We start from the raw sequence: 57,671 nt of genomic DNA on the forward strand, positions 1-57,671 counted from the left end.
AGATCGCACACATCATCAACGCTATTGCCGGCAAAAATCAGATTGGCATCCAGCGTACCAGGCAATGGCTCGGCCCAGCGCAATGCATGATGGGAACATCTGGTAAATCCGCATTCGCGCCAGAACCCGTCCAGAAACGTGTGGCCCTGGATCCAGCCATAGTAGAAACCGGCTCCCCAGTCGTGCAATGCCTCGATCTGGGCGAGCTGGTTCAACAGCCCGCCAAGTTTGTGCCGTCTCCAGTCGCGGGCCACATAGGTCCCGCCAAGATAGACGACGTCGCCCGTAATGCGCCGTCCGACCCGCGGCTGGTCTTCTTCCAGAACGACCTGCCCGCCCACGGCATTCGGATAGCATCGGTGAAAATACTTCCGCCAGAAATCCGTGAGCGTCATCGGATATTCCATTCTGTCGAACCGTGCGCAAACGCGCCCGACCATCTTGCCGTCCTTGTCGGTCAGGGCAAGCCAGAAGGCCTGTGACGGCGTGTAAGTGTTCAGCGTTGGCGTAAAGTGGCCTTCAAGTGGCGGAAACCCGCTCTCCGCGGCCATGGCTTCAACCAGATCGAAATCGGAACCGCGCCGCAGAACAAGGCCGAGAGACTGAAACTCCCGGTCGATCACGCCCCAGGCGCGCTTGACCTGAGCCTTGTCCAACTCAAAATCCAGTCTCTGCATGGATCTTTCAGCCCGATTGACGTCCGGTTACACGATCTGCAACTCGGTATTGCGCGTCGGTCAACAACCGGTCCCACCGCGCAGGTTGCGACAACAGGGCGGGATGTTATCAGAGTCGGTTTGGGAATTGACGCCGTCTCAACACCTTAAACAGGATTTTTTTCCCTTAAGGCATGTTCAATGCATACGTTGCGTCAATCCTGAATGGATTTCCAAGGCGTTCAGGATCGCATGACGCGAAAACGGCATTACGCCAAAATTAATTTTGAAGCCGCTCTCAATCCAGAACGCTCTTGGGAAAATAAAAGGAAACGGTCCAGTTGGGCATGTCGACAATTTCCGAGATTCGAAGATCGCCGCAGACAGAGCACAGCATATAAGCGTCCAACGCGCTCATGCCGGTCGTTGTAGAGACCCAGTCGACCATACCCGACACCGCATCGCGCGCCGCCTGCATCAGATCTTCTCCGATACCGGTTGTCGCCTTGTAGCCCTTGGCATCGAAATGCCGCGTCACCGGTCCATTCGTTTCAAAGCGGGGAAACGCGTAGTTCGCCTGCTTGACCAGGTCCACCTTGATCGCAACATCCATGGGGCTTTCAATCGCCGTTCCGCAGATTTCGCCGTCTCCCTGGGCCGCATGCGTATCCCCGAGCGACAGCATGCCGCCGGCAATCTCGACCGGCAAGTAGAGCGTCGTTCCAACAGAATTGTCCCGAATATCAAGGTTCCCGCCGACGCGGCGCGGCGGCACCACCGAGTGAAGTCCGGGTTCTGCGAGCGCGAGCCCGATCGTGCCAACGAACGGTTTCAGGGGAACGGCCCCGCCCGGCCCGTACAGCGCGGGCTTCATCGACACGGAATCATAGGTCCAGATATGCAGCGCAGGCTCCGGAAACTGGTCCGTCAGAAGCCCGAAACCGGGAATGTTGGCAGTCCAGCCCCAGCCGGACGGCTTGAAATCAAGAAAGGTGATCGCAACGGCATCACCCGGCTCGGCGCCCTCGATGAAGATCGGCCCCGTAACCGGGTTGACCTTGTCGAAGCTGAGATTGCCGAGATCGGCAACGGTTGAATGCGCATTGAACTGGCCGCCCGAGCTGTCGATCGTCTCCACTTCAATGGTCTCGCCGGGCGCAACGCTCAGGATGGGATCGATCGAATTGTCCCAGCCGAAATGGTGCGCATGCTTGTGGATCGTGTGATTGCAGGCCACGTCTTCCTCCTAGAATGTCTTGCGAACGAACAATGTCTCGATTTCCCGGTTGCCCATGATACCCGTCGGTCTGAGTGCCATCGTCAGCACGATGACGGCGCCAAGCGCGATGCCGGACAAGCCGAGCGCCTCGGGCAGGTCGATGCCAAGGAGCACGGGTCCCGTCTCCAGATATCTCACGCCTTCCAGGCCGAACGAGATCAGGAATGTTCCAAGGACTGCCCCCGTTACCGTCCGCATGCCCCCGAGGATAAGCATCGCAAGCGTCAGGAACACATGGTTGAAGTAAAAGGGCCGCGCTGAAATCGTGCCAAGGAAATAAGCATAACAGATGCCGGCGACAGCCAGGATCACCGCGCCCAGCACCCATGCGATCAGGCGCAGCTTGTAGATCTGGACACCCATCGCGGCCGCACCGACCTCGTCGTCGGCGCTGGCCCTGAGCTGAATGCCCCAGCGGCTCTCCCGGAACAGCCGGCACACGACAACCGCCAGGATGGCGATACCCACCACCCAGCCAAGATCAAACACCTGCGGAATACCGAAAAATGCCTGATTTCCCTTGAAGATATCGGTCCGGTAGAGAAAGACGGCATGCACGATCACCAGAACGGCGAGCGTCACGATGGTTGCGCCGATGCTGGTCAGCCGCACGATAAACAGGCCGAGCAGAAAGGCCAGAACCGCCGTAATCACGATGGCAATGGCAGCGGAAAGGACCGGGTCGAGCGAAAAGTCGGCAAGGCCCCACGGAGCGGCGGGCAATGAAATCTTCTTGATGTTTTCCGGCGTGACGCAGAGGGCAGCTGCATAGGCCCCGATCCCCATGAAAGCACTGTGCGAAAGATTGGTTATCCGCGCATTTCCCATGAACACCTGCAGGCCGAGAACGACAATCAGATTGACATAGGCCGAGTACACGAGCCGGATTTGGTAGCGCGAGCCGAAATAGAGCGTCGCCACGCCGATCACCACCAGGACGGCCGCCAGCAACGCCGCCCCGACCAGTCCCGACCGCTGGCTCTGGCTCAGCCGGATCACAACTTGTCTCCCTTTTCGATGGCGGGAGACAGGATGCCGTCAGGCCGCCAGATCAGGATCAGCGCCACGATCATGAACACGAAGGCGTCCGTCATCCCCCCTAGGCTCTGCGGCAGCATCACCAGCATCGCGACCTCGACGGCCCCGAGCAGGAACCCGCCCAGCACGGCCCCCGGAAGACTTCCGAAGCCCCCGACAACACAGGCGACAAACGCTTTAAGAACGGGATCAAAACCCAGGTGCGGATCGACACTGCCGCGCCGCGCCATGATGAAGATGCATGCAAGCCCGGCAAGTAGGCCCGAGATCAGAAACGCCATCGCAAAGACGCGGTTGGCCTTGATGCCGGTAAGCCGCACCATCTCAAAATCGAGCGATGCCGCGCGAACGGCGAGCCCGAGAACGGTGCGGCGCAGAAACAGCATCAGCGCCACGATCACCACAATCGTCGTGAGCGTTTCGAAAACCTGCAGGGAGGCAAGACGTATTCCGGCGATCTCGATCGGCCAGTCGAGGAAATAGAGCGACGTCACGGCAATCGGGCGCGGCGACACGAACATCAGGAAGACATTCTGCAGGACGATGGAGACGCCGAAGGCTGTCAGGAGCCCGGTCGTCGGATCGGCCTTGCGCACCGGCCGAAAGGCGACCCGTTCCAGCGTGAGTGAGGCCAGCATCGCGGCAATGACTGCGCCTGCCATCACGATCACCGGATTACCGATGGCAAGCGCGGCAAAGGCAACCATGGTGTAGCCGCCGACGGCAATTATTTCGCCATGAGCAAAATTAACCAGCCCCATGATCGAAAAGACAATGGCAAGTCCAAGCGCCAGCAGAGCGTATTCGGCACCGAAACTGAGTGCGTTCAACCCCTGCTGAATGACATATTCCATATCAGGCGACCCCCGTCAGCTCTGCCATCAGCTTGTCGCTCTTTCCAAGTTCGTCCGCTGTACCATGCGCAACGATCCGGCCTGAGCTCATCAGGTAGGCGTAATCCGCCAGTTTGAGCGCTTGCGTCGCATTTTGTTCAACCAGCAGGATCGTCATGCCCTTGTCTTTCAGTGTGCCGATCAGATCGAATATCTGCCGCACGATCTTTGGCGCGAGCCCGAGGCTTGGCTCGTCCAGAAGCAGGATCTTCGGTCTCGCCATCAGCGCGCGGGCAATCGCAAGCATCTGCTGTTCACCGCCGGACAGCGTGCCGGCTGCCTGGTCCCGGCGTTCGGCAAGAATGGGAAACAGTGAGAACCAGTGATCGATGTCCCTGCCCTTTTCCGCCTGATCCCTCTGCAGCGCAGCGCCAAGCGTAAGATTTTCAAGGATCGTCAGGTTGGAGAAAATCCGTCGTCCCTCCGGCGACACCGCGATGCCCGACGCTATGCGCGCCTCGACACTGTCGGCTGAAATTTCGCGGTCCTCGAACCGGATGGACCCGGTCGCGCGCGCAATGCCCGTGATCGCGGATATGGTCGATGTTTTCCCGGCACCATTCGGTCCTAGAAGCGAAATGCACTTGCCCCTTTCCACGTTGAGGGAAATGCCGTGAACCGCTTCGATCGGCCCGTGAAAGACATGAAGATCCTGGATGGTGAGCATTCGGTCCGCCTGGCTGGCGCGGCCTTCGTCAATCAAAGGCCGCGCCGGTGTCATCAGTTCCAGTCAGTTGGAACATTGGCCGGAATGTCGTTCGTGATCAGAACACGCTTTCCGTCCTTGTAGCCAATGACCGGGATCGTCCGTTGGGCGTAGGTCTTGGTATCCTTGAACGAAATGGAATCCACGGTCAGAACCGGGACGCTGTCGGCGGACCGGATGGCGTCCGACACCGCAGCCGGATCGAGGCTGCCGGCGGTTTCAACACCGAACTTTACGGCCATGATCGTGTCAGCTCCCGTTGCCGGAAAGAGGCCGCCGACCTCAAAGCCCATGTCCTCGCACTCCTTCATGAATTTCACGACCGCGCTGTCTTCATGGCTCGGCGCGAGCGTTGCGAAAAAGACCTTGTCCAGAAGGCTCGGATCGTCAGACCCGATTGCATCGAGCGAAGGATCGTCGAAACCATCGGATCCAATCACCCAGGCATCGATGCCGGCACTGCGCAACTGGCGCACCAGAACGCCGACATCGGGCATGATGGACGAGATGTAGACCGCGTCGGGCGGGGTATCGAGCGCCTTGATCTCGGCAATCTGCGGCGACCAGTCGGACGTTCCGAAACTGAAATTGAGCTTGGCCTGGACCTTGCCGCCATTTGCCTCGATCACGTCTCCGAACCAGAGCGGCGTGCGCGCCGACCAGGACCCGCCTTCATCCGAGGTGAACAGGACAACGTTTTTCACGCCCTGCTTGAGGGCATGGTTTGCCGCCGCGGTTGCGGTGAACGGGTCGGGCGAAACACCGGTAAAGAAGTTGTCGACGATCCCTGCATGCATTTCCACCTGCGTTGACTGCGGCTGGAAGATCGAGACGCCGTAACCGGCGGCAACCTGCGCGACCGGGATCATCGTGTCGGAAAACGGGATCGTGCCGAGCATGACAACACCGTCGTCCAGAAACTTCTGGGCAAGCGACACGGCTGTCTGCGTGTCCGAACCCGTGTCCTGGATGAACAGTTCGATCGGCATGCCGTTGATACCGCCATCCGCGTTGATCTTTTCCGCCATGCATTTTGCACCCTGGAATTCCGAATAGGGTGCATAGTCGCCGGTCATGGGCACTGCGAGACCGATCTTGACCGTATCGGCGGCGAATGCCGGTGCGGCAGCAACTGCGAGCCCGGCGAGTGTAAGTCCGATTTTCTTCACTGTCCCTCTCCTGTTTTGTGCCGCGTCAGGCGGCATTGGAATGGTCCTCGCCCAGATAGGCATCTATAACGTCTTGATTTGTTGTTATCTCTCGGGGCGTTCCTTCAGCGATCACGGCTCCCATATTCAGGACCGTGATCCTGTCGCAGAGCGTCATGATGAATTTGAGATCGTGATCGATGACCAGTGTGGCGCAGCCGAAGCGGGTCTTGACCCAGTCAAGCGCTCCGGCCAGCTCTTCCGTTTCCTGCTCGTTCATGCCCGCTGCCGGTTCGTCGAGCATCAGCACTTTCGGATTGAGCGCGAGCGCGCGCACGATCTCCAGGCGCCTGAGATGACCATAGGAAAGCGCGTTTGCCGGCATGCGTAGTCTGCCTGCCAGATCGAACCGCTCGAAGGCCTCGGCGATCGCAGCGCTGTCCTCATGCCCTTCGGATCGTGCCGTGATCTGCGCGACCTCGATGTTCTGTCCGACCGACAGGTTTTCAAAGATGCGGAGGTTCTGGAAAGTCCGGGCAATTCCCTTGCGGGTTCTGGCAGCCGCACCTGCCCCGTCCAGAATATCACCCTCAAGGGACATGGTGCCGCTGGTGGGCGTCAGAAGACCGGAAATCAGGTTGATCAACGTGGTCTTTCCGGCTCCGTTGGGTCCGATCAGCCCACGTACTTCGCCCGCAGCAACCTCGAAACTCACATTGCTGACGGCTCTGACACCGCCAAACTGTTTCGAAATGTCATTGAGCACCAGCATCAATAGACATCCTCGTATGCAGTGCATTTCTGCGCCGTATCCATTCCCTCAAGAAAGGCAGCCTCGGCCTTCTTGTGCGCAACGTAAACGCTGGCAAATTGAGGGTCGAACCAGCCGGTCACGACGTCGCTGCCCGCAAACCGCGCAAGCGCGTCTTCAAGTGTCTCCGGCAAGCGTACGAAGCCTTTCTGATCAAGCTCTTCCGCACTCAGAAGTGACAGATCTTCCTCGGTCACCTCAGGCGCGGCGAGTTTGTCCTCGATCCCCTGGCAACCCGCGTGAACGATTGCCGCAAGCGCCAGGTACGGAGAGGCAGCAGCGTCCCCGGCCCGGTATTCAATGTTGAACTGTCGCGCGATCCCGTCCGGATCCATCGCCGTTACCGGACAGATGCGCAGGCTTGCCTCGCGGTCCTGAAGGCCGAGATTGTTATATGCCGCGCTCCAGCGGTGCGGTGTCAGGCGTTCATAGGAGATGACGGAGGGTGCTGTCAGCGCGACGATGCTGTCCATGTATTTCAGCACGCCGGCGGCGAAAGATGCCGTCAGCGCTGAAAGCCCGTGGGCACCTGCCGGATCGTAGGTCAAGGGTCCCGTGTCGCCCATGAAACTCATGTGAATGTGAACACCATTGCCGACGCTCGACACATCGCGAATGGGCGTGAATGTCGCCCTCTGCTCGAACCTGCGCGCGGTCATCCGGGTCAATTCGCGCGTGATCACAGCTGCGTCGGCGGCTTTCACACCCTCTTCCGGTGCAACGGTCACTTCGAACTGGTCCGGCCCGTATTCGCAGATGAAACTGTCCGGTTTCAGACCAGCCTGCTCAAGAGCGGCCATCAGTGTTTCCGCAAAACCGGCGTGTTCGGCATGTCCCTGCAAACCGAATCCCTGATGAACGAGGGTCGAACCGCCGGCAAACTGGAACTCGTGCTCGAACGCAGCCATCAGCCGTGCACCGGTCAGGTCCTTCAGGCGGGACAACGCGGCGCGCAGGATGGAGCGCGTACAGAATCCCCAGGGTTGACCGTCCAGTGTCCGGATGTCCGACAGCATGAAACGTTCCGCTGGCGCGCCGTCCTCGAAGTCGACGCTGACATCGGCGGACTGATCGGGCACGAGGGCAAGATCGCCGAATGATCCGAACGGGCTGTCGGCAATGGTGTCGAAACAGGTGATCTGCACATTTGTCGGAACCCAGCCCATTCCGCGTTCGCGCCGCTTGTTCAACTGGTCCGCCGGGAAGGCCTTGCCGCGCGTTTTTCCGGAAAGATCGGACGTCGCGGCGAATATCATCGGCTTACGTATCATGTCTGAGCTCCTGCCTTCCCTCCGTCAGGGCGTCCCACGCCGATACGCGTCTGCTGTGTTTGGTCCAGTCCGTCTCGGCAACCCGCGTCATGATTGCCTCCATCAGCGTGAAACCTGCGGCGTAGCTGTCCCAGACGGTGCCGCTCTCAACCGGTACGGCGAGCGTTTCACGCGCATGGGTCACGGCTGGCGACAGCCATTTGTCCGTCAGAACGACGACATTCGCCTTTCTTTCGGTGGCCGCCAGCTTTGCCAGGTCGGTGACGGATTTCTGGTATCGCCGAAAATCGACAACGAAGAGGACGTCCTTGCCGCGCATCTTCAAAAGGCTGTCGGGCCAGGTTTCCGGGTCCGGGTCGATATGAAAAACGTCGTCGCGCAGCCGTTTCAGGTGGCGGCTGAGATGCTGCGCCACCAGATCGCTGACACGCCCGCCCATCACGAACACGCGCCGGCCCGGATCGCTCAAAAGCCCGCAGACACGTTCGAACTGCGCATCGGTGATGCTCTGGGCCATTTCATCGATGAGTGCATTGGCCCGCCTGGTGAAATCGCCCAGAAACGATCCGTCGACCTCGCGCTCGACAACCATCAACTCGATCGGCGAGCGCTGGCTCGCTTTCAGTTCCTGGATCAGCCTGCGCTGAAAGTCCTGGTAGCCCTGAAACCCGAGCTTGGAGACAAAACGCGAGATCGACGGAGACGAAACACCCGTGCGTTCGGCCAGAACCTGAATGGGTTCCAGACCGGCGAAGGGATAGTCCGACAAGAGCGTTGTCGAGAGCTTGCGCTCCGCCCCGGTCAACGCCTCGGAAGTCCCGGTAATCAGATCACGGATTGTGCTGTGAGCTACCATGTCATGCACAGTGAGCTGATAAAAAAATCTTGTCAAGCTTTCCTATTTGTGACGAAATGAAAAAAGATTATCAAAACCCCTCTGGAGCTTCACATGCTCAAGGAAGCGGCATATTCCGCGGAAAATATGGGCAAAACCTACCTCTCCGCCTCGGACCCGGAGCCGGTCGAGTGCATCAGGGGACGAGAAGACGCGGACGTGGTGCTTGTGTGTGAACACGCCGGACGCGCAATACCCGAAAGGCTTGGCAGCCTCGGATTGCGCCCCCGGGATCTGGACCGGCACATTGCCTGGGATATCGGAGCGCTGGCCGTTTCCGAGCGGATCGCGGCAAATCTCGGCGCGGACCTGATAAAGCAGCGCTACTCGCGCCTTGTCTATGACTGCAACCGTCCCTTCGATGCGCCGGACGCGACACCGGACGTCAGCGAAGATGTCGCGATCCCCGGCAATCGGAACCTCTCGCCTGAGGAACGGTTGATCCGCAAACAGACGATCTTCGACCCGTATGATGCCGCCTTGACGGCGATGCTGGAGGAACGCCCGAAGCGGGCGGCCTTTGCCATCCATTCCTTCACGCCGGTCTATCTCGGCAAGCACCGCCCCTGGCATCTGGGCCTCCTGTCGAGAACGGACCCCGAAACCGCCGACATCATTGCGGCAACCATGCGAAGGCGTGACAACCGGATGCTGGTCGGCAAGAACGTTCCCTATATGATCGAGGAAGACAGCGACTGGTTCATCCCGCGTCATGCCGAACCGCGTGGCCTCGCGCACTGCCTGATTGAAATCCGCAACGATCTGATCGACACCGAGGAAGGTCAGGATCTTTGGGCCGGTCATCTGACCGCCGCCTTCAAGGACGTCCTGGAGAAAAGGAAATGATGCTCACACGTGAAGTCCCGCTTGTGCCGGAACAATCCGGCCTGCTCTTCATAGACGTCCAGAACTTCGCCGCGCATCGCAGGGGCGCGGAATTCAACGGACTGACCGACGAGGCGTTCGACCGGAAATACGGCTGGTTCTTCTCGGAAATGAAGTCGCGCGTGGTGCCCAACATGCAGCGGCTTCAAAAAGCCTGCCGCGAGAGCAATGTCGAAGTGATGTACACGACGATCGAAAGCCTCACGAAAGACGGGCGCGACCGCAGTCTCGATTACAAGATCACGGGTTTCAATGTCCCGAAAGGCTCCTGGGACGGGAAAGTCATCGACGAATTGGAACCGGGAGACGATGAGATCCTATTTCCCAAGTCCTCCTCATCCGTCTTCGTCTCAACGCATATCCACTACGTGCTCGGCAATCTTGGCATCCGCCAGCTCGTGATCAGCGGCATCGTCACCGACCAGTGTGTCGAAAGCGCGATCCGCGATGCCTGTGATCTCGGCTATCTGGTCACCCAGGTCACCGACGCCTGCCTGACCTACACGCAGGAAAGGCACGACAATTCCCTGAAAACCATCAAGGGCTATTGCCGCCAGGTCACGACGGACGAGTTGATCGCGGAATTGGAAAACGCATAGTCGGCGTGGCATTGAAAGAGCCCGGCGCTGAATTCAGCGCCGGGAATATGAGCAACAGAAAACGCCGCCTTATCCGAAGAGGTGCTTGAACCGTTCGATGCAGAGCCGGAAACCGGCTTCGAAGTCACCGTTGCCCGGGTGGTAGACGCTCTCGAAGGAGATGACGCCGTCATAGGCGTCGGCCTTCAAAGCAGCGGCCATCGGTTCAAACTGATCCGCGAGCTGCCCCTCGCCCATGCGTTTCACCTCAAGCGTGGCACGCGGCGTATCGACAAGAACGTCCTTGATGTGGACATGACCGAGATAGCCGCCCTTCACTTCGTCATATCCGTCCGGATAGGCCCGCTCGTGGCACCAGCAGTTGTTCGCCGGGTCCCACAGGACTTTCAGCGCATCCTTGGCGTTGAGATCGTCGATCAGCTTGCGCGCGGTGTAGTTGGAGTTGACCATCGTGCCATTGCCGGTTTCCACGACAAGGGTCAGACCTTCAGATCGTGCAAGATCGACGGCAGGCGCGATCAGGGGAAGCGACGCCTCCCACGCTCCCTTCGCGACGTTCCACTTTTCCGCACCGCCCTTGCCCCAGAGGATCTGTTCCTTCTTGTTGGTCATGATCCGGACCAGCGGTGAGTTCAGTTCATGCGCCATGTCCATGACACGCTTCAGCGCATCCATATGCGTTGTATGGAGCGCGTCACCCGGCTTGTTCGCCGTTGTCATGCCGGCAAAGACATGCCGGGACAGGCAACTGACCGGCTTGCCATGCTTTTCCAGAAGCGCCTTGATCCCGGCAATCTCCTGACTTGAGTGATCGCCGACCTCCTTTTCTCCGACAAATTGCAGCTCGGCATAGTCAAGGCCGAACTCGTCCATCACGGTCAGCGCGTGAGCGAGATCACGGCTGATTCCGTCGCAAATGACACCGAGTTTCATGCTTTTTTGGCCTCCTCGCGATGGAGTTCAGCCCCGATGATCTCCTCGATCACCCGTGTGCAGATCCAGTTGTCGCCATTCGGATATTTCGTCTTGCCCGCGTGGAAGATCTGCATGGCGGCCGCGGCCGTGTGAAGCGGCACGCCGAGTTCCTCGCCAAGGTTCATCGAAATGGTAAGATCCTTGTGCATCGTATTGATATGACTCCCGGTTCCCTCGAACTGGCGGTCTATGATTTTCTGCAGCGCGTTGTTGACCACCCCGCATCCGGCCGAGGATGTGGAGAACACGTCGAGGATCACCTGCCCGGGCACACCTGCCTTTGCCGCAAGTGCCGCGGCTTCGAAGGTTGCGGAGAATTGCGAACCGATCAGCGACTGCAGGCACGCCTTGACCGTTTGGCCGTCACCGGCGCTGCTCCCCACGCGGTGTATGTTCGCCGAAACGGCCTCCATCACGGGTTTGAACGTATCCAGCACCGCGTCGGGCGCGGCCGCCATCATGGTCAGCGTACCGCCCTGCGCACCCGGGAAACCTCCCGAAACAGGGCTGTCAATGAGGTGGATGCCGCTGCCTTCCAGCATTGCGCCGACCTCGCGGCCTTCTCTTGGCTTGATGGTGGCCGTCAGGATGATGACGCTCCCCGGCGCCATGGTCTGGCGCAAACCGCCTTCGCCGAAAATGACGTCCTTGACCTGGTCGCCATTCATCACCATCACGAAGACCGCATCCGATCCCTTGCCGACGTCGCCCGCGCTTTCCGCGCGTGTACCGCCCATGGCCTCAAAGGCGCTCATTCTCTCAGGGGACAGATCGAACCCCCTGGTTTCAAAGCCGTTTGCGATCAGGTTTTTGGCGAGCCCGGAGCCCATGTCACCCAATCCGATTACACCTGTTTTCTGCATCCAAAATCCTCCGGTTGCACAACGAGTTTGGCCGGCGGCCTGTTGGTCCACCGGCTTCGATATGCGGGATTTCAAGCGGCGGCCCCAAAAGGTTCGCCGGCGCCGGGCGGGTCCGGAAGACACCCGCTGCCCATGTCCAGGCATCATGCCGGCCCCGGAAGACATCTTTGCGACGCCTCGGATTTTCGGCCGGGATGACGCTTTTCTAGAACGTTTCCTCCACGTATTTCCAGGCCGCGCTCAGATGCGCAACAAGAGCATCTTCCGCGCGGGCCGGATCCCTTTCCAGGATGGCATCGTAGATGGCCTTGTGATCGAGATAGACAGATCTGTTGTGGTCATCGGACCGCGTCATGCGCGCCCAGTTCGGCGACAGCCAGGCCGTAAAGCCCTCATGCATTGCCGGGAAAATCGGATTGCTGCCGATCCGGTAGAGAACGCCGTGGAAAGCGATATCGGTCCGGAAAAACTCCTCCGAGTTATCAAGCGCCTTTTCGTTGGCCAGAAGTGCAGCCTTCAGGTCGGAGATATTCTCCTTGGTGGCATTCAGGGCAGCGTCCCTCACCAACCCGCGCTCGATGAAAACCCTGCTCTGATAGAGGTTTTGAACCCCGCCGGGCTCGTTCAGCAGATAGCGGACGATCGTGCCGGTGGCGTTGAGCAATGTGCCGTAGTCGGGCCTGCGAACAACGGGCCTGAACCTGGGACGCAACTCGATGAGTCCACGATTGGCAAGTGCCGAGATTGCTTCGCGTACGACCGTCCGCGACGTACCGAATTCTTCCATGAGGTCGCGTTCGGGAGGCAATGGCTTGTTGTTGGCCAATTCGCCAGATGCAATACGGGCTTCGAGTGCGGTCACTATCGTGTCCGCAGCCCGCTTCTCTCCCTGTTTGTCCGGTATCACGGCAGTAGCCAATTGGTTGTACCAAACTCTCGTTTACTTTGACCACAATGCTATGCCCCCATATTGGGCGAAAGCAAGCGTTTCCGCACATCATTTGATCACTATAAAAAAAGACATTTTAAACCAACAACTTAAAATATTTTTTAAATCGATTTAAATGGAATGGCGGGAAACGCTCTTGACTCACCTTTCAATTCGCGCTCTGCTCCAATTCGACTTGGTCGAACCAAAACGAATTATATAGTGTTCTTGGCATCTTGGGAGGGATACCTTGACAACCATCGTCAGCGTATCCGTCAGGCTGTTCCATATTCCGCTTGCCGAGATACTGGTCGATGCAAAGCACGGCGATCATACCCATTTCGAACTGGTAACCGCGACCCTTGCGCTTGACGACGGGCGCACGGCAACCGGCTACACCTATACCGGCGGCAAGGGCGGTCACGCGATTGCAGCGATGATCGAACACGACCTCGCGCCCTTCCTGATTGGAAAAAACCCCGAAAACGTTGAATCTCTTTACGAAGAGATGCAGTGGCACGTCCACTATGTCGCCAGAGGCGGCATTGCATCTTTCGCGATCTCGGCCGTCGACATCGCACTGTGGGATCTGCGCGGGCAGAAGGAAGGCCTTCCCCTTTGGAAGCTGGCCGGTGGTCAGGGCAGAACCTGCAAGGCCTATTGCGGCGGCATCGATCTCGGCTTCCCGTTGCCGAAACTTCTCGACAGCGTCCGGGGCTACCTCGACCGCGGCTTCAACGGAGTGAAGATCAAGGTCGGTCAGCCTTCCCTTGAAGAGGACGTCGCGCGAGTCGCCGCCGTCCGCAATCTCATCGGGCCCCATGTCGCTCTCATGGTCGACGCCAACTACGCAATGAGCGTCGATGAGGCGATTGCGGCGGCAAACGCATTCAAGCCCTTTGACATCCTGTGGTTCGAAGAGCCGACCATTCCGGACGACTACAAGGGATATGCCGAAATCGCCGAAGCAACGGGAACGCCGCTTGCAATGGGCGAGAACCTGCACACAATTCACGAATTCGGCTACGCGCTTGAACAGTCAAAGCTCAGCTTCATCCAACCGGATGCGTCCAATTGCGGCGGCATCACCGGGTTTCTGCAGGCCGCCGATCTGGCAGCACGTCATGGCGTGCCGGTGTGCAGTCACGGAATGCAGGAGCTGCACGTAAGCTTGCTTGCTGGAATTGGCGGCGAAGGCTGGCTCGAGGTTCATTCATTTCCGATCGAAGAGTACACAAGGCGGCCCCTGGTTGTTGAAAACATGCTGGCCGTCGCACCCGATGAACCGGGCGTCGGTGTGATTTTCGATTGGACAAAACTGGAAGCAGAGGATTTGCTGTCCAGGGAGAGACGGGGAGCTGCGTAGTTGCGGGCCGGCTGAGATGCCGCGACGCAGGCAGCTTTCAAGGCCGCATCAGAATGATCGGCCGAGGGGGAACAAGCTCGGTGAAGGTCCTGGGACCCGATGGAGCAAATCGCTGGAACACCAGCAACGACGACCGGTGGCGTTTTGACCGCCGGTCTTTTGGAGCAACTTGGGAGGAATAAGGAATGCTCAAGAAACTTACGAGAACAATGCTCGCAGGCGTGGCGACCGCCGGCCTCGCGCTTTCGATGGGCGCTGCAACGGATGCCAGCGCGCAGGACAGCACGAAGCTGCGCATCCAGACGCACTTCTCCACGGAAACGCTCTCTGGCCAGATGGCTCAGGAGTTCATCGACGACGTCACCGCGATGTCGAACGGTGAAATCGAGATCGAGATGTTCTTCGCATCGTCCGTCGTCAAGTCCGCAGAGACCTTCGACGCCGCAGCGACGGGTATTCTTGACTGCGACATGACCGGTGGCGCTTACCAGACCGGTAAGAACCCGGCATTCCAGTTTGCCGGCGACCTGACCGGTGGCTACCAGAATCCCTATCAGCAGTATGCATGGCTGCTGCATGGCGGTGGTTATGAAAAGCTGAACGAACTGTACAATGCCAACAACATGGAGTTCATCGGCTGGTGGATCCCGGGCCCTGAGTCCCTGTCCTCGACGAAATCCTTCAAGGGCGTCGATGACCTGAAGAACTGGAAGTTCCGTTCGCCTCCGGGCGTGATCACGCTGATCTTCGAAAAGCTCGGCGCTTCGCCGATCGTGATGGACTTCAACGAGATCTTCACCGCTCTTGAGACCGGCATCATTGACGGCGCCGACGCCGCCAACATCACCAACAATGTCGGCCTCGGCCTTTATGACATTGCAACGGAAACCAACTATCCCGGTTTCCACTCCATGCCGGCTGACCACCTTGCCTGCCGCAAGGATGTCTGGGATGCAATGCCGGATCACCACAAGGCGATCCTGAAGGTTGGAATGCAGGCGCTTGGCCTGAAGAACTCCACGATCAACGAAGTCAAGAACGCCCAGACGGCGAAAGAACTTCGCGAAAAAGGCATCGCATTGAACACCTGGTCCGAAGAAGATCTGGCGATCTACCGTCAGGCCGTTCAGGACAGCTGGAAAGAGTTCGCGACCACGCCTGAGTCCCAGGAACTGCTGCAGAGCCACCTGGACTTCCTGCGCGATCTCGGCGCAATGCAGTAAGACTGGCATCCAGTCGACAACAATGTGGCGGCGGAGCACGGTTCCGCCGCCATACCCTCCCCCGGATAGACTTCGAAAACTGGACTGAATACCAAATGCCGGGGTTGGCGCGGATTGCCTGAAGTATGCGGCAATTCATTTGAATTTCTGTTTCTGGCACAGGTGCATTGCGCAGCGTGACAAAACAGCGGGGAAGACTGAAGGGGCAGCCCATGCGCGCGGATCTACGCGTTTCCTATCGGGGGAAAAGATGAAAGAGCAAAAGTCCGGCGGATTGCGGGAATGGGTCATTCCCGTCGCATTTGCGGTATGCGCAGGCTGGGTCATCTGGCACGGGCCTGCCTACATTCTCGATTTCTTCCCGCATGCAAATGAAAGCATGACCGCGCAAATCACCGAGCTGCACCAGCGCAAGGATGTTTCCCCAGGCCTGTCCGGCATGTTCGGCGGTATCATGGACATCATCGACTGGGCGGCCCTGTTGCTTCTGCCCATCCTGCTTGTTGTCGGCATGCGCAGCGTCGTTCACGCCCAGATGGAATACCCCGACTATACCCGGTTCGACTATTTCGCGCTGTTTATCGGCCGTGTCGTCATGCTCCTGATCATCATCATGACGCTGGTCATGCTCTATGAAGTGTTCCTGCGATACGTGATCGAGGCACCAACCCTGTGGGCCAACGAGCTGACACTCTGGATCGCCGGTTTCGTGTTCCTGCTCTCCGGTCTCTATGCGATGCAGCAGCGCTGCCATATCCGCATTTTCATTCTCTACGACATCCTGCCGAGGCCGATGCGCCATGCCTGCGATGTCATTTCGGTGCTGATGATCTGCCTGTTCGCCTTCTTCCTTGTCTACGGAAGTTACAAGCAGGTCTTCGCCATCAAGTTCCACCGCTGGGAAATGTTCGGGACGGCCTTCGATCCGCCGATCCCCGCGACGATCCAGCCGATGATCCTCATCGTGGCTGTGCTCGTTGCAATCCAAGCCGTCGCCAATCTGATTGCCGATTGGGACAAGCAGCCGACCGAAATGGAAGAGCCTGACATCATCGACGAAGAAGAGCTCGAAGCAATCAAGAAAAGCGTGGGTGCAAAGTAATGGACGTCGGCACGATCTCAATAGTCCTGGTTTTCGGACTTCTCTTCCTGCTCGGCATCGGCATGCCGCTCGGCTTTGCCTCGGCGATCCTGGCTGCGCTGGTGATGATCATGAAATTCGAGCCCACCCTGCTCACCGACCCGACGAGCTTCGGAACAGGGCTGCTCACCAGCAATCCGGGCACCGGCCCCTTGTATCTTCTGACCCAGAAGATCTTCGACCTGATGACCGAGTACGTGCTGATCTCGGTGCCATTGTTTATCTTCATGGCGGCCTTGCTCGAACGCTCCGGCATTGCCAAGCAGATGTATGACAGTCTGGATTTCTGGCTCAGCCGGGCGCGCGGCGGCGTTGCCATCGTGACCTCCATCATGGCGGTTCTGATGGCGGCCATGTCCGGCATCATCGGCGGCGAAGTCGTTCTGCTCGGATTGATCGCCCTGCCGCAGATGCTGCGCCTCGGCTACAACCAGAACCTTGCGATCGGAACGATCTGTGCGTCGGGTTCGCTTGGCACGATGATCCCGCCATCGATCGTTCTCATCATCTACGGCCTCATCACCGAAACCTCGATCAAGGCGCTGTTCACGGGAGCCTTCATTCCCGGCTTCATGCTCGCCAGCTTTATCATGATCTACATCGTTGTCCGCACGCAGCTGGACCCGTCCCAGGCACCTCTGCCAGAGCCGCGCGAGGGCGATCCGGAGGGCGGCGAAAAACTGATCATGTTCGGCGGCTTCGTCAGCGTGGTCGTATCCGGCGTCATGGCGATCCTGATCGCGCGGATCGCTTTCCTCACGGTCATGGGACGGAACGATCCATCGGTGGAGGGATTTGAGCCGCCGCCCCTCGGGATGGTCTCCGACCTGCCCTGGCTGATCGGCATCGGAGCACTGGCGCTTCTGTTTATTTTCCTGGTCGCGGGTCGTCAGAGAACCGCCTCCGGCTGGGAACACGGCAAGGGGCTCGTGCCGCCGCTCGCCGTTATCGGAATTGTTCTTGGCTCGATTTACGGCGGCGTCACGGGCATTACCGAAGCCGCCGGGATGGGTGCGGTCGCGGTGTTCCTGATCGCCCTCTTCCGAGGCGAAGCCTCCGTTGATCTGCTGTGGGTCTCCATGATGCGCACCTTGCGGTCGACCGGAACCATCATCTGGGTGACAATCGGCGCGGCAACGCTTGCCGGCGCGTATACTCTTGCCGGTGGCCCCACCTATATCGCACAGCTCATCATCGGTGCGGAAATGCCGACAATGCTGGTGATCCTGACGATGATGGTGATCCTGCTGTTCATGGGAGCCTTCATGGACTGGGTCGGCATCGTTCTGCTGATCATCCCGGTATTCCTGCCGATCGTAAAGCGGTTGCCGATCGACGAAATCGGCTTCCTCGGCACGTTGTCACCACAGCATGTCGCGATCTGGTTCGGGGTCCTTTTCTGCATGAACATGCAGGTCAGCTTCCTGTCGCCACCCTTTGGCCCAGCCGCGTTCTACCTGAAGTCGGTTGCGCCTCCGCACATTTCACTCACCGATATTTTCCGGGGCTTTCTCCCCTTTATCGGTGTACAATTGGTTGCGCTCGCCGTGTTGCTGATCTGGCCGACGATTGTCACCATTCTTCTTTGAGGACCTCACATCATGCTTAGTCAAGGCGATGTCGATCTGTTCCGAAAACAGGGTTATCTCGTTGTCGAGGGCCTGCTGGACGAAGATGCCCTGACAAACGTCCGGAACGAATACAGCGCGCTCATGGACGATCTTTACGGCGCGTGGCAGCAGGACGGCAAGGTCCCTCAGCCACACGAGGGAATGGGTTTCTGGGACAAGCTGGACCGGGCCTACAGAGGTGGTTTCGATTGGTATCAGCCCTTCGACATCAGCCTGCCGCATAGCGGCATTTCGGACAACACGCCGATGCATTTCGGGCCTGCCGTGTTCGACATGGCGACAAACGCGAATATTCTGGATTGTGTCGAGGCCCTGATCGGCCCGGAGATTTCCTCCAATCCGATCCAGCATGTCCGCATCAAACCGCCTCAACACGCTGTGGCTGCGTCTGAAAATCGGGCACATGTGATTGCAACCGACTGGCACCAGGACCAGGGCGTAACCCTGGAAGAGGCCGACGAGACAACTTTCGTGACCGTTTGGCTGGCGATCACCGACGCCACGATCGAAAACGGTTGCCTGCAGGTTGCGCCCGGGGCCTATCAGGAAATGCTGCCGCATTGTTCCAGATCCCAGGTCGGAATAGCCGAGCCCTTTCTGCCCCGGGACGAAGCCACACCTGTCCCCGTCAAGGCCGGCGGTGCCGTCATCTTTCACCCGCTGACACCGCATGGATCGCTTTCGAACAAGAGCGATCACTACCGCTGGTCGTTCGATCTGCGCTATCACGTGACGGGACAGCCGTCGGGCCGGAGCCATTTCCCGGAATTCGTCGCACGCTCGCGCGCCAATCCGGGGTCCGAACTCAAGGACTGGCGCCTCTGGAAAAAGATGTGGGAAGACACCCGCCATCATCTTGCGCACAGCGAGCACATTCCCCAGCACCGCTGGGGCAACGACGCACCCTATTGCGCGTAAAGCGAACACCAAGCAAACAACCGTTCTGGTTGGAGACGGGAATTGAACCGTAGCACTCCCATTCGCCTCGTGGTCATCGGGGCCGGTCTTGTCGGTCAAAGGCATGCCCGCCATGCCTTTGAGCATCCGGATATCGCTCTTGCATGGATCGTTGACCCCAATCCGGACCAGCAGGCGCTGGCCAGGGAACTGGACTGCCGATGGGCACCGGATCTGGAAAGCGTTCCGGCCTCCGATTGCGACGCCGCTGTCATCGCGACGCCCAATTCCGACCATCTTCCAAGCGGACTGGCCTGCCTGGAAAGAAACTGGGCGACACTGGTGGAAAAACCCGTTGCAGATACGGTCGAAAACGGCGAGAAGCTGGTAAACGCATTTGAAGCCCGCCGCCTGCCGCTTCTCGTCGGTCACCACCGCCGCTACCACCCATCCGTCGAAAAGGCGCAGGAGTTGATCGGAACAGCAGCGCTGGGAGCACCTGTTTCCGCCTCGCTGATCTGGGCCGTGCGCAAACCGGACAGCTATTTTCAGGCCGGCCTGTGGCGGCGCAAGAGCGATGGCGGCCCGCTCCTGATCAATTTCATCCACGAAGCGGACCTGCTTGTCGGTCTGTTCGGCCCGGTCAAGGAGGTGCAGGCCATGGTGTCCCACCATGCACGTGGCAGCTCCGTTGAGGACAGCGCCGCAATCAATATCCGTTTCGCAAGCGGCGTGATTGCGACCGCCGTTCTGAGCGACGCCGCGCTTACACCCTGGAGTTTCGAAGGCGCGAGCGGCGAAAACCCGAATATCGCGGAGACCGGCATCTCCTCCTGGCGCATCGGATGCACGGCGGGCAGTTTCGAATTCCCGGCCCTGCGCGTTTGGACCGATGCGCAAGGTGAGGAAGGCGATTGGTCCCGTCCGCTCAAACACGAGAGGATCGAAACTGAAAAGGTCAATCCGCTTCACGAGCAATTGACGCATTTCGCCAGCCTGATCCGCCAGGAAAGCTCTATACCCAAGGTCTCCGGCCGCGACGGGCTCGAAGCGCTTCGCCTCGTCGAAGCCGTGCGCACGGCAGCGCTTACCGGGCGCCCTGTCGTGATGGACGGACCGGTTCAAAACGCAAGTATTGTCTGACAACTTTATGAATTGAGGAACGATCATGAGCAAACCGAAGATTGGCTTTATCGGCATCGGATTGATGGGCGCGGCTATGTGCAACCGTCTTTTGGACCAGGGCTATGAACTGGCCGTCGTCGCCAACCGGTCGCGCGAGCGCGTCGAGGCCCTTGTTGCCCGTGGCGCAAGCGAGGTGAAATCCGCCCGCGAGGTGGCAGAGGCAAGCGATGTCGTCATGCTTTGTGTCGACACGTCCGTTTCCGTGGAAAGCCGGATGTACGGTTCCGAAGGTGTGATTGCCGGGCTTGCACCGGGCAAGATCGTGATCGACTTCGGAACTTCCCTGCCCGCCTCCACGAAAACGATCGGGGCAGCGGTTGCCGAAGCCGGCGCAACCTATCTCGATTGCCCGATTGGACGCACCCCGTCCCACGCACTTGAAGGCAAACTCAACCTGATGTGCTCCGGCAATGCGGCCGCGTATGAACGTGTGGAGGCGGTTCTGAACGACCTGGGTGAAAACGTCTTCCACCTCGGTGAACTCGGCACCGGGCACACGATCAAACTGATCAACAATTTTTTCGCGCAAGCGGTCGCAAACGGCATGTCGGAAGCCTTTGCCATGGCGGACAAGGCCGGCGTCGACCGTCAGAAGGTCTATGACGTGATGGCGGCCGGTCCGCTTCACTCGGGCATGATGGATTTCGTCAAGGCCTATGCGATCGACAACGATCCGAACAAGCTCGCCTTCTCGATCCGCAATGCCCGGAAGGATGTCGGCTACTACACGGACATGGCCGAAAGCCTTGGTGTTGAATCGATCATGGCGGCAGGAGCAAAAAAAGCGCTCGACCTCTCCATCGAAGCCGGCAGAGGCGACGAGTTCGTTCCTCTCCAGGTCGACTTCTTCGTTGACCACTTCAAGGCGGGCGACAAGGATTAGGGGCCTGACCCTGAACCGGTAAGGTATGGCGCGATTTGCTTCCAGGACCATCGAAGACAAGCCGTTTCTCGGCATCGTCCTGATCCTCGTTGCCTATCTTACCTTCGCCTTCATCGACACGGGCTCGAAATGGCTGGGCGTCCTCGGTTTGGGCGCCCTGCAGCTGTCTTTCATGCGCTATTTCGGGCATTTCGTGATTTCGCTGGGTCTGTTCGCCGCAAGCGACTTTGATTTCAGGCAGTTGCGCTGTGAGCGGATCTGGCTGGTAATCCTGCGCGGCGCCCTCCTGACCGGGTCGACCGTCTTCAATTTCGCGGCCCTGCGTTACCTGCCGCTGACACTCACCTCGACCATCCTGTTTTCGTCGCCGATCTTGATCTGCGTTCTGTCCTGGCCCCTCTTGCGCGAACGTGTCGGCCTGATCCGCTGGTCCGCGGTCGCGCTCGGGTTCGCAGGCGTGGCGGTCGCCATTCGGCCTTTCGACGAAGACTTTCACTTCGCGGTCCTGCTCTCGCTGGCCGCCGCATTCTGTTTCGCACTTTATTCGATCCTGACCCGCAAGCTGGCGGGCGTCGTCTCGCCGGACACGATGCAGTTCTACACCGGGTTCGTCGGCACGTTCGCTCTGGTGCCGTTTGCGATCCTAGAGTGGCAAAACCCCACGACCGGCTTTCAGTGGTGCGTGCTGGTCGGCCTGGGTATTCTTGGCTGGGTCGGGCACCAGTTCCTGACCAACGCAATGAGTTTCGCGCCGGCCAACCTGCTGATGCCCTTCGGCTACGTCTTCATCCTGTACCTGACGGTCGCAAGCTATCTTGTCTTCGATCAGCTGCCCGATCAGTGGACGGTCATCGGCGCGGCCATTATCGTCGTGTCAGGATTGATCATCTTTTACCGCGAACGTGTGCTGTATGCGCGCCGGCTCAACGCGGCCCGGCCAGGCGCGCCGAACGTTTAGTGCGGTGAGTTTGAAGTTCGCACTATTGCTCCAGCAGCCTCCGAAGCGAGCTTCAGGTTCCTGACCCCAGGTTGGCGACGCAAGCCACTCCTGTCAAAAGCGTGTCCAGATGCCGTTATCCGCCTGTGAGATTTTCCGCACTGCGCTGTGCCCGTCTGCCTTGAGCCAGTGGTTCGCCAAATCGAGGAGCAGGCGATCCACATTGCTCATCGCAGCATGCAGCTTTTCAAGCTCCTGCGGGACACCGGGCTTGCCCAGTTCTTCCGCCATTTTGCGGGCGTCCGCTTCGGTGATCGGAATGCCCGACTTCGCGAAGGACGTGGTCAGCGAGTTCACGATCTGCTGCACATTTCTCGCAGTTCCAGTGGCTGCAACGAGCGGCAAGGTGGTTGCCAGCACTATTCCCAGAACCTTCATCGAGGCCTTGACCGTGACCTCTTCCGCCGCGCCCAGCCCCCCCATCATCTTGCCCATGAACATGGCGACATGCTGGGCCGTGAAGCCTTGAGGTACCGACGAAAGAGCGGTCGAAAACGCCGAACCGAGACCACGAAGAAGGTGGGTCCAGAAGTTCGGACATTTTTCTTTCAGGAACTTGAAGCCCTGCACGATATCCGGCATCACCGCGGCGACGCTTTTCACCTGCTTTTCTCTGGTCTTGTAGAAGACGAGGCCCTTGGTAAAGACAAGGATCGCCGTCACGGCAAGACCTGGCGTTCCGATGATCGTCGTACCGAAGCCCATGACAAAGCCCGCCATGGCGTTGCTGGCCGGTTTCACTGCCCGTGTCTGGCTGTTGATCTCTCTGAAAAGGCCTGACGATTCCAGGTTTACGATGAAGTCGAGCCCGCGGCTGGCATAAAGCGTGTTGCCGCGGATCCAGAATACCTTGCCGGTATCACCGCCGGATTGACCCACAATCACCTGTTTGAGTTTAAGATCGACCGTGCCTTTCGGAACGGCATAGCTGCCGCCGACCAGGCCGGACGTGGATCCCCTTACGTCGTCGAGCCACGAGAGATTCCCCTGCGCGACCCGAAGCGCCTCCGCCCCCTTGGCGACGACGAGATGTCCCTCCTTATCGCGGTAGGGTTTGTTCTTGGGAACCACCACTTTCGGCACGCTGCCGTTGCCTGTGCCACCGTTGGCCCGGGGGCTTTCCCCGCTCCCGCCCGAGCCGTGACCGGTTGATCCGCCGCCCGCCCGTCCACCGGCCCCGGTTTTCTCCTTTGCCGCATGCGCCTTTTTCGGCAATACGGGGATATGTTGCTGGGGGTCATGACGTGGATCGGTCCAGCGCCAAGACGCGGCCGATGCCGGATTGTTCAGCCCGCGTTCCGTACGCCCGCCTGGATCCACCCGTGCGTCAGGCCGACCGAAGCCCAGCGCGACGGCCTGAAAGTCGGCGATCATCCCCTGGGTCAAGCGCCCTGCGATCCCGTCAACGGTAAGCGGCTCACCAACGCGGGGCATCAATTCATTGATGCGCATTTGAACGGCCATGACGTCGGCCTTCTGGTTCTTGCCGCTGAGGCCTACTGATTTCTCAATGCTTAAAGTAAATGTGATGATCATGGGCAAGGCGCCGCTGGATCAACTACCTGAGTAGCCACCAGAATATTAAAAATTCTGAATCTGGCAGCGACGGCTTGCCTGGCATTCCAATGTAAATTGAGCCGAGCTAAAGAAACAGTCCATGCTGTCATAGGAAATTTCCTTCGCGTATTGAGATCACCTGATCACAACGGCTTCTGGTCGACAAGCTATGGATAAGCATAGGTCTGCAAACGCTTACCTCCGGCATGAACACCTGGCCCGGCTCCATCGGAGCAAGGTGTTTGCCGGCTTCAGGTAACCGAGAAAGCTAATTTGAAACAAGGTTTAATCAGATCTGCCTGATCAGAAACCATCAGACAGTTCGGCGAAATTGCCCAAGAAGGTTTTCTGGGAGGCCATCGACGAAGGCAAAGACCTGTTCTCTCCCGCAGAGTGCCGGAACTGCTTTTCTGCTCCCCGATACGACCCGGAGTGATCGGAAAACACTCTAGCTAGTCACCTTCTTCGGTCTGAAATTCGTTCGAAGCCCGCTGCAAGATGTGTCGAACTTCAGAGTCAGGTGACCAGCAGGGCTTCTGGTTCACTTCACACCGTTCACGTTCAGATAGACCGAATAGAGCGAGCTCGTGCCGGCAATAAACAGCCGGTTCAGCTTTGGTCCGCCGAAACAGACGTTGCCGACCATCTCCGGAATGCGCACCTTGCCGATCAGAACACCGTCAGCATTGAGGCAATGAACGCCGTCGGCCGCCGAACTCCAGATGCGCCCGTCCCGGTCGAGACGAAACCCGTCGAAAAGACCGGCGGTGCAGGACGCGAACACGCCGCGGTCCACAAGCGACCTGCCGTCGCTGCCGACCTTGAATTTCTCGATATGGGCCGGACCGTCGTCATCATGGGTTACGCCCGTGTCGGAAACAAACAGCCATTCCTCGTCTTCCGAAAACGCAAGGCCATTGGGCTTGAAGAAACCGTCGGCGGCGAGTTCCACTTCCCCTGTTGCCGGATCCACCCGGTAGACATTGCAGCTGCCGATCTCGCTGTCCGCCCGATCGCCTTCATAATCCATCAGGATCCCGTAGGACGGGTCGGTGAACCAGACAGAACCATCCGACTTCACAACAACGTCGTTCGGGGAATTCAGCCGCTTTCCGTCCCAGTGCGAGGCGATCACGCTGATCGAGCCGTCATGCTCTGTCCGGGTCACGCAGCGTGTCAGGTGCTCACAAGTCACGAGCCTGCCCTGCGTATCCACGGTGTTGCCGTTGGCATTGTTGGAGGGACGCCTGAACTCTGAAACCGATCCGTCGGTTTCGTCCCAACGCAGCATGCGATTGTTGGGAATGTCGGACCAGACGAGATAGCGGCCTGCCGGGAACCAGGCAGGTCCTTCCGACCATCGCGCTCCGGACCACAGTCGCTCCACCCGTACATGACCGACAAAACAGGACTCAAATTCCGGTTCAATGACTTCAAAACCGGTTCCTTCCAAAACGCCAAACATCATGTTTCCCGTTGCTTTTCAAATGACTGTTGCGGGAAGTCGGGCCGCCGTGTCCCCCATCCCTGTTGTTTCATCCTGTTTCCCGGATGCCCGGGGTCAGGCCCCCAGATTGCCTGATACGTATCGACCGCGCACCCGAGACGCTGAAGATAAGCGGACGCGACAAGCAGAATGCTCCACCAGCAGACAAGGGAAAGCCACATCCAGTTGGGCGCGTTTGCCGTCCACAATCCGCTCGCGATCGCCCCGATCATGAGAGCAAGCGCAAGATAACCGCAACCCTTGTGAATCGCTTCAAAAATCAGCCGGTGCCGGGTCATATCGTAGTGATCGCCACGCAGGGAGCCGTCGGCCCGCCTGTCTGTCGGACCGCCCTTGCTTCCCCGCAGGAGACCGGAAAACGCCTGAACCATTGCAAGGGCAAGGACCGAATAGCCGAACAGCCGATGAACCAGGGCCGTCCCGGTGTTCTGGGAGGACATCAGGACAAGCGCCAGCCCGACAACGGATAGAGCCACAACAAGGGACTGGGAGATCCAGTGACTGCGCCACCAGATCTTGCTGTCCAGTTCGCGCGGCCAGTCCTGTCCGGGCAGAACCTTGAAGAAACGCGCCATCATGATCGCAAGCGGGGCAAGTATGCCCCAGCCCAGGACCATGAACCGGGCGTGCCAGGACAAGGCAACGCCGATTTCATGAGGTCTGGCCGCATCCATGGGGGATATCAGCCACTCCATCATCATCCCTTCACGGCCCCTGCCGTCATGCCGGTGATGATCTGCTTCGAGGCAACGAACGTGAACAGGATCGGCGGGATCGCCAGCAGCATTCCCGTTGCCATGATCACCCCCCAGTTGATGTCGTACTCGGTGATCGAATTCACGATCGTCACGGGCACCGTGCGTGTCGAGCGTCCGGAGAGAGCGTTCGCCAGGAGGAATTCGTTCCAGGCGATGCGGAACGTGAAGATTGCGGCAGCCGCCAGGCCCGGCTGAATGATCGGCAGCACCACGAGGAAGAACACCTGGAACGGATTGGCGCCGTCCATGCGTGCGGCTTCTTCAAGCTGGATCGGCACCTGCACGATGAAGCTCTGCAAGATCCAGATCACGAAAGGCAGGTTCATCGCCGTATAGATCAGGATGATACCGGCATAGGTCTGGTCAAGCCCGTACTGGAACGTCCAGATACCGAAAACCGGAACGAGCAGGACAGCGGGCGGAACCATGCGCATGAGAAGCGTCGTCATGGAGACGGCCCCGCGGCCCATGAACTTGAAGCGGACAAGCGCATAGGCGGCCATGCAGCCGATAGTCAGCGTCAGCCCGGTGGAGATCAGCCCGACGATCAGGGAATTGACCAGCGCGCGACCGAAGGTCGGATCGCAATAATCGACATGTTCCGGTTCGTACCAGAGGAAGTTGCACAGCACCGTCTCGTAATTCTTGATCGTCGGCGAGAAGAAGAAGGCCGGCACCGAGGCATCATAGACATCGACATTGGTCTTGAACGACGTTGCCAGCATCAGGGCGATCGGACCGACACTCATCACCACCAGCGCAACGATAAGGGCATAAAAGGCCGGGTTCTGTTTTTCCGATTGAGCAGACATCACGTGTCGTCCTTTTCGGCAGCTGCGCGTTGGCGTGCGGCACGGGCTTCCTGAACGCGGTTGTACAAGAACATTCCGATGGTCAGGGCCATCAGCAACATGAGGAGCAGGTTCGACATGGCGGCCGCTTCACCCAGTTCCTGGAATTCCTGCGCGGTCCGGAAGATGCGAAGCGCGAGAATTTCCGTGGACAGACCCGGACCGCCGTTGGTCAGGACCAGGATCACTTCCAGCACCTTGAAGGCATCGATCAGGCGCAATAGAAGCGTCACGATCAGAACGGGCATCATCAGGGGCAGCTTGATCATGAAGATCTTCTGCCACTCGTTGGCCCCATCTATTTCCGCAGCTTCCAGCGCAGAGCGCGGCAGCGACTGCATGGCGGCGAGCGCCAGGATGAAAATGAAAGGTGTCCACTGCCAGACATCGGCAATCACGATCGCGATGAAGGACCAGGTGCTGTCGGAGAGCCAGGGTATCCCCTCGAACCCGAAGCTTTTGAGCGTGCGGTTAAAGATGCCGACCGTCGGGTGATACATGTAGCGCCACATCAGACCGACCACGATGGGTGCGATCATCATGGGCAGGATGAAGACCGTGCGCAGCACCGCCATCCCCTTGAGCTTCCGGTCCAGCAGCAGTGCCAGGCCGACACCCAGGATCATTTCGAGCGTCACGACGATCGCGGCGAAGCGAATGGTCACCCAGAAACTCTCGCGAAAGGCATCATCGTTCCAGAGATTTACATAGTTCCGAAATCCGATGAACTCGGCCTGGCCGATCCGCTGGCTCGGGCTCCAGTCCAGGAAACTGGCATAGACCATGTATCCGATCGGATAGAGCAGCGCGAACACAAGGATGATCCCTGCCGGCGCCAGAAACATGTAAGGGGTCAGCCGATTGGCCTTGATCGCAACGCTCATTGCGGATCGCTTTCAGTGAGGATTTTTGAGAGCCCCGCGGCAAGGCCGCGGGGCAGCGTCAGGGTTACTGGGTCCAGGTGTAGTACCCGGCATCATCCATCAGCGCCTGTGTGCGCTCGGCGACACCGTCAAGGGACTCTTGAACCGGTGCGTCCTCGGTGATGATCTTGGACAGGGTCGTGCCGAGATCGGCATTGATCTTGCCCCAGACCGGGATGATCGGACGCCAGTCGGGATCCGCATTCTTGAGTGCTTCGCCGAAGGTAGCCATATGCGGGAACTTCTCGTTCACGTCAGCATCGGCGTGGGTCGAATAGCGGGACGGGTTGCCGCCGGCCATGGCGATCAGCTTGTCCGCTTTCTTGCTCGTCAGCCACTGCATCAGCAGGAACGCCGCATCCTTGTTCTGGGCATTTTTCGGAATGCCGATACCGAAGCCGCCTGTCTGGGAACCGGCTCTTACACCAACCGGATGCGGGGCCCATTCAACAAGGCCGACAACCTTGGATTTGTCGGGATTGTTGACCTGGCCGGCAAAGACGGTTGAATCCAGGAACATTGCCGAATTGCCTTGCAGGAACGAAGCCCCTGCTTCCGCAAAACCGAAGGTCTTGGAGCCTTCCGCGCCGCAGTTGACGATCTTCTTCAATGCCTCTGCTGCCTGGACACCTTCCGCGTTGTTGACGATCGGCTTCCACTCGTCATCGAAGATCCGGCCTCCAAGCGGGGCAAGGTGCAGCAGGAACGCGTGGCTGGCGTGGTGTCCGGAAGCTGCCCGCGAAGCAAGGCCGCCCATGCCGGGCTCGAGTTCCGGGATCAGGCACACGAGCTCCAGCAGCTCTTCGTAGGTTTCAGGAACCTTCAGGTCGTGCTTGTCGAAAATATCCTTGCGGTAGCCGAGGATCGACGTTTCCGAACCGAAAGGCAGACCGAAGAGCGATCCCGTCGGGCCCGGAAGATATCCCTTCTTGCCGCCGGCAACACCGATATTGGCGACATACCCGTCAATGAGGTCTTCCGCCTCGTAGTTCGGATCGGCCAGTTTCGGGTTCATGAAGAAGCGCGCAAGGTTCTCCAGCTGATCGGCATAGACGTAATCCGCCTTGGAAAACACGACATAGGCGATCAGGTCATAATCGCCGCGGTTCTTGGTCAGCTCCAAAGTCTGGCGTTCACGCATTTTCAGGTATTGAAGCTGGTCGACTTCGACCCGGATACCGGTTTCCTTTGTGAATTCCGGCAGGACCTTCATCACGGCGTCAAAATGCGGGTGCGCGGGGAAATTGACGACAAGGGTCTCGCCGGCGAACTCCTCGTAGGGGTTCGCAAGTGCGGCCGTGGCGCCAAGCGCGAGCCCGGCAACGGCACAGACTGTCGTTTTCAGGTATTTCAGCATTCATTCCTCCCTTAGAAGCAAGGTTCAGATCACCTGATGGCAACCTCTGTTTCGCGGTCGAACATGTGAATGCCCTCCCTGTTGACCGCAAATCTCAGTGTTTCACCCAGGGCAATGGGCGTTTCGGACTTGAGTTCGACCTCGACCTTCTGGCCGCCGCAATCGCACAGGAGAACGGACTGGGCACCGATGTACTCGGAGACAATCACCTTCAGGTCGATGGATTCATGGTCCGGCGCGTCCGGGCTGTAATGCAGGTCGGACGGTCGGATGCCGAGCGTGATGGCGTTGGAAGACAAAGACGCGACCGCCGACGCCTTTTCCTCCGGGAGAACCAGTTCAAAACCGTTCCCGCTGACGAACGACCGCCCCGAAAGGTCCTGGACTTCGGCTTCCAGAAAATTCATCGGAGGCGAGCCGAGAAAACCGGCGACAAACTTGTTGGCGGGCCGTTTGAAGAGTTCCTCCGGAGTTCCCTGCTGCTGGATGTAGCCGCCATGCATGACAACGATCCGGTCACCGAGCGTCATGGCCTCGATCTGATCGTGCGTGACGTAGATCATGTTCTTGCGGACTTTCTGGCGCATCAGCGCCAGCTCTGCACGCATCTGGCCGCGCAGTTTCGCATCGAGGTTCGACAGGGGTTCGTCAAACAGGAAGGTACCTGCGTCCCGGGTCAGGGCACGGCCCATCGCTACACGCTGCCTTTGCCCGCCGGACAGTTCACCCGGCTTTCTGTGCAGGAAATTCGTCAGTCCGAGCATATCGGCCACCTTGCCGACTTTCTCGTCGATCTCCTTTTTCGGACGCCTTTGAAGCCGCAGAGCAAAAGACATGTTCCGGGCAACATTCATGTGCGGGTAAAGCGCGTAATCCTGGAACACCATCGCGAGGTCACGCGCCTTCGGCTCAAGGTTGCTGACCGGTTTGTCGTCGATGAAGATCTCGCCGTCGCTGACAGTTTCCAGCCCGGCAATCATGCGCAGCGTGGTGGATTTTCCGCATCCGGATGGGCCGACGAGAACGGTGAACTCATTCTCCTCCATGTCCAGATTGATGCCGTGAAGCACCTCGAAGTTCCCGTATCGCTTGACGAGGTTTTCAAGTCTGATGCGCGGCATTTTTCCTCCCCGGGGCACCTGATGACGGTGCAAGCGCTATGTGACCGGTCACATTTCCAATTTGTTACCGGTCACAGTATCACATATGTTATCGGTAACAAGAGAAATTTTATTAAATTTTCATCTGGATCCGGAACGCGTGCGGCAATCAGGTACTTTCGCGGAATTCAACCTCGGCCGGTACAAGGATCTGCTGTGCGGGAAAGTCTCGGGATGGATCGGGAACGAGAAGCTTTTTCAAAAGCTTGCCGGTTTCACTTCCGATCCGCACCGGATCGACCACAACGGTTGAGAGCTTCGGCACCGCGAAACGCGACACTTCAAAATTTCCGAAGCCGGCGACAGCGATGTCATCCGGAACTCTGTATCCTTCCGAAATCAGACGGCTCTGAACACCGAACGCTGCGATGTCGGACACGCAGAAGACACAATCCGTATCCGGATAGGCCTTGAGTATCTGGCCGGCCGCTTCCGACCCGGCTTCGATCGTCAACGGCGGAATGCCGTACTGGAACATGCGATGTGATGAAAGGCCGGCTTCGCGCATCGCCTTGAGATATCCGTTCCGCCGGGCAGCGCCACGTGTCCAGTCGTCCTGCCCCTCCCCCAGAAAGGCGATCCGCTCATAGCCTGATCCGATGAGCTGTTGCGTCATCTGGCGGGCGGCTTCGAAATTGGAAAATCCCACCGTGTGCTCAATCGGGTTCTCGGGCGTTTCCCAGATCTCGATGACAGGAACATTCGCCTCGCGCATGAGGTCCACGGTCCGCTTGGTGTGACCGTCATAGGACAGCACGATTGCCTCCGGACGGCGCCGAAGCATTGCTTCCAGGATTTCTTCCTCCCGCGCGGCCGAATAGTCGGTATGTCCGAGCAGGATCTGCAAACCGATGTCTTCAAGTTCTTCGGTAAGAGACTGAACGGTCAGGGCAAAGTGAAGGTTGTTCAGTGAAGGAAGCAGCGTTGCGACGAAGCCGGATTTGCGCGTTGTCAGACTGCCTGCCATCTGGTCGGGAACGTAGTTCATCTCCCGAACCACTTTGAGAATATGTTCGCGTGTCTTCAGCGAAACGGGGCTGTCCTTCCGCAACGCCCGCGAAACGGTCATGCGGGACACGCCCGCGGCCCGCGCCACATCGCGCATGGTGACCGGACCCTGTTTTCCGCCGTCCCTTGCCAATTCGATATCCCCGTTCAGAGCCCTGGGCTCAAAAAAGTCGCGCTACCGGCGAGGAGTATACCGGTAGCGCTCCATTTTGCACGTCCGATCAAACCGTTAGGTCAATCCAGGACCAACCAGACGGTAGAACGTGCTGACTTTTATCGCTCAAGCGCACCGACACCGGAAAACCGGAAGGCTTCCGTCTGCAGGGCGTCGAGTTCTTCCGCGCTCATCTGGTCATGAGCAACTGTGATCCGGCCGAGGAAGACCAGCGGCAGTTCCTCCGCCCGGCCTTCAAGGTCCGCCTTGATCGCTTCGGCCGTTGCCGCGCCGACATCATCGCCCATGCGCATCGGGGTCGCATCCAGCTCACCACGGCGGATCGCATCCAGCTCAAGACCGGTGCCGCCCCATCCGGTGGAGAAGACCTCCTTTTCCTTGCCGACCGCGATCTGGGCCTCGACGCTTCCCATCGCCATGGCGGTGTTGGCGTTGTGGATGATCGTGGCTTCCGGATAGGCCTGAAGAATCAGGCTTGTGCCTTCATATCCGCCTTCACGCTGATATTCGCCGTAGTGCTCGTAAGCGACTTTCCAGTCGCCCTTCTCCATGACGCAGTCCTTGAAGTCTCCCGAGCGCTGGTTGTCCGTGATGCCGGGAATGCCCCGGTTCATGGCCATGGTGACGCCGTTGCCGAGCCGCTCAAGCATGTAGTCGCACATGGTCAGGGCACCCGCTGCCGACGAGAAGTCGAACCAGACGTCCGGCTGGTTCTTCAGGTCCTTGAGCGGCGTGTGGAACGCCCAGACATAGGTCTTGAAGTCGTCATTGCCGGCCAGCTTGTCGATGTTGTCGGCCTGGATTGCCAGTTCGGACGGGCCGAAGATGACGTAGTCGTAGATATCGCCATCCTGCAGAACCTGGTTGGCATAGGTCGACTGAAGCGAATGCTCGATCTGGCGGCTGGCAAACTCGGTCGTGTTGAACTCGATCCCCAGCTCTTCAAGCCGCTTTGTCAGCGCAAGATAGTTGCGGGCCCAGAAGTCGGACGTGTCGGCAGACGGGTAGATCAAGGCAATCTCGACCGGCTTGTCCTGTGTTCCGGAAAACTTGACGCCCTCGGATCCGACAACGGCCTGCAGGGCTTCCAGCTTGCCTTCGGCATTCACCTCGCCGGGCACCCAGTAGTCCCTGTCGGCATGACCCGGCAGTTCCTTGAGCGGCAGATTGCCCTGTGCAAGAGCGCTCGTACCGGTCAGCAGCAGGACGCAAAGTGTAGATTTCAGCAGTTTCATCTCAAATTCCTCCCTTTGATGAAGTCCGCGGTATGGGAACTCAGCCGCTGGCAACGGGTGCACCGGCGAGCAGAGTTCCAATCAGAAGAAGAAGTGCAAGTGCTGCGATCAGACCGCCGGACAGGCGCAGCAGCCTGATGCTTTCCGGCGTCTTCAGCGCATCCAGAATGCCCTTGGCGCCATCGCGGTCCTTTTTCTGCAGCCAGGTGTAAAGCGCGACCGAGGACACGATCACCACGCCGGACGCGACCGACTGCCAGAAAAACTCGATCCGGAGCGTCACCAGGGCGTTGATCATCATGGACAGGAGCAGCACCCCTGCGAGCGAGCCGAGCATCGAGGCACGTCCGCCGAAGAGCGACGTCCCGCCGACCACGACAGCCGCGATGACATGAAGGTTGAAATAGGGCGCGGACGTCGCCTGGATGGCGTTGAGCTTGCCGGTCAGCATGACACCGGCCAGCGCCGCGCAGGCCCCCATGAGGACATAGGCATAGATCTTGTAGCGATCGACTGCGATACCGGTCATTTCCGCCGCTTCGGGATTGGACCCGATCGCAACAGTGTAGCGGCCGAAATAGGTCTTCTTCAGGAGCCAGTAGCCGAGGGCCATCGTCAGAAGGCCGATGACAACCGGAACCGGAATGAAGCCCGGGATCTGGCCGCGGCCGATTTCCGTCATGATTTCCGGGAACCGCGCAAGCACCAGCCCCTTTGCGATGACGAGGGCGAAGCCTCTGTAGACAAGGTCCATCGCAAGTGTACCGATCAGGTCTGGAACCTTGAACTTGGTGATCACCAGACCGTTGATCAGGCCGAAGATTGCACCAAGCAGGAGCGCGATGATGATCGCCACAGGCGCGGGAAACCCGTACTGCTTGATCAGAAACGCCATGATGATCGACGTCAGGGCGGCTACGGAGCCGATCGACAGATCGATTCCGCGCTGGGTGATGACGAAGGTCATGGCCATCGCCATCGGCATGTAGAGCGCCGCATCCAGCAGGATCAGATTGAGGTTCGAAAGCCGGAAGTATCGCGCCGGTTCCGCGACACCCATGAACAGGAGAATGGCGAGGATCATCACCATCGGGCCGATGATCGCCAGGAACGGTTCAATCCTCTCGGAAAACCGCGTCGGTCCGTTTGACTGTGCTGCCGTTGTCATCTTTTCCCCCTTATGCCGCTTCTTCCGCGCCCACGATCAGGGCGAGAACGTCCTGCTGCGAGCTTTGCGAAACATGAACGACACCGGCGCATCTGCCGCGCCTTTGAACATGAACCCGATCCGCGACTTCGAAGACATCGTCGAGCGAATGGGAAATCAGGATGACCGCGAGACCCTGCGCCTTGAGAGCCTTGATGAGTTTCAGCGTCCTCGCGGTTTCCTGAGGTCCGAGCGCCGCCGTGGGTTCGTCCATCACGAGGACCCTGAGGCCCTCGTGATAGACCGCTCGCGCAATCGCTACGGCCTGGCGCTGGCCTCCCGACAGGCTTGACGTGGGAACATCGAGCGAGCGAAGCCGGACACCGAGACGCTCGAACAGGACCCGTTCTGTTTCAGACCGCATCCGCTTGTTGTCGAGCACGGTAATGCCCAGAAACGAGCGCGTCAGTTCGTTGCCGAGAAACATGTTCGACGCCGGGTCGAGATGATCGGCGAGCGCAAGCGTCTGGTAGACGGCATCGATACCCTCGTCGATTGCATCCGAATGGCTGTTCATCGTCAGCTTCTTGCCGCCGACGAAGATTTCGCCCTCGGTCGGCTGGTAGACGCCCGTGAGAATTTTGATGAGGGTCGACTTGCCGGCGCCGTTGTCGCCGACAATCGCCAGAACCTCCCCTGCATAGGCATCGAGATCGACTTGTGTCAGCGCGTGCACACCGCCGAAGCGTTTGGAGATGTTGCGCATCGTCACGAGGGGATCGGAATTTTGCTCGCCGGAAGACATGTTTCCACTCTGTGTTTTGGCCAGACCTCTCCTGTCCGCGGAAATCCGCGCCGAAGAGATGTTCTGCTACTCAGTTTCGTTCAGTCATCAGGTCGCCTGGGGCTGCTCCAGGCGACCTGTTTGCGAAGACTTACTTGCCCCAGATCTTGGAGTACGCTTCGCGGTATGGCGTGTCCGGGTCGAACGCGTTGCTGTCGCCCATTTTCTCAAGACCTGTCTGCGTGACCAGCGCCGGAGAGGTGACATAGCCGGAGCACGGTTCACCCTGGACAGCACGATTGAGTTCGTCGACCAACTGCCATCCCTGAAGATTGAGCGGTTCGGCAACCGTGATGGTCTGATATCCGCCGGTGCGGATGCGCTGGAAGGCGGCCTCGGAACCATCTCCCGCGGAACCGGCCTGCGGACCGTCCGCAGCCGAGATCCCGGCGGATGCCAGTGCCGGACCCATGAAATCGAAATAAAGGTCGTTGATCGCCAGCGCGTGTGTCCAGCTGTCACCGTATTTCTGCAGCAGGCTGGTCGTCAGCGGTCCCATGCGGGTCGACGTGTCGGCAATCGGCGTATCGACATACTCAAGCACCGTGCCGCCTGCAGCCTCGACCGTTTCCTTAAGGCGGTCGGCCTTGTCGATGGCGATCTGGTAGGTGGAATCGGTGAAAATGATGACGCCGATATCCTTGCCGCCGTCTTCGATCGCCCAGTTTGCGGCGACCTCGGAAACCGTCATCGCGTCGGTCGAAATGTTGGCGAAAATGCCGCCCGGGGCATCACACCCGATTTTCGGGCCGGAATGCCAGGCAACCATGGGGATGCTTGCCGCGGCAACGCCTTCCAGCGCCGCCTGTTGTTCCACGGCATCGAACCCGTTGATGACGATCCCGTCGGGCTGCAGGGCAAGCGCCTGTCCGATGGCGGCCGTGCGGCCCTGGATGGAGCCGGCACCGTCAAGAACCCTGACGTCCCAGCCGATCTTTGCCGCAGCTTCCTCAACCCCATTGGTCACACCAAGGATGCCGCCATTCTTCAGATCGGCTGCGACAACGACGACGGTCTTGCCGTCGGCTGCTGCCGGTCCGGATGTCGGGCCGTCCCAGGCGGTCTCGGCGAAGGCCGGCCAGCCAAGGCCTGCAAGCATGGTTGTCGCCAGGACTGTCTTCAGAAAATCGCGTTTTTGCATAGTTTCCTCCCTTTGCAAAAAATCTACTTTTTCGCTGCACCTTTCCGGCGCTGCGCATAGCCTGCGATGCCGATTGCGATGAGCAACGTGACACCGTTGAAGAGTGGTTCGACCCAGAAAGAGCCGCCGAATTGCTGGATGCCGGAGATCCCGACGGCCAGGATCGCGACACCGACGACCGTGCCCCAGACATTGACGCGGCCGGGTTTGATTGTCGTCGACCCGAGAAACGCGCCGACCAGCGCAGGCAGCAGGAATTCAAGTCCGACGCTTGCCTGACCGATCCTGAGCTTGGAGGCGAGCAGGACGCCAGCCAGCGCGGTCATCGTGCCGGAAGCCATGAAGGCGCCGATCACATATTTGCGCGTCGGAATACCGTTGAGCTGGGCTGCGCGCTGGTTCGCGCCGATGGCGTAAAGATAGCGGCCAACCGGCGTGTATTCGAGGATCAGCCACATGCACACGGTGATCGCGATCAGGTAGTAGCCGGTGATCGGCAGGCCGAACACGAATGTCGTGCTCAAGGCATAGAACCCGTCCGGCAGAACGCCGACCATCTGGCGGCCGCCGGTATGCCAGAGCGCGATCGCGTAGAGCACCGTACCGGTTCCCAGCGTCGCGATGAAACTGTCGATCTTGGCCACCTCGACGAGAAGACCGTTGAAGAAGCCGGTCATGGCTCCGAGCATCAGCACGATGACCACGGCCATAGGCCACGGAATACCCAGCAGGGTCTGCAGGCTGATCGCGAGAATGTGCCAGAGAACGATGCCGTAGCCGACGGTCAGGTCGATGCGGCCGGCAGCCATCGGAATCATTGCCCCGAGCGAAAGCAGAGCGATGATGGCCTTGTCGGAAATGAGCGCTCTCAGGTTCAGCAGCGTCGGAAACGTTTTCGGCAACAGCACCGAGAACAGAAGGATGAGCAACAGCGTCAGGATCACCAGACCATAGACGGGCAGAAAACGCAGCAGCTTGCCGCGGATCGAAAGACCTTCGATTTCCGACTTGGTTGGTTCCAGAGCATTGGATTCAAGTGACTGCATTTATCTAGTTCCTCAAGCAGCAGCGACGTTACTGGCCGACGCGGCCTGGATAAGGTTCTCGGTCGAGAGTTTGGTTCCTGCCAACTCGCCGACAATTTTTCCCTGACTGAACACGATTGCCCTGTGGCAGATCGTTGCGACTTCCTCGAAGTCGGTCGACACCAGCAAGATGCCGACCCCCTCAAGAAGCGCCTTGTTCAAAAGAGCGTAGATTTCCGCCTTCGCGCCGACATCGACACCGGCGGTCGGATCTTCGCAGATCAGAAGCTTCCGTTTGGTCGCCAGCCAGCGGGCAATCACCACTTTCTGCTGGTTGCCGCCCGAAAGGGCTTCGATCGCCATGGTCTGGTCATTCGGGCTGAGAGCGACCTCACGGCCGATCTCCTCGGCCATCCGTGTTTCCTCCCCCGGTGACAGGATCGAGAACAGGCCGCGCCCGGTCGCCTCGGGATTGAGAAAGGTGTTTTCGCGGATCGTCAGCGGCATCGCGACAGATTCTTCCGTGCGGTCACGCGCAACAAGCCCGACGCCTGAATCAAGCGCCGTCTTCGGCGAACGCAGATCGGGTTTCCCGATCCCCGCAAGGTCGATATCGCCCGCATGTTCCCCGAGACCGTAAAGCGCACGGGCGACTTCCTCGTGCCCTGCGCCGCGCAGGCCGACCAGACCGACAAGTTCGTTGCGGTGAAGCGTGAAATCGACCGGGCCTGTCGAGCGGGTCTTCAGATCCCGGACCGTCAGAACCGGCTCGCCCTTTGCCTCGTTCAGCTTGCTCACCTGCCGGGTCTTGCGCCCGACAATCATGTGCACGAGTTCTTCGGTCGTCGTGTGCTGGATAGCCCGCACGCCGACCAGTTCGCCATCACGCAGCACCGCGACTCGGTCCGCGATCTGGAAGATTTCATCCAGCCGGTGAGAAACGTAGATCATGCCGACGCCGCGATCGCGCAGCGGACGAAGCGCCTCAAACAGCCGCGCGACCTCGTCGGTCGGCAGCGATGCTGTCGGCTCGTCGAGGACCAGAAAATCACAGTCGACGGCAAGCGCGCGCGCAATCGCAACAAGCGACTTCTCGGTACGCGAAAGGTCCTGAACCCGCGTTGTCGGACAGAAATCGCAGCCCACCTTGGCAAGCGCTTCAGCGGCAAAGGCCTCCGCGTCATTCCACTTGATGAGCCCGAAATTTTTCGAAAAGCCCAGAGCAAGCGCCATGTTCTCTGCAACAGTCATCCATTCGATCATGCCGAGATCCTGGTGGATGAACGCCACAGCCTGACGCTGCCCGAAACCGCCGGGCCGGTGCTCATAAGGTTCGCCGTTTATCAGGACACGGCCGGCATCCGGCTTGTGGATGCCGCCCAGAATTTTGATGAGGGTGGATTTGCCCGCGCCGTTCTCACCCAGAAGCGCGACAATCTCGCCCCGATCGATCGAGAGCGAAACATCGCGAACGGCATAGGTGCCGCCAAAGTGTTTCTGAATGCCGTCAAAGAAGAGACGGTTTTTCAAACTGCCTGGCACTGGTTTCCTCCCGACCGCCACCTGGCCTCACATGTCCGCCTTGTTGTGCTGACGGAGTTGAGTTACCGGTAACGTAGGACTATCATCCGCCTGTCACATATCGAAGTCAATAAAAAAGTTATCGATAACGTAAAAATTAACGAGATCTGAAATCGCAAGCAAAACCAACAAGATAAGCCTATCTGAGGTCGCCAAGGCGGCTGGCGTCTCAAAAATGACCGCCAGCCGGGTCCTGCGCGAGGAAGGCGGCTATTCGGAAAAGACCCGGGTCAAGGTCATGGCCGAAGTGGAGCGCTTGGGATACCTGCCCAACCGGATCGCGACGGTCTTTGCCGGCGACAAAAGCACGACATTTGTCGGCGTCAGTATTCCCGATCTTGGCAACGAGGTTTTCACCCATGTTCTGGAGGGGATCGACCGCAAACTCGTCAGCTTCAATCACCAGACGGTTCTCGGCATGACACAGCATGAATTGGGTGAGGAAGAGAACTGGATTGAGACCGTGCTGTCCTGGAAACCGGCCGGCCTGATCCTGACCGGGCGGGCGCATACGCCCCGCGCCGTGCAGCTCCTGCAAGGAGCAAACATTCCGCTGGTCGAGATCTGGGACCTGAATTCGAGCCCGATCGACATGAGCGTCGGGCTGAACCATTTCGACAGCGGCTATGACATGGGCCGCTTTCTCCTGTCAAAAGGCTATGCGCGCTTCGGTTATGTCGGCACGTCCCACGACGCGGCAAATGCCGCGACATCCCGGTTGAACGGCTATGCAAAAGCCATTGAGGACGGCGGCGGAAAACTCACCCGGCAACTCTGCCTGAACGATATTCCCGGCTTCTATCCGGGATTTTACGGCACGGAACAGCTGCTCTCCTCCGACCCGAATGTCGAAGTCATATTTTTTCAGAACGACAATATGGCGATCGGTGCGGTTCACTTCTGCCAGGCCCAGAACATCCGCATCCCGCAGGATATCGGCATTGCCGGCTGGGGAGAACTGCCGATTGCCTCGGTCCTGCCGTATCGTCTGACCACGGTGCAGGTGAACCATCTGCGTATCGGGCAGCTCGCTGCGGAAAACCTGCTTCTGAAGATATCGGGAGACACGGCCAAGGCCGTCAGCGATGTCGGCTTCAGGCTTGTTCCCGGCGACACGGTCTGACGGACTTTGTTACAGACAGCTCAGGCGCTGGATTCGCCAATGCTCAACTGCGGATCTATGCCGATCTGGACCGGGGCTCCGTCGCCGCCCCCCTCGCCTCTGAGCAAGGTCCGGATCAATTCTCCGGTCCTGCGGCCGATTTCCTCCGGATGCGGATTGACCGTCGTCAGGGTGGGCACGCAAATGGATGAAATATCGTAGGCTCCGAAGCCCGCAACAGCGACATCTTCCGGCACCCTCACGCCTTTGCGGGCGCATTCGGTGAGAGCGCCGAACGCCGACAGGTCCGAAACGCAAATGACAGCCTGCGTGTCGGGGTGCTTCTTCAGCAACAGCGACATTGCGTCCGCGCCTTCGCGCATCGAAATCGGAGGATCGCCTGCACCGATCAGCCGGTCGGCAGCCAGCGACCGGTCTTCCATGGCCCGGATGAAGCCGCGTCTGCGATCAGCGCCGCGGGTATCCCCGTCCGTGTCGCCGCCGATAAACGCGATCCGTTCGCGTCCGCTTGCGACCAGGTGTCCGACCAGATCGTGCATCGTCGCGGCATTGGAAAATCCGACCACGTGACCGATCGGGTCTTCCGGCAGATCCCAGGTCTCGATCACCGGGATATTGGCGCGGTCGAGCAGACGGCGCGTGCGCTCGGTATGCCGTCCCCCTGTCAGCACAATTGCTTCAGGCCGCCGCCGCAGGAATTGCTCAACGATAACCTCTTCTTCCTGAATGTCGTAGTTGCTGTAGCCCAGAAGGACCTGCAGATCCGCCGCCTTCAGAACTTCCGACATCGCACCGACCGTGTCGGCGAAGTTGGCATTGTTGATGGAGGGAATGGCCACGGCAACGAAGCCGGTTCTTTGCGAACGAAACGTTGCCGCGTTGCTGTCGAAGACATATCCGAGGTCTTCGGCAATCTTGAGGATCCGCTTTCTGGTCTCTTCACCCACGGAAGCATGCTGCTTGAAAGCGCGGCTGACCGTCATCACGGACACACCCGCCTGTTGCGCAACATCCTTCATCGTTACAGCGCGCTGCATTCATCCCTCACACGATTCTTGTTGCCCCAAAATACGCAAAACGGGCCCGACGCTGCAATCGCAGCGAAGGACCCGCATGGGAGACACACAGGATTTGGAGTTGCCGGCATGATGCCCGTTCCATGTCTATCCGGTGTATTCGTTCGCCTCGGTCACATGGTGATGAATGCGACCATCGAAGAATTCGGAGACGATTTCACCCGTCACTTCCCGCGACTGGTTCCTGGCATCGCTCTCAAGCGCGCCAGCCATGGTTTCCTTGTCCGGATAGGTGATGGCCAGGATGAGCGGGAACTCCGGAGCGCCCTCGTCCCTGTCTTCGCCGAACATGACCCTGACATCGCTGTTTCCGGGAAACTGACGCCAGAGCGGCACAAGCCGTTCGGTAACGGCAGCCCGGAATTCGGGCGTCTTGCCGGATTTGACACTGCCTTCAAACAAGGCGAACCGTGTGATCATTTGAATTGCTCCTTGTCGGGTCCCTTGAAAAACTCCATCAGCGCCGCCTCGTCTTCGCCACCAAGTCCGGCCGCCGTCAGCATTCTGTGGATTTCCGCGCAAAGCGACGTCAGCGGCATGGCGGTATTGTTCACGCGCGCAAGATCAAGCGCGCCGTTGAGATCCTTGACCATGTTGTCGATCCTGCCTGTGCGGCGGTAATCGCGTTCCACGTAGCGCGGCATATATTCCTGAAGCAGAGCGCTATCGGCGCGCCCGCCCTTGAGCGCCGTCGGGATCTTGGCGGCATCGACACCGGAATCCAGTGCGAGTTGAGTCGCTTCGGCAACCGCAAGAAAGTTCAGCCCGCACAGCACCTGGTTGATCAGCTTGGTCGTCTGACCGGCACCGGAGGGGCCCATATGCGTATAATTCGAGCTGACGTGCCTGAGCACCTTGTGGGCGTCGACAACATCCTTTTCAAGGCCACCCGCCATCAGCGTCAATTCACCGATCAACGCCTTCGGAGCGCCACCGGACAGGGGACTGTCCACCCAGCGAATGCCGCTGGCCGTCGCCTTTTCGGCGAGGGCCCTGGTTGCTTCAGGATCAATCGACGACATGTCGATCACCAGCGTGCCGTCCTTTGCACCTGCAGCAACACCGTTGTCGCCGAAGACGGCAATATCCACGATCCGCGCCGAATTGAGGCTCGTGATGACAAAGTCGGACTGCCAGGCCGCGTCGGCTGCAGACAAGGCGGCGACCGCTCCTTTTGCCACAAGCGCATCGACCTTCTCCTTGTCGAGATCGAAGACGCACAACCTGTTGCCGGTTTCCAGAAGACGCGTTCCAATGGCACCACCCATGGCGCCCGCGCCTATCAAGGCGACGTTTTCACTCATTTTGCTTCCCTTTGAAGTTCCAGAAGAAGCTCCTCGACCACCGCGTCGGGAGACTGATCAATCGACGCCTTGACCGTCAGTTCATCGGCCTCCGGCGGCTCCAGCGTCGCAAGCTGGCTGTCGAGAAGCGCGACCGGCATGAAGTGCCCGTCGCGATGCTTCATGCGTTCGCTCAAGACCTCGCGTGTGCCTTCCAGATACAAAAAGGTGACCGGTTTTCCGGCACTGGCGCGGATACGCTCGCGGTAAATTCGCTTGAGCGCCGAACACGCAATCACCATCGGCCCGGTTGCCTCAGCCAACTGGCCACCCACCTTGTCCAGCCAGGGTTCCCGGTCGGCGTCGTTCAGCGGCTCCCCGCGGCTCATTTTTTCAATGTTTTCCGCGGGATGAAGATCGTCGCCATCGAAAAACGAAGCCCCTGCCGCGGTGGCGAATGCCTGTCCGATCTTGCTCTTACCGCACCCGGACACACCCATGATCACGTAGGCTGCCGTCACAGCGACACCGAGATGCCACCGTCGACAAAGACCGTGGTTCCATTGACGAAAGACGACGCATCCGAGGACAGGAAGATGCAGGTTCCGACAAGTTCCTCAACCTTGCCCCACCGGCCGGCCGGTGTCCGTTTTTCCAGCCAGGCGCTGAATTCCGGATCGTTGACGAGGGCCGCGTTGAGCGGGGTATCGAAGTATCCCGGAGCCAGGCCGTTGCACTGCAGGCCGTATTTGGCCCAGTCGGTCGCCATACCCTTGGTCAGGTTCGCAACGGCGCCTTTGGTCATCGTATAGGGCGCAATGCCGGGACGTGCGAGCGCGGTCTGGACGGAACAGATATTGACGATCTTTCCCTGTCCGCGCTTGATCATGTGCCGCGCGGCGGCCTGCCCGACGTTGAAAACGGAGGCAATATTCGTCTGCAACAGCCGCTCGAACGCATCCGCCGGAAAGTCCTCAAGCGGTGTCCGGTGCTGCATTCCCGCGTTGTTCACAAGAATATCGATAGCGCCCGTACCCGCCTCGAAATCGTCAACCGCCTTCCTTGCAGCGTCGTGATCGGTCACATCGAAGGCAAGCGCGGTGACCTTGAAACCCTCCGATTTCAGCGTTTCGGCCGCCGTTGCCAGCTTTGCGCCGTCGCGCCCGTTCAGGACGATTTCCGCACCGGCCTGCGCCATGCCGCGGGCGAGTGCAAATCCGATCCCCTGGGACGATCCGGTGATCAATGCCCGTTTGCCGGACAGGTCGAACAAGGCGAGACTCATCTGAATTCCTCTACAGAAACAATTGACACTTTCTTTTGTTATGTTATCGATAACATAACTTGTCAACCCGAGAGTAGCCAAAATGAGCAAGCCAGACATTCTTCAGGTCGGCCCCTATCCCGACTGGGATCAGATCCCGCTGGAAGACGCTTTCAACATGCACAAATATTTTGAGGCATCCGATACTTCCGCCTTCCTTCAAAGCGTCGGTGGTTCCATCAGGGGGATCGCGACACGGGGTGAGCTTGGGGCAGACCGTGCCATGATCGAGGCCTGCCCGAACCTTGAAGTCGTTTCCGTCTACGGTGTCGGCTACGACGCCGTGGATCTTGAGGCTTGCAGGGAAAAAGGCATCCGCGTCACCAACACGCCCGATGTCCTGACCAACGATGTCGCCGACCTCGGCGTCGCGATGATGCTCGTTCAGTCGCGCGGCATGATCAGCGCGGAAACCTGGGTGCGCGACGGCAGCTGGCAGCAAAAGGGTCTCTATCCCCTGAAAAGCAGGGTCTGGGGCAAGCGCGCCGGTGTCCTCGGCCTCGGGCGCATCGGTTTCGAGGTCGCCAAACGGCTCGCCGGCTTCGATCTCGATATCGCCTATTCCGACATTTCCGCAAAGGACTACGCACCGGACTGGACCTTCATCGCAGATCCGGTTGAACTCGCGCAGAGATCGGATTTCCTGTTCGTGACCCTGGCAGCGTCCGCGCAGACGCGGCACATCGTCAACCGCGACGTGATCGAGGCCGTTGGCCCCGAAGGCATGATCATCAATATCAGCCGGGCGTCCAACATTGACGAAGCTGCGCTGCTGGACGCGCTGGAAAGCAAGAGCCTCGGCTCGGCGGCGCTGGACGTCTTCGAGGGCGAACCGGCGCTCAATCCGCGTTTTCTTGAACTGGACAACGTGCTTGTGCAGCCGCACCACGCGTCCGGAACATTTGAGACGCGCAAGGCCATGGGCAAACTGGTCCGTGACAATCTCAAGGCACATTTTGCAGGCCAGGACCTGCTCACCCCGGTTCTGTGAGGCAGGCATGAAAGCGATCGTCATTCACGGGGAAAAAGACCTGCGGATCGAAGAGCAGGAAGAACAGCAGCCCGGTTCCGGCGAAGTTCAGATCAGGCTGGCGGCCGGCGGCATATGCGGCTCGGATCTTCACTACTACAATCACGGCGGTTTCGGCCCGATACGCCTCAAGGAGCCGATGGTTCTGGGCCACGAGGTGTCCGGCCACATCACCGCGCTTGGGGACGGTGTCACGGGATTGTCGGTCGGCCAGCTCGTCGCCGTATCTCCGTCAAGACCCTGCGGCAATTGCCGTTTCTGCAATGAGGGCCGACACAACCAGTGCCTTGACATGCGGTTTTACGGCAGCGCCATGCCCTTCCCCCATATCCAGGGCGCATTCCGCCAGGTGTTGGTGGCCGATGCTGCGCAATGCGCACCCGCAGACGGTCTGACCTCTGGTGAAGCGGCCATGGCCGAGCCTCTCTCTGTCTGTCTGCACGCGGTCCGTCAGGCCGGGGACATGATGGGCAAATCGGTGCTGGTGACGGGCTGCGGCCCCATTGGCATCCTCTGCATTCTGGCCGCCCGCAGGGCGGGCGCGGATCTTGTCGTCGCAACGGATCTCAGCCCATTCACACTGGAAATGGCCAGGACGGCCGGTGCGGATCTGACCATCAACATGGCCGAGAATTCCAACGGCCTTGACCGCTTCACACCGGACAAGGGCACCTTTGAGGTGCTGTTCGAATGCTCCGGTGCCGCCCCTGCTCTTGCGGCGGGTATTGCCGCCATGCGTCCGGGCGGCAAGATCGTCCAGCTTGGCCTGGGTGGCGACATGAGCCTGCCCATGATGGCGATCACTGCAAAGGAGCTCGAACTGAAGGGCTCGTTCCGCTTTCACGAGGAGTTCTTCACCGCTGTCAGCCTGATGCAGAAAGGCCTGATCGACGTGAAACCCTTCATCACGCAAACCTTGCCACTTGAAGAAGCCGCTGCCGCGTTTGAGCTGGCCAGCGACAGAAGCCGGGCAGTCAAGGCCCAGATTGCGTTCGCCTGACGGGTGCCCGCTTGAACACCATCAGGGCTTCGCGCCGGACCTTCTCTAGGTGATGGCCTCATAAACGAGACTGAAATGGCATGCGAAATGGCGAAATCCCTTCAGGAAGGGTGTGCGGAGCGGGCTTCCTGCCCGGTCAAGCACGCTGACGCGACGGGATGAAGCCATTTCCATGTCGTTCGGATTTGACCGGCTTGCGCCTCCTCCGCGTTGCGAAAAGCTTGAAAATGCGCCACTTTTCCTGCGCTTCCGCTCCTTGACGAGAAGCAAGCCACCTCAAACCAGTTCGGCCTCATTTATGAGTCCATCACCTAGCCCAGCGCTAAGCTCCGATGGCAGCCAGTCCGGCCTTTGCAACCTCGATATCCTGTTCGCCTGATCCGGACCCGACACCAATACCGCCCAAAAGGACGCCATCAAGCCGGATGGGCAGTCCACCGGGCAGTCCGGTGACCTTTCCTTCAGTTGCAAGTCCGATGGCGGTGCGCACGCTTTCCGGAATGTTGGTTGTTTCTCCGCCAATCGAGGCTGCAGTAAGCGCTTTGGCAAGCGCGCTTTTCCGGCTCAAGAACTTTGCCCCCGTCATCCGGACCTCCGCCAGCACTTCGCCATTGGCATCCACGATAACGATGCACTGGGGCTGCCCCATCGCTTCGGCCTTTGCCACTGCCGACGTCAAGACTGCCAACGCTCCTTGATGCGTCAACACTTTCGTTTCCCGGACAAAGCTCATGTCAACTCCTGATCAATCGATTTTGTTATCGATAACATAACAGCGCTGACATGGAAATCAATCCATCTGCCGTGTTCCCTCACCGTGAAGGCAAGAGCACCGTTCCCCGCACAGCAAAAAAGCAGCACCCGGTGCCGCTTTTTCTTAGTCTCCGTCATTCCGCCCGCCTGAACGGGCAGTGCAACAGCCGAGGCAGATGCCCTATGCGGCCGCGACTTTCGCCAGGAAGTCGTCAACAACACCCTTGAGGTGGCGTGCATGATCGGCAACTTCGTTGGACGCCACTTCCACCTGGCCGGCGGACTGGGCTGCCTCGGCAACCGCGTTCATGACGCCGGAGATGTTGTTGGCAACACCTTGCGTGCCTTCTGCGGCATCGCGGACATTGCGCGAGATCTGCGCCGTGGATGCATCCTGTTCCTCGACCGCTGCGGCGATGGCTGACGTTGTCTCGTCTGCCTGCTCCATCGTGTCCCGGATTTCCTGGATGGCGACCACGGAGTCGGCGGTCGACGACTGGATCGCTTCAATCTGAGTGGCGATTTCCTCGGTTGCCTTCGATGTCTGTGTCGCAAGTTCCTTGACCTCGGCGGCAACGACCGCGAAGCCTTTTCCAGCCTCGCCGGCACGTGCGGCCTCGATCGTGGCGTTGAGCGCCAGGAGGTTGGTCTGTTCCGCGATCGCGCGGATCAGTGTCACCACTTCGCCGATCTTGTTGGCCGATTCCGCAAGTTCGGAAACCTTCTCCGTCGTCATGCGGGCGCTGCCCGATGCGTTGGTGACGATCTCGGTCGCGCGGGAAACCTGCTCGCCGATTTCTGCAATCGACCCTGCAAGCTGCTCCGTCGCAGCGGCGACGGACCCGACATTTTCCGAAGCGGCAGTGGAACTGCCTTCGGCTTCGGATGCCTGCGACGCCGTCTCGCTGGAAATCTGGCTCAGCACCTGCGCCGTGGCCTGCATCTGTTCCATGTTCGCGGTGACGTTTCCGAGCACGGATTCGATTTCGTCGCGGAACTCCGTGATCATGGTGTCGATACGGGCCTGCCGCTCCAGCTGAGCGTTTTGCTCTTCGCGCGACACGGCTTCAAGATTGCTGCGCTCGATTGCATTTTCCTTGAACACCTCGACGGCCTTGGCCAGGTCTCCGATTTCATCGTTCCGGTTCGTGCCTGCGACCCGGACGTCAAGATGACCATCCGCAAGATCGCGTGTGATATTGACGAGACCGAGCAGCGGTTTGACGAGACCACGGTCGACGACAAAGAGCCCGATAGCAGCTGCAATCACGAGGCTGGCGATTCCGATCCCGATCAGGGCCATCGATCCGTTATCGAGAAGCGCGTTGATCTGCTCCGTCGCATGGTCGACGGCGGCCAGCTCGAGTTCGATGAGCGATGCCACCGACTGGCCGATGCGCTCGACCGCCGTGAACATTTCCGTCACCTGCTCGTTCGACTTCTGGGTGCTTCTCAGCTCCTCGAGATGATCGCTGAGCAGCCCGTTCTTCGGATCGCCATAGGAAAGCAGCTGCTCAAGCTGTGCCTGGATATCTTCCGACCCCAGTGCATCCAGACCGTCGCGCATATGCTTAGCATCGGCGGTGACCTTCTCCTGCAAGGGCACGAGCAGGGCTGCATCCTCCGTGAGACCACCTTGCACGAGGGTCGCAACGAACTTGTTCGCAAACGCCTGTGCTTCAAGCGTGGTTTTGAGCTGACCGACCTGGTTGTTCAGGAGATCGGAGATGATCGCAGAATTCTCGGTGACGGCCTCTTCGGTGTCGATCGTCAGCGTGAACAGCTGATCGTCTATCTGCATGATCAGCGCATCGTCGATGGTCTTCTGCAGGCCGATGGCTTCATGCAGGGTCTTCTTCTGCTCATGGGACGAAATCGCGCCGGAGCCGCTCTTGGCAAGTGTCTTTTCAACGAGTGCGGCAAGCTGGTCGAAATTCTCCTCAGCGCCTGTGACCAGTTCCATGGACGCCAGTTCTTCGCGGTATTCGGCGATCTTTGTTTGCGTCGCGATGATTTTGTCTTCGAACAGCGTCAGAAGCGCCGGATCATCGACAAAGGCGACCGTTTCGGCGAGGCCGACAAGCAGGTTGGTCTCCGCGCGCAGTTCAAGATAGAGCCGCAGCTTGGCCATTTCCTTGTTGGCAAGATTGTCGACCAGGTCCCTGCTCTGTGCAGCGGCATCCTCGCCGCCCAGCACAACCGTGAAATAGGCGTCGTCCACGATCGGCGTTATTGCACTGTTCACACCGTCATAGGCCTTGAACAGAGCCGCCATGCGGGCGTCCTTGGCTTCGCGTGCGGCAATTTTCTCTTTCGTCGCCTGGTCAAGCACACCGAGGCGTTCCTGGAAAGTCTGGCTCTGCGAAAAGAGCTCGTTGACGATGTCCCGGTTCGCATCCGACGCGACGAAGGTGGATTCGATCTGCTCGATCAGGGCCACGGAATTCTGAAGGGCGCGGAAGGACACTTCCTGCGACTGGAGCGTGACGCTGTTGGCAACAGCTGCGGCCGCCGTCGCGACTTCCGTACTGGTGAGCGCAAGCTGGGCCGCGTTTTCAATCGAGGGCAGTCTGTTCTCAGACAGATCCGAAAAGCCGCTCTCGACCCGCTGGAACGAAAAAAGCCCGATGCCGATCGCTGTCGCGGTCAGCAGGACCAGACCTGCAAATGCGGAGAAGAGTTTGCCCCGGGTTCTCAACTTCAACGCTGAACCCTTTGGAAGCAAACCCGAAAAAATGTTTCTGTACCCAGCCATGTCCCCGACAGTCCTCTCAGAACAAATGTCTGCCCTATCACCTGACCCCAGATGGAAAAATGTAGTTCGCTGGCCCGGATTTCCGGGCCAGCGAACATGTCCGGATTAGCTTGCCGGCTTGTCGATCGGCGAGAAACCGCCGTCTTTCTGAATGGTCGTCAGGAACACGTCGTTCATGCCCTGATTGTCATCCTGACCGAAGGACAGCGTCACACCGCCCATGTCGAAGTCACCGGTGTTCCAGTAAGCGTTCAGGAAGTTCTCGCGGGTGACGTCCTTGCCGGCTTTCTCCAGGCCCATGACAGCCAGACGACCGACGACATAACCTTCCAGCGTGACGAACCCGGGCTCGGCAGACGGATCCTTCGCCTTCAGAGCAGCCTGATATTCCTTCACGAGCGGAACGGTCGTGTCCCACGGGAACGGAACAACCTGCGAGATGATCACGCCCTCGCCTGCATCGCCAAGTTCAGCTGATAGGGCTTTCGAACCGACGAAGGAGATGTTGACGAACTCGGCGTCCATCTTGACCTTCTTGGCAAGCTTGATGAATTCCGCGATCGGCTTGTAGGCGCCGACCATGACAACGGCCTGCGGCTTTGCCTTGCGGATTTCCAGGAGAGCAGACTTAACCGCCGTCGTGTTGCGCTGGTAGGTGCCTTCTGCAACCAGTTCCAGTCCGCGCTTTTCCATAGCGGCCTGAACACCTGCAAGACCCACGCGGCCAAAACCGTCGTCCTGATAGAGAATGGCGATCTTGTCGAGGCCGAGAGCGCCGTTCAGATGCTCGATCCATGCCTCTGTCTCAGCCGCATAGGTTGCGCGGACATTGACGATATTGCCATGCGCCGGGTCACGCAGGAAGCCTGCACCTGTGAACGGACCGACAAACGGAACCTTTGCTGCCGTCGCGATCGGCTGCGTCGCCTTGGAAGTCGGCGTTCCGACAGGACCGATCAGGCCAAATACCTTCTTGTCGTTGATCAGCGTATTCACGGCAGCGATGGAGCGGTCCGGCTCATAGCCGTCATCCATGCTCACCAGCTCAACCATACGGCCATGTACGCCACCTGCGGCGTTCGCCTCGGCAAAGGCCGCTTCAATACCAAGTTTCATTCCGGTTCCAAGCGCCGCTGCCGGACCTTCGAGAGCCGCCGCCTGGCCGAACAGGATTTTGGTGTCGCTGACACCATCTTCAGCAAACGCCGGACCGAACGACATCATAAGAGATGCGGCCAGCGTGGAAACAAGTGCATTACGCAGTGTAGACATCGTTTGAAGTCCCCCTAGAGTGTGCAGCGCACAAACAAGCGCCATGAACTCAAGGTAGTACAAAAGTATTAATAACTTGTATTTCCGAAAACTACACTTCATTTGCGAATTATTACAATATCAAAACATGAGCCAGTGAGACAACAATTAAATTTAACCAAGTCATTGTGACATATTGAAAGTTCGGAAAAAACTTTTCTGACAAAAATTATGGAAATATTAAGTTGGTTGTTTTCTCGAGACAAAGAAACATGAATTACTTGCCGTAAGGGCACACTATACTAGGAGCCGACTTTCCGGGGCCCTAAAAATTCTCCCTAACTACAAGGCCGGTTGTGTTCAACATACGCGCCGCAAGATTAGGAAATCGCCGACCACCGCTCCCTGGTTGCAGGCAAGGGTGTATTTGCGGATCAAGCTCCGCAGCTTTCCTGTAAAACTGCCTTGAAAGCGTTTACTAAAAATTACGTGGTTGTTGAGCGGTATTTCCCCAACGTAATTTCGTGAAAGCATCTGAAAAACATCTAAACGAAGCGGGAATAATCCTGAACGTGATGAAAATCACGACATTGAATCAGGGACTGACATATGCGAGCCGGATGTTTATTGAGGAAACTCTACGATGCCACTCACCAATCCATTGTTCAGGGACAATCAACGAATACGCAACGCTGCGGAAAATGCACCGCCAATGCGCCGCGGCGAGCGCGACACGGACGCTGTCCGCATTCTGCAGAACGCATTGATCGCGGTGAATGCCGCCACTATGCGGCGCTCGATCCGGGCGGACGGAACCCTTGACGGCGATTATGGCGGAGAGACTGTGGCGGCCGTCTCCAGGTTTCAGGAGATGAAGGGGCAGGCTGACGACGGCCGCGGCGACGGCATCGCCGGACGCCTGACCTGGCTGGCGCTGGACCGCGATGCCCCGCACCAGCCGGCCCAGGTCAGCATCACACCCGCACCCGTCGTCACGCCAAATGCCGAGAGCGCCCAGACTTTGGGTCCCGGCTCTGTCCGGCCGCCGACGGCAACCGTTCTCCTGCGCGAATACCGCCGCTTCCGGGAAGTCAACGGGTTGCCCTGCGCACAGGACATCACCAACCAATGTGCGATCCGCATGAGCGTTGCATTGATGCGCGCCGATATCGGATTCCATTTCGACCGCACCAGGATCCGCTACACGCACTCGGCGTCGAACAGAAGATGCGGGACCGGAGTGGCACACAACGCCAGCGCCTCCCGTCTGATTGCGTATCTGCGGGAATTCTGGACCTTCCAGCGCTATTCCAAGGCCGGCACAAACGCGCTGACGGCCGCACAGATCGAACAGGCGATCGCTGGCCGCCCCGGCATCATCTACTTCGAGGATTGTTTTCAGCGTTCGGACGGAACCGCCGGAGACCATATCGATTTCTGGGACGGGTCCAGGGTCATGAACGACCGGCTTGACTACAACGGCCCGGGCGAACGTGAACCGGGTGACGGCCCTTCGAGCAGCCGTTGGTTCCGGAACATCCGGCGGGAGTTGCTCTTCCTGCAGATCCCGGCCTGACGCGGATCGAGACATGCCTCCCACACGGCATCCGACACAAAAGATCCGGAGGCCGGGATCGGCCTCCGGAGATACGTTTCGCAGTGCTCTTTAGAGCGTGCCTGCGCTCATTTCACTGGCGATGTGATCCGCCTGCCGGATTGCCAGTGCAACGATCGTGAGCGTCGGGTTTTCAGCTGCACCGGTCGTGAACTGCGATCCGTCCGAAATGAACAGGTTGGCGATGTCATGGGTCTGCCCCCACCTGTTCACGACACCGTCCCGCGGGTTCTCCGACATGCGGTTGGTGCCCAGGTTATGGGTCGAGGGATAGGGTGGTGTCGGGAACGTGCGTGTCGCCCCCACCGCCTCGTAGACCGCAGCGCCCTGCCTGTAGGCATGATTGCGCATCGCAATGTCATTTGGATGGTCGCTGAAATGCACATTGGCGACCGGCAGGCCCCACTGATCCTTGACATCGTGATTGAGCGTCACCCGGTTGGTTTCCTGCGGCATGTCCTCACCGACCAGCCACATGCCGGCCATGTTTTCATACTGGTCGAGGGCGGACGTGAACTCCCGGCCCCAGGCACCCGGGTCAAGGAACGCCGCCATGAACGGAATGCCCAGCGCGAGCGTTTCCATTTCATAGCCCCCGACAAATCCGCGCGACGGGTCATGCCGCGATTCATCCTGGATGATCCCGGCCATCGTCGTGCCGCGCCACATGCGGACAGGCTTGTCGAAGACCGCATAAACGGAGCCTGTCATGTGCCGCATGTAGTTGCGTCCGACCTGTCCGCTGGAATTCGCCAGTCCGTCCGGAAACATCGCCGATGCCGAATTGAGCAGCATGCGCGGGGATTCGAAGGAGTTTCCGGCCACGCAAACGATACGGGCCTTCTGCATTTGCAAGTTGCCGTCCTTGTCGAAGTACTCGACCCCCGTCACTTTTCCATCCGGGTTATGCAGGATCCTGGCAACATGAGCGCGCTCGCGGACCTCAAGGTTCCCGGTCGCCTCGCCCCGGGGGATGTCGGTATAGGCGGCGGACCATTTCGCCCCCCATTTGCACCCCTGGAAGCAGAAACCGGTCTGTTGGCACGGCAGACGCTCGTCAAAGTCCTCTGCGTTGATCGCCATCCGGCCCGTGTGCACGTCCTTGTAGCCGAGTTCCCGTGCGCCTTTCTCGAACACGAGATAGTTGTTGTTCCCCGGCAATCCGGGACGGCCGTTGGTCCGGGTCACGCCAAGCTTGTCTTCGGCCTTCGCGTACCAGGGTTCCATTTCCTCGGCATCGATTGGCCAGTCGAGCAGGCTGGCGCCCTGAACATCTCCATAGGTTGTCGCCGCCTTCCACTCGTGCGGCTGGAAGCGAAGGGACGCCCCGGCCCAGTGCGTTGTCGTGCCGCCGACAGCCTTCACGATCCAGGCAGGAAGTCCTGAAAAGTCCTTGGACACGCGCCAGTCGCCGCTTGTCGTGCGCGGGTCAACCCAGGCAAGCTGTCCGAAACTCTCCCACTCGTCGTTGACATAATCCTCCGGCAGATACCGCCCGCCCGCTTCAAGGGCGACCACACTGACGCCCTTCTGCGCCAGTTCGTTGGCAAGAACGCCGCCGCCGGCGCCGGTTCCGATAACGACGACAACAGTGTCGTCGTTCAGATCAAATGGTGCAGCCATAGTCCTGTCCTCCCCTACGGCTCAAAGCCAGTTGATGTCGTTGAAGCCGCGGTCGATATAACCGCCCTTGGAATAGCTTTCGCCCTCATAGCCGAAGATCGGCCAGACGGCTTTCTGGTTGTAGAGCCCGGTCACAAGACCGCCGCGGATCTTCTGGAAAAACGCGCTCTCTTCCATGTTGCGCAGGATATCCACCCGGTCGCGCTCCCATCCGGTGCCCAGATATCCGTCATGCCCCTTGCCCTGCGCCGCCGCATCAAGAGCCGCTATTCCGGCTTCGACCTCTTCGGCAAGGTCCGAATTGTCGTAGCCTTGCACCGCGATCACATAAAACTCGTCGGCGATGCGGTCATGCGGGTAGATGTCCCTGGCCATCTGCACCAGCGTTGCAAAGGTTTCCGGCTTCAAGGTGGTCACCTCGGCCGCCCAGGCCGCGTCCCTGGCAGCGATGAAACCTGACCCGATCACGAACGAAGCGCCAGCTGCGCTTGCGCTCAATAGCAATTGCCTGCGGCTGAGGCCCCTCGGCCCGTTTGCCTTCCTCATCTTCTCTCCTCCCTCTTGATCGTTATTGGAAGCGGCCTCCCCGCTCGAGCACCTCGATCTGGTACCCGTCCGGATCCGCAACGAAGAAAAACCGGGCGACCAGTTCCCCCGCCGGTGCGAATTCGACAAGTTTTCGTGGATTGAGCCCCTCGGCCTCGAAACGCGCGTGCTCGGCGTCGAGATCTTCAACGGAAACCGCAAAATGGCCGTAACCGTCGCCGAGGTCATACGCGGCGGTCTGCGACTTGTTCACCGTGAGTTCGAGCTCGAAGTCGCTTTCCGGATTGCTCAGGTAAATGAGAGCGAATTCTGGGAAATCCAGGCGGTCCTTGACCGTCAGTCCGAACGCCTTTTCGTAAAAGGCAAGCGACCGCCCTTCGTCCAGAACGCGGATCATGGAGTGAATAGCTTTGGCCAAAAGACCGTCCTCCCGCTGCTGTGACTAGGCGGAAGGGTAGAAGGCATGGCAACGGGTGGGTGGTATACTTATACCACCTGGAGCTTTTTCTCCGGCTCAGGGTCTTCAAAGGCCGTGGGAAGCATGTCCGCTACATTGATGCCCGGATTGATTTCGATGAATTTCAGGCAGGCACACCGCAGCAGCGACGTGAAGTTTGTCGGCTCCCCCCGCAGCTGCAGAACCTCCGAATGCAGTGTGGAAATGAATGTCGGCGTCGAGACATTATCGCGCCGTGCAATCTCGTCGATGATTTCCCAGAAGGCATTCTCCAGCCGGATGCTGGTGCTTTGCCCGTTCAAACGCATACTGCGTGTCTGCGTGGCATAGCGCTCGGGATCCTGTCCCGCAAAGATCTGACACATGTTGTTCCTCCCGGTGTCAGTTTATTGGCTCGCAAAGCAAGTTGCTCTGCTGGCTTCCGTGCGAACACGGACAGAAGCATTATGATCCAGAGACCGGCGAAGCACCAGCCACCGTATCGCGTGTGCGCATGAACAGGGATGACGCCCATATGGCGCCGGGAACAAGTATCCGGTCCTCCGTCGTTGCCGGACGTGATCCGCTGCTGGCCGGTTTAAGAAATGAGTCCCTTGAAACGCGTTCACGCATGCAGACTTGTCTTCCCTGCTGAATCGCGGCGGAAGGCAGGGAACCAGTAGCCTCTTTGTTTCAGAACCCTTTTCCAAACCCGGCAACAGTGGACTTGATCCGGCAGTCCATGCCCTGACGCTTGAACCACACACGCGCTGGCAAGCGAACGTGAAACGGCCTGGATCCCCGATCAGGTCGGGGATGACACTTTGCGGGACACAGGCGACTTTCTTCAACTGCCGTCACCTCGGATAAAACACCAGCCTCATCCTGAGGAGGGCCTCGAGGCCTGTCTCGAAGGATGGGCGTCAGGCACATGAGTGTGGGTCATCCTTCGAGACAGCGCTCGCGCGCTTCCTCACGATGAGGTGTGTTGCCTGTGCTCCGCCTTGCGCCTCGAAAATCACCCCGAACGAACAGAATGAGATCCTGCCCAATTCTCCGAGGTTTTCCGGGACGGCGATGGAAACCCCTGCCGCATGCTGTGAACGATCGGCGCTCTACAATGCCAGTTTGAGCTTGCCGCCATTCTGCGCGCGCGAACAGCAAGACATCATCCGGTCGTTCTGCGCGCGCTCGCCGCGGCTCAGAACCATGTCCCGATGGTCGACCGCGCCTTCCAGGACCGCGACTTCGCAGCTGCCGCACAACCCTTCCCGGCAATCACAGGCGACATCGATGCCTGCTGCGAGGATGGCGTCGAGCAGTGTCTCGTCCGCAGCCACGTTCAACTTCAGGCCCGAGTCGGCAAGGTCCACGTCGAATGCCGCTTCCCGGGCAGGATCCAGACCGGTGCTCCCGCCGGCAAAAAATTCGAAATGAAAGCTGCCGTCCGGCAGATGCGCTGTCAGCTGTTCAACGGCGGCAATGAGCCGTTCCGGACCGCAAACGTAAATCTGCCCGCCCGAAGGCAGCCCATTGACGATCTGTCCCAGATCGGCCCGCTGCCCTTCATCGCCCGCATGTATCGAAAGGCAGGAACCGTGGTCGCGCTCAAGACGCTCGAGAAAGGCCATAGCACGCCGCGAACGGCCGCAATAATGAACCTGATAGGACTTGCCGAGCGCTTTCAGACGGTCGGCCATGGCGATGATCGGCGTGATGCCGATACCGCCAGCCACAAGGATGTGCCGGTCCGCGCTCTCATCCAGGCGAAAGAGATTGTGCGGCCCCCGCAGCCGCAGCTCCATACCTTCTTCAATGGTGGCGTGAATATGCGCGGAGCCTCCCCGTCCGTTCGCCTCGCGCAGGATCGCGAGGTCGTAACCGCCCATGCCCGGCTGTCCGCAAAGAGAATACTTGCGGTCAAACCCTCCGATCGAAAGCTCGATATGCGCTCCCGCGCTCCAGTTTGGCAGGGCGCGGCCCCGTGCATCCACAAGCGTCAGGCCGATGACGTCCTCGGCCTCGCACCGGACCCCGGCGACCCTGACCTTGCGTGCAATGTCCCGCCGGAGCGGCGGACCGACGGGGAAATGGCGCTCGCCGCGGGAAGCGCCCGGATCGAGCCGCTCGGGATTGTGCGCGGGATCCCATTCGACCCAGAGCTCTTCGGGCCCACGGAAAGACGTGCTCGGAACATAGGAGAACGTCTGCTCTGACAGGCTCAGATGCGGCAGGCGGCGTGTAAATTCCTCCAGGAAGATCCGCATTTCCATGCGGCCGATATTCTTGCCCATGCACTGATGGCTGCCATAGCCAAAGGTCAGGTGGTCGACAGCATTGTCGCGGTAGATATCGAACCTGTCCCCGTCTTCGAAATGGCGTTCGTCCTGGTTACCCGACGCTTGAACGATCAGCAGCTTGGCCCCTTCCGGCAGTTCCACCCCTCCGAGCCGGGCCGGCGCCGTCACCTGTCTTCGCCAGGCGACAATGGAACCGGAGTAGCGAAGGCACTCCTCGACCGCATTGGGAATGAGACTCGGGTCATTGCATATGTCTTCCCATGCCTGGCGGTGGCTCAGAAGCGTCTTGAACATGTTGGCTGAGGCAAGCGAGGTCGTCTCATGCGCGGCCACGATGATTGCCATCATCATGGAATGCACGTAGCTGTCGGTCACCACATCCGGCATCTGCGCGTTCTTGCGGATGGTTTCATGCATCCAGCCGGTGCCGTCAGGCTCCTGCTTCATCCGCTCGATGATCCTGCCCGCATATTGCCAGAACTGCCCGACGGAATGGGCAACCGCGATCTGCTGTTCATCGGTCGGCCTGCCCCAGGTGTTGACGGAATGCGCAACGGAGAAAGTCTTGAAAACCGCGATTTCATCCTCGGGCACACCCAGGAAATGCAGGGCAACGTTGAGCGGCACTTCATAGAGCAGCGCGCCGACCAGATCGACGCGGCCGTTATCGATGAAGGTATCCATTTTCTCGCGTGTCAGCCGACGCACCATGTCCTGCTTGGCTTCCAGGTTTTCAGGCAGAAAGTGATCCATCAGCACCCGCCGCCGTTCCATATGCGCGGGCTCGTCCTCGTTCACCATGGTCCGGTTGAGCTGATAGCCATAGCTCTTGAGAACCTCCATCGTTTCCGGCGGTGCCGGGGTGATCTTCTCCAGGGCAATGCACGGCGAATAGAGGATATTGTCGCGAAAAACCGCCTTGATGTCCTCGTAGCGGCTGACAATCCAGTAGCCGAGTTTTTCGCTGAAAAAGACGGGCAACTGTGCCCGCGACCAGCGCAGCGCTTCAGCAGGATC

At 59.2% G+C, this 57,671-nt stretch carries 54 protein-coding genes (2 of these 54 running past the window's edge); 14 read left to right on the plus strand and 40 right to left on the minus strand.

From position 1 onward, the window contains the following. The 9 genes from RBB49_RS19820 to RBB49_RS19860 form a co-directional block, all read right to left on the minus strand. Nucleotides 1-677: the 5' portion of a hypothetical protein gene (locus tag RBB49_RS19820; RefSeq protein ID WP_306144620.1), read on the minus strand. 82 nt of this gene lie to the left of the window's left edge; 677 of the gene's 759 nt are visible here — the first part of the coding sequence; the start codon lies at nt 675-677; its stop codon lies off the left edge, out of view. 277 nt (nt 678-954) lie between these two features. Then, nucleotides 955-1,893, minus strand: a complete 939-nt coding sequence (locus RBB49_RS19825) for an acetamidase/formamidase family protein (RefSeq protein ID WP_306144621.1) — start codon at nt 1,891-1,893, stop codon at nt 955-957. A gap of 9 nt (nt 1,894-1,902) precedes the next feature. Beyond that, nucleotides 1,903-2,934 carry a branched-chain amino acid ABC transporter permease gene (locus RBB49_RS19830; RefSeq protein WP_306144622.1) on the minus strand — a complete coding sequence of 344 codons (1,032 nt, stop codon included), beginning with the start codon at nt 2,932-2,934 and terminating at the stop codon, nt 1,903-1,905. Then, on the minus strand, nt 2,931-3,827 hold the full coding sequence (locus RBB49_RS19835) for a branched-chain amino acid ABC transporter permease (protein WP_306144623.1): 897 nt from the start codon (nt 3,825-3,827) through the stop codon (nt 2,931-2,933). The genes RBB49_RS19830 and RBB49_RS19835 overlap by 4 nt, the downstream gene beginning before the upstream one ends. A 1-nt stretch (nt 3,828) precedes the next feature. Beyond that, nucleotides 3,829-4,533 (minus strand): ABC transporter ATP-binding protein, encoded by a 705-nt coding sequence (locus RBB49_RS19840; protein ID WP_306144624.1) that lies wholly within the window; start codon nt 4,531-4,533, stop codon nt 3,829-3,831. Between the two features lie 53 nt (nt 4,534-4,586). Further along, the gene (locus RBB49_RS19845; protein ID WP_306144625.1) at nt 4,587-5,741 is read right to left on the minus strand and encodes an ABC transporter substrate-binding protein; all 1,155 of its coding nucleotides are present in this window, start codon (nt 5,739-5,741) and stop codon (nt 4,587-4,589) included. 25 nt (nt 5,742-5,766) lie between these two features. Next, a complete protein-coding gene (locus RBB49_RS19850) occupies nt 5,767-6,492 on the minus strand; it encodes an ABC transporter ATP-binding protein (RefSeq protein WP_306144626.1) in 726 nt (241 codons plus the stop codon). Further along, the gene (locus RBB49_RS19855; protein ID WP_306144627.1) at nt 6,492-7,802 is read right to left on the minus strand and encodes a glutamine synthetase family protein; all 1,311 of its coding nucleotides are present in this window, start codon (nt 7,800-7,802) and stop codon (nt 6,492-6,494) included. Before RBB49_RS19855 ends, RBB49_RS19850 begins: the two co-directional genes overlap by 1 nt. Then, nucleotides 7,792-8,658: a MurR/RpiR family transcriptional regulator gene (locus tag RBB49_RS19860; RefSeq protein ID WP_306144628.1), complete on the minus strand. Its 867-nt coding sequence runs from the start codon at nt 8,656-8,658 to the stop codon at nt 7,792-7,794. Before RBB49_RS19860 ends, RBB49_RS19855 begins: the two co-directional genes overlap by 11 nt. Before the next feature lie 93 nt (nt 8,659-8,751). On the opposite strand from RBB49_RS19860, the gene RBB49_RS19865 reads away from it, so the two are divergent. Both RBB49_RS19865 and RBB49_RS19870 read left to right on the plus strand, forming a co-directional pair. Beyond that, entirely contained in the window at nt 8,752-9,543 is a 792-nt protein-coding gene (locus tag RBB49_RS19865; protein ID WP_306144629.1) for an N-formylglutamate amidohydrolase, read from the plus strand. Continuing rightward, nucleotides 9,540-10,181, plus strand: a complete 642-nt coding sequence (locus RBB49_RS19870) for a cysteine hydrolase family protein (RefSeq protein WP_306144630.1) — start codon at nt 9,540-9,542, stop codon at nt 10,179-10,181. Before RBB49_RS19865 ends, RBB49_RS19870 begins: the two co-directional genes overlap by 4 nt. Nucleotides 10,182-10,250: 69 nt before the next feature. Here the strand turns inward: RBB49_RS19870 and RBB49_RS19875 are convergent, their stop codons facing one another. From RBB49_RS19875 to RBB49_RS19885, 3 genes are all read right to left on the minus strand, one after another. Continuing rightward, nucleotides 10,251-11,114 (minus strand): sugar phosphate isomerase/epimerase, encoded by an 864-nt coding sequence (locus tag RBB49_RS19875; RefSeq protein ID WP_306144631.1) that lies wholly within the window; start codon nt 11,112-11,114, stop codon nt 10,251-10,253. Beyond that, the gene (locus RBB49_RS19880; RefSeq protein ID WP_306144632.1) at nt 11,111-12,019 is read right to left on the minus strand and encodes an NAD(P)-dependent oxidoreductase; all 909 of its coding nucleotides are present in this window, start codon (nt 12,017-12,019) and stop codon (nt 11,111-11,113) included. Before RBB49_RS19880 ends, RBB49_RS19875 begins: the two co-directional genes overlap by 4 nt. A gap of 205 nt (nt 12,020-12,224) precedes the next feature. After that, a complete protein-coding gene (locus RBB49_RS19885) occupies nt 12,225-12,881 on the minus strand; it encodes an FCD domain-containing protein (RefSeq protein ID WP_306144633.1) in 657 nt (218 codons plus the stop codon). Between the two features lie 316 nt (nt 12,882-13,197). Here RBB49_RS19885 and RBB49_RS19890 point away from each other — a divergent pair, with 316 nt between their 5' ends. From RBB49_RS19890 to RBB49_RS19925, 8 genes are all read left to right on the plus strand, one after another. Beyond that, entirely contained in the window at nt 13,198-14,313 is a 1,116-nt protein-coding gene (locus RBB49_RS19890; RefSeq protein ID WP_306144634.1) for a mandelate racemase/muconate lactonizing enzyme family protein, read from the plus strand. Between the two features lie 185 nt (nt 14,314-14,498). Beyond that, nucleotides 14,499-15,536, plus strand: a complete 1,038-nt coding sequence (locus RBB49_RS19895; RefSeq protein WP_306144635.1) for a TRAP transporter substrate-binding protein — start codon at nt 14,499-14,501, stop codon at nt 15,534-15,536. A gap of 250 nt (nt 15,537-15,786) precedes the next feature. Next, nucleotides 15,787-16,638 (plus strand): TRAP transporter small permease subunit, encoded by an 852-nt coding sequence (locus RBB49_RS19900; RefSeq protein WP_306144636.1) that lies wholly within the window; start codon nt 15,787-15,789, stop codon nt 16,636-16,638. Beyond that, a complete protein-coding gene (locus RBB49_RS19905) occupies nt 16,638-18,266 on the plus strand; it encodes a TRAP transporter large permease subunit (RefSeq protein ID WP_306144637.1) in 1,629 nt (542 codons plus the stop codon). Before RBB49_RS19900 ends, RBB49_RS19905 begins: the two co-directional genes overlap by 1 nt. A 12-nt stretch (nt 18,267-18,278) precedes the next feature. Then, a complete protein-coding gene (locus RBB49_RS19910) occupies nt 18,279-19,226 on the plus strand; it encodes a phytanoyl-CoA dioxygenase family protein (RefSeq protein WP_306144638.1) in 948 nt (315 codons plus the stop codon). 42 nt (nt 19,227-19,268) lie between these two features. Next, entirely contained in the window at nt 19,269-20,348 is a 1,080-nt protein-coding gene (locus tag RBB49_RS19915) for a Gfo/Idh/MocA family protein (RefSeq protein ID WP_306144639.1), read from the plus strand. Nucleotides 20,349-20,373: 25 nt separating this feature from the next. Continuing rightward, the gene (locus tag RBB49_RS19920; RefSeq protein WP_306144640.1) at nt 20,374-21,273 is read left to right on the plus strand and encodes an NAD(P)-dependent oxidoreductase; all 900 of its coding nucleotides are present in this window, start codon (nt 20,374-20,376) and stop codon (nt 21,271-21,273) included. Nucleotides 21,274-21,298: 25 nt separating this feature from the next. Then, entirely contained in the window at nt 21,299-22,231 is a 933-nt protein-coding gene (locus RBB49_RS19925) for a DMT family transporter (protein ID WP_306144641.1), read from the plus strand. Between the two features lie 93 nt (nt 22,232-22,324). On the opposite strand, the gene RBB49_RS19930 is transcribed toward RBB49_RS19925, so the two are convergent. The 14 genes from RBB49_RS19930 to RBB49_RS19995 form a co-directional block, all read right to left on the minus strand. Further along, nucleotides 22,325-23,734 (minus strand): hypothetical protein, encoded by a 1,410-nt coding sequence (locus RBB49_RS19930; RefSeq protein WP_306144642.1) that lies wholly within the window; start codon nt 23,732-23,734, stop codon nt 22,325-22,327. Between the two features lie 634 nt (nt 23,735-24,368). After that, complete coding sequence (locus RBB49_RS19935; RefSeq protein WP_306144643.1) at nt 24,369-25,292, minus strand: SMP-30/gluconolactonase/LRE family protein; 924 nt, start codon at nt 25,290-25,292, stop codon at nt 24,369-24,371. Further along, the gene (locus tag RBB49_RS19940) at nt 25,292-26,029 is read right to left on the minus strand and encodes a cytochrome b561 domain-containing protein (protein ID WP_306144644.1); all 738 of its coding nucleotides are present in this window, start codon (nt 26,027-26,029) and stop codon (nt 25,292-25,294) included. The genes RBB49_RS19935 and RBB49_RS19940 overlap by 1 nt, the downstream gene beginning before the upstream one ends. Nucleotides 26,030-26,031: 2 nt before the next feature. Further along, the gene (locus RBB49_RS19945) at nt 26,032-26,904 is read right to left on the minus strand and encodes a carbohydrate ABC transporter permease (RefSeq protein WP_306144645.1); all 873 of its coding nucleotides are present in this window, start codon (nt 26,902-26,904) and stop codon (nt 26,032-26,034) included. After that, complete coding sequence (locus RBB49_RS19950) at nt 26,904-27,827, minus strand: carbohydrate ABC transporter permease (protein ID WP_306144646.1); 924 nt, start codon at nt 27,825-27,827, stop codon at nt 26,904-26,906. The genes RBB49_RS19945 and RBB49_RS19950 overlap by 1 nt, the downstream gene beginning before the upstream one ends. A 64-nt stretch (nt 27,828-27,891) precedes the next feature. Further along, entirely contained in the window at nt 27,892-29,223 is a 1,332-nt protein-coding gene (locus tag RBB49_RS19955; RefSeq protein ID WP_306144647.1) for an extracellular solute-binding protein, read from the minus strand. Nucleotides 29,224-29,252: 29 nt separating this feature from the next. Beyond that, the gene (locus RBB49_RS19960; RefSeq protein ID WP_306144648.1) at nt 29,253-30,344 is read right to left on the minus strand and encodes an ABC transporter ATP-binding protein; all 1,092 of its coding nucleotides are present in this window, start codon (nt 30,342-30,344) and stop codon (nt 29,253-29,255) included. Between the two features lie 148 nt (nt 30,345-30,492). Then, the gene (locus RBB49_RS19965; protein ID WP_306144649.1) at nt 30,493-31,524 is read right to left on the minus strand and encodes a LacI family DNA-binding transcriptional regulator; all 1,032 of its coding nucleotides are present in this window, start codon (nt 31,522-31,524) and stop codon (nt 30,493-30,495) included. Between the two features lie 140 nt (nt 31,525-31,664). Next, on the minus strand, nt 31,665-32,801 hold the full coding sequence (locus RBB49_RS19970) for a substrate-binding domain-containing protein (RefSeq protein ID WP_306144650.1): 1,137 nt from the start codon (nt 32,799-32,801) through the stop codon (nt 31,665-31,667). Between the two features lie 40 nt (nt 32,802-32,841). Further along, complete coding sequence (locus tag RBB49_RS19975; protein ID WP_306144651.1) at nt 32,842-33,969, minus strand: ABC transporter permease; 1,128 nt, start codon at nt 33,967-33,969, stop codon at nt 32,842-32,844. A 10-nt stretch (nt 33,970-33,979) separates the two neighbouring features. Then, complete coding sequence (locus RBB49_RS19980; RefSeq protein WP_306144652.1) at nt 33,980-34,753, minus strand: ATP-binding cassette domain-containing protein; 774 nt, start codon at nt 34,751-34,753, stop codon at nt 33,980-33,982. 130 nt (nt 34,754-34,883) lie between these two features. After that, nucleotides 34,884-35,933 (minus strand): substrate-binding domain-containing protein, encoded by a 1,050-nt coding sequence (locus RBB49_RS19985; RefSeq protein ID WP_306144653.1) that lies wholly within the window; start codon nt 35,931-35,933, stop codon nt 34,884-34,886. 23 nt (nt 35,934-35,956) lie between these two features. Then, entirely contained in the window at nt 35,957-36,979 is a 1,023-nt protein-coding gene (locus tag RBB49_RS19990; protein WP_306144654.1) for an ABC transporter permease, read from the minus strand. Between the two features lie 12 nt (nt 36,980-36,991). Continuing rightward, the gene (locus tag RBB49_RS19995) at nt 36,992-38,500 is read right to left on the minus strand and encodes a sugar ABC transporter ATP-binding protein (RefSeq protein WP_306144655.1); all 1,509 of its coding nucleotides are present in this window, start codon (nt 38,498-38,500) and stop codon (nt 36,992-36,994) included. A 172-nt stretch (nt 38,501-38,672) separates the two neighbouring features. Here RBB49_RS19995 and RBB49_RS20000 point away from each other — a divergent pair, with 172 nt between their 5' ends. Then, on the plus strand, nt 38,673-39,662 hold the full coding sequence (locus RBB49_RS20000; protein ID WP_306144675.1) for a LacI family DNA-binding transcriptional regulator: 990 nt from the start codon (nt 38,673-38,675) through the stop codon (nt 39,660-39,662). A 20-nt stretch (nt 39,663-39,682) separates the two neighbouring features. Here RBB49_RS20000 and RBB49_RS20005 read toward each other — a convergent pair whose 3' ends face one another. From RBB49_RS20005 to RBB49_RS20025, 5 genes are all read right to left on the minus strand, one after another. Next, a complete protein-coding gene (locus tag RBB49_RS20005) occupies nt 39,683-40,699 on the minus strand; it encodes a LacI family DNA-binding transcriptional regulator (protein ID WP_306144656.1) in 1,017 nt (338 codons plus the stop codon). A 126-nt stretch (nt 40,700-40,825) separates the two neighbouring features. Next, nucleotides 40,826-41,158: a hypothetical protein gene (locus RBB49_RS20010; protein ID WP_306144657.1), complete on the minus strand. Its 333-nt coding sequence runs from the start codon at nt 41,156-41,158 to the stop codon at nt 40,826-40,828. After that, complete coding sequence (locus RBB49_RS20015) at nt 41,155-42,042, minus strand: NAD(P)-dependent oxidoreductase (RefSeq protein WP_306144658.1); 888 nt, start codon at nt 42,040-42,042, stop codon at nt 41,155-41,157. Before RBB49_RS20015 ends, RBB49_RS20010 begins: the two co-directional genes overlap by 4 nt. Further along, nucleotides 42,039-42,521 (minus strand): gluconokinase, encoded by a 483-nt coding sequence (locus RBB49_RS20020; RefSeq protein ID WP_306144676.1) that lies wholly within the window; start codon nt 42,519-42,521, stop codon nt 42,039-42,041. Before RBB49_RS20020 ends, RBB49_RS20015 begins: the two co-directional genes overlap by 4 nt. A 17-nt stretch (nt 42,522-42,538) precedes the next feature. Further along, nucleotides 42,539-43,306, minus strand: coding sequence for an SDR family oxidoreductase (locus RBB49_RS20025; RefSeq protein ID WP_306144659.1), 768 nt, complete (start codon nt 43,304-43,306; stop codon nt 42,539-42,541). Between the two features lie 82 nt (nt 43,307-43,388). On the opposite strand from RBB49_RS20025, the gene RBB49_RS20030 reads away from it, so the two are divergent. Together RBB49_RS20030 and RBB49_RS20035 are read left to right on the plus strand one after the other, a co-directional pair. Next, complete coding sequence (locus tag RBB49_RS20030) at nt 43,389-44,336, plus strand: 2-hydroxyacid dehydrogenase (RefSeq protein ID WP_306144660.1); 948 nt, start codon at nt 43,389-43,391, stop codon at nt 44,334-44,336. Nucleotides 44,337-44,343: 7 nt separating this feature from the next. Then, on the plus strand, nt 44,344-45,375 hold the full coding sequence (locus tag RBB49_RS20035) for an L-idonate 5-dehydrogenase (RefSeq protein WP_306144661.1): 1,032 nt from the start codon (nt 44,344-44,346) through the stop codon (nt 45,373-45,375). A 45-nt stretch (nt 45,376-45,420) separates the two neighbouring features. On the opposite strand, the gene RBB49_RS20040 is transcribed toward RBB49_RS20035, so the two are convergent. From RBB49_RS20040 to RBB49_RS20055, 4 genes are all read right to left on the minus strand, one after another. Continuing rightward, nucleotides 45,421-45,543 carry a hypothetical protein gene (locus RBB49_RS20040; protein WP_306144662.1) on the minus strand — a complete coding sequence of 41 codons (123 nt, stop codon included), beginning with the start codon at nt 45,541-45,543 and terminating at the stop codon, nt 45,421-45,423. A 154-nt stretch (nt 45,544-45,697) separates the two neighbouring features. Then, a complete protein-coding gene (locus RBB49_RS20045; RefSeq protein ID WP_306144663.1) occupies nt 45,698-46,108 on the minus strand; it encodes a heme-binding protein in 411 nt (136 codons plus the stop codon). Between the two features lie 201 nt (nt 46,109-46,309). Next, the gene (locus tag RBB49_RS20050) at nt 46,310-48,832 is read right to left on the minus strand and encodes a methyl-accepting chemotaxis protein (RefSeq protein ID WP_306144664.1); all 2,523 of its coding nucleotides are present in this window, start codon (nt 48,830-48,832) and stop codon (nt 46,310-46,312) included. 156 nt (nt 48,833-48,988) lie between these two features. Beyond that, nucleotides 48,989-50,155 carry an ABC transporter substrate-binding protein gene (locus RBB49_RS20055; RefSeq protein ID WP_306144665.1) on the minus strand — a complete coding sequence of 389 codons (1,167 nt, stop codon included), beginning with the start codon at nt 50,153-50,155 and terminating at the stop codon, nt 48,989-48,991. Nucleotides 50,156-50,777: 622 nt separating this feature from the next. Here RBB49_RS20055 and RBB49_RS20060 point away from each other — a divergent pair. Then, entirely contained in the window at nt 50,778-51,710 is a 933-nt protein-coding gene (locus tag RBB49_RS20060) for a T6SS effector amidase Tae4 family protein (RefSeq protein ID WP_306144666.1), read from the plus strand. A gap of 90 nt (nt 51,711-51,800) precedes the next feature. Here RBB49_RS20060 and RBB49_RS20065 read toward each other — a convergent pair whose 3' ends face one another. From RBB49_RS20065 to RBB49_RS20085, 5 genes are all read right to left on the minus strand, one after another. Next, nucleotides 51,801-53,372, minus strand: a complete 1,572-nt coding sequence (locus tag RBB49_RS20065; protein WP_306144667.1) for a GMC family oxidoreductase — start codon at nt 53,370-53,372, stop codon at nt 51,801-51,803. Between the two features lie 21 nt (nt 53,373-53,393). Continuing rightward, the gene (locus tag RBB49_RS20070; RefSeq protein WP_306144668.1) at nt 53,394-53,918 is read right to left on the minus strand and encodes a Twin-arginine translocation pathway signal; all 525 of its coding nucleotides are present in this window, start codon (nt 53,916-53,918) and stop codon (nt 53,394-53,396) included. A gap of 22 nt (nt 53,919-53,940) precedes the next feature. Beyond that, entirely contained in the window at nt 53,941-54,336 is a 396-nt protein-coding gene (locus RBB49_RS20075) for a VOC family protein (protein WP_306144669.1), read from the minus strand. Nucleotides 54,337-54,404: 68 nt separating this feature from the next. Then, nucleotides 54,405-54,740, minus strand: a complete 336-nt coding sequence (locus RBB49_RS20080; RefSeq protein WP_306144670.1) for a ribbon-helix-helix domain-containing protein — start codon at nt 54,738-54,740, stop codon at nt 54,405-54,407. Between the two features lie 729 nt (nt 54,741-55,469). Continuing rightward, nucleotides 55,470-57,671: the 3' portion of a cytochrome P450/oxidoreductase gene (locus RBB49_RS20085; RefSeq protein ID WP_306144671.1), read on the minus strand. It continues 105 nt past the right edge of the window; the window shows 2,202 of its 2,307 coding nt (coding positions 106-2,307); the start codon falls outside the window, past its right edge; it ends in the stop codon at nt 55,470-55,472.

The sequence above is a fragment of the Roseibium sp. MMSF_3412 genome (assembly GCF_030733265.1).
Classification (GTDB): domain Bacteria; phylum Pseudomonadota; class Alphaproteobacteria; order Rhizobiales; family Stappiaceae; genus Roseibium.

What these genes read in the sequence shown, in the direction of transcription:
- RBB49_RS19905 (WP_306144637.1), top strand. Translation starts at nt 16,638, where the DNA reads ATGGACGTCGGCACGATCTCAATAGTCCTGGTTTTCGGACTTCTCTTC.
- RBB49_RS20065 (WP_306144667.1), bottom strand. Translation starts at nt 53,372, where the DNA reads ATGGCTGCACCATTTGATCTGAACGACGACACTGTTGTCGTCGTTATC.
- RBB49_RS19835 (WP_306144623.1), bottom strand. Translation starts at nt 3,827, where the DNA reads ATGGAATATGTCATTCAGCAGGGGTTGAACGCACTCAGTTTCGGTGCC.
- RBB49_RS20015 (WP_306144658.1), bottom strand. Translation starts at nt 42,042, where the DNA reads ATGAGTGAAAACGTCGCCTTGATAGGCGCGGGCGCCATGGGTGGTGCC.
- RBB49_RS19975 (WP_306144651.1), bottom strand. Translation starts at nt 33,969, where the DNA reads ATGACAACGGCAGCACAGTCAAACGGACCGACGCGGTTTTCCGAGAGG.
- RBB49_RS20010 (WP_306144657.1), bottom strand. Translation starts at nt 41,158, where the DNA reads ATGATCACACGGTTCGCCTTGTTTGAAGGCAGTGTCAAATCCGGCAAG.
- RBB49_RS19955 (WP_306144647.1), bottom strand. Translation starts at nt 29,223, where the DNA reads ATGCTGAAATACCTGAAAACGACAGTCTGTGCCGTTGCCGGGCTCGCG.
- RBB49_RS19865 (WP_306144629.1), top strand. Translation starts at nt 8,752, where the DNA reads ATGCTCAAGGAAGCGGCATATTCCGCGGAAAATATGGGCAAAACCTAC.
- RBB49_RS20080 (WP_306144670.1), bottom strand. Translation starts at nt 54,740, where the DNA reads ATGTGTCAGATCTTTGCGGGACAGGATCCCGAGCGCTATGCCACGCAG.
- RBB49_RS20045 (WP_306144663.1), bottom strand. Translation starts at nt 46,108, where the DNA reads ATGAGCTTTGTCCGGGAAACGAAAGTGTTGACGCATCAAGGAGCGTTG.
- RBB49_RS19850 (WP_306144626.1), bottom strand. Translation starts at nt 6,492, where the DNA reads ATGCTGGTGCTCAATGACATTTCGAAACAGTTTGGCGGTGTCAGAGCC.
- RBB49_RS19870 (WP_306144630.1), top strand. Translation starts at nt 9,540, where the DNA reads ATGATGCTCACACGTGAAGTCCCGCTTGTGCCGGAACAATCCGGCCTG.
- RBB49_RS19925 (WP_306144641.1), top strand. Translation starts at nt 21,299, where the DNA reads ATGGCGCGATTTGCTTCCAGGACCATCGAAGACAAGCCGTTTCTCGGC.
- RBB49_RS19910 (WP_306144638.1), top strand. Translation starts at nt 18,279, where the DNA reads ATGCTTAGTCAAGGCGATGTCGATCTGTTCCGAAAACAGGGTTATCTC.
- RBB49_RS20040 (WP_306144662.1), bottom strand. Translation starts at nt 45,543, where the DNA reads ATGGCTTCATCCCGTCGCGTCAGCGTGCTTGACCGGGCAGGAAGCCCG.
- RBB49_RS20070 (WP_306144668.1), bottom strand. Translation starts at nt 53,918, where the DNA reads ATGAGGAAGGCAAACGGGCCGAGGGGCCTCAGCCGCAGGCAATTGCTA.
- RBB49_RS19860 (WP_306144628.1), bottom strand. Translation starts at nt 8,658, where the DNA reads ATGGTAGCTCACAGCACAATCCGTGATCTGATTACCGGGACTTCCGAG.
- RBB49_RS20035 (WP_306144661.1), top strand. Translation starts at nt 44,344, where the DNA reads ATGAAAGCGATCGTCATTCACGGGGAAAAAGACCTGCGGATCGAAGAG.
- RBB49_RS20005 (WP_306144656.1), bottom strand. Translation starts at nt 40,699, where the DNA reads ATGCAGCGCGCTGTAACGATGAAGGATGTTGCGCAACAGGCGGGTGTG.
- RBB49_RS19900 (WP_306144636.1), top strand. Translation starts at nt 15,787, where the DNA reads ATGAAAGAGCAAAAGTCCGGCGGATTGCGGGAATGGGTCATTCCCGTC.
- RBB49_RS19895 (WP_306144635.1), top strand. Translation starts at nt 14,499, where the DNA reads ATGCTCAAGAAACTTACGAGAACAATGCTCGCAGGCGTGGCGACCGCC.
- RBB49_RS19930 (WP_306144642.1), bottom strand. Translation starts at nt 23,734, where the DNA reads ATGGCCGTTCAAATGCGCATCAATGAATTGATGCCCCGCGTTGGTGAG.
- RBB49_RS19875 (WP_306144631.1), bottom strand. Translation starts at nt 11,114, where the DNA reads ATGAAACTCGGTGTCATTTGCGACGGAATCAGCCGTGATCTCGCTCAC.
- RBB49_RS20055 (WP_306144665.1), bottom strand. Translation starts at nt 50,155, where the DNA reads ATGTCTACACTGCGTAATGCACTTGTTTCCACGCTGGCCGCATCTCTT.
- RBB49_RS19980 (WP_306144652.1), bottom strand. Translation starts at nt 34,753, where the DNA reads ATGTCTTCCGGCGAGCAAAATTCCGATCCCCTCGTGACGATGCGCAAC.
- RBB49_RS19960 (WP_306144648.1), bottom strand. Translation starts at nt 30,344, where the DNA reads ATGCCGCGCATCAGACTTGAAAACCTCGTCAAGCGATACGGGAACTTC.
- RBB49_RS19970 (WP_306144650.1), bottom strand. Translation starts at nt 32,801, where the DNA reads ATGAAACTGCTGAAATCTACACTTTGCGTCCTGCTGCTGACCGGTACG.
- RBB49_RS19920 (WP_306144640.1), top strand. Translation starts at nt 20,374, where the DNA reads ATGAGCAAACCGAAGATTGGCTTTATCGGCATCGGATTGATGGGCGCG.
- RBB49_RS19935 (WP_306144643.1), bottom strand. Translation starts at nt 25,292, where the DNA reads ATGTTTGGCGTTTTGGAAGGAACCGGTTTTGAAGTCATTGAACCGGAA.
- RBB49_RS19855 (WP_306144627.1), bottom strand. Translation starts at nt 7,802, where the DNA reads ATGATACGTAAGCCGATGATATTCGCCGCGACGTCCGATCTTTCCGGA.
- RBB49_RS19940 (WP_306144644.1), bottom strand. Translation starts at nt 26,029, where the DNA reads ATGGAGTGGCTGATATCCCCCATGGATGCGGCCAGACCTCATGAAATC.
- RBB49_RS19990 (WP_306144654.1), bottom strand. Translation starts at nt 36,979, where the DNA reads ATGCAGTCACTTGAATCCAATGCTCTGGAACCAACCAAGTCGGAAATC.
- RBB49_RS20025 (WP_306144659.1), bottom strand. Translation starts at nt 43,306, where the DNA reads ATGAGTCTCGCCTTGTTCGACCTGTCCGGCAAACGGGCATTGATCACC.
- RBB49_RS19880 (WP_306144632.1), bottom strand. Translation starts at nt 12,019, where the DNA reads ATGCAGAAAACAGGTGTAATCGGATTGGGTGACATGGGCTCCGGGCTC.
- RBB49_RS19950 (WP_306144646.1), bottom strand. Translation starts at nt 27,827, where the DNA reads ATGAGCGTTGCGATCAAGGCCAATCGGCTGACCCCTTACATGTTTCTG.
- RBB49_RS20030 (WP_306144660.1), top strand. Translation starts at nt 43,389, where the DNA reads ATGAGCAAGCCAGACATTCTTCAGGTCGGCCCCTATCCCGACTGGGAT.
- RBB49_RS20060 (WP_306144666.1), top strand. Translation starts at nt 50,778, where the DNA reads ATGCCACTCACCAATCCATTGTTCAGGGACAATCAACGAATACGCAAC.
- RBB49_RS19985 (WP_306144653.1), bottom strand. Translation starts at nt 35,933, where the DNA reads ATGCAAAAACGCGATTTTCTGAAGACAGTCCTGGCGACAACCATGCTT.
- RBB49_RS19840 (WP_306144624.1), bottom strand. Translation starts at nt 4,533, where the DNA reads ATGCTCACCATCCAGGATCTTCATGTCTTTCACGGGCCGATCGAAGCG.
- RBB49_RS19945 (WP_306144645.1), bottom strand. Translation starts at nt 26,904, where the DNA reads ATGTCTGCTCAATCGGAAAAACAGAACCCGGCCTTTTATGCCCTTATC.
- RBB49_RS20020 (WP_306144676.1), bottom strand. Translation starts at nt 42,521, where the DNA reads ATGGGTGTGTCCGGGTGCGGTAAGAGCAAGATCGGACAGGCATTCGCC.